55 protein-coding genes and 1 pseudogene (2 of these 56 cut by a window edge) are annotated in these 57,671 nt (G+C 56.4%); 28 read left to right on the plus strand and 28 right to left on the minus strand.

Annotated elements, in window-relative coordinates:
* The 12 genes from flgL to FIV08_RS10675 all read right to left on the minus strand — a co-directional run.
* Positions 1-1,064, minus strand: the 5' portion of a protein-coding gene (gene flgL / locus FIV08_RS10620) for a flagellar hook-associated protein FlgL (RefSeq protein WP_152438287.1). The gene continues 184 nt to the left of window position 1, outside the view; only the first 1,064 of its 1,248 coding nucleotides appear in the window; its start codon is at positions 1,062-1,064; the stop codon falls past the left edge of the window.
* Between the two features lie 16 nt (positions 1,065-1,080).
* Positions 1,081-3,111: a flagellar hook-associated protein FlgK gene (gene flgK, locus FIV08_RS10625; protein ID WP_152438288.1), complete on the minus strand. Its 2,031-nt coding sequence runs from the start codon at positions 3,109-3,111 to the stop codon at positions 1,081-1,083.
* A 6-nt stretch (positions 3,112-3,117) separates the two neighbouring features.
* Complete coding sequence (gene flgJ / locus FIV08_RS10630) at positions 3,118-4,113, minus strand: flagellar assembly peptidoglycan hydrolase FlgJ (RefSeq protein ID WP_061332139.1); 996 nt, start codon at positions 4,111-4,113, stop codon at positions 3,118-3,120.
* A gap of 8 nt (positions 4,114-4,121) precedes the next feature.
* Entirely contained in the window at positions 4,122-5,216 is a 1,095-nt protein-coding gene (locus FIV08_RS10635; RefSeq protein WP_061332137.1) for a flagellar basal body P-ring protein FlgI, read from the minus strand.
* On the minus strand, positions 5,213-5,914 hold the full coding sequence (flgH, locus tag FIV08_RS10640) for a flagellar basal body L-ring protein FlgH (protein ID WP_152438289.1): 702 nt from the start codon (positions 5,912-5,914) through the stop codon (positions 5,213-5,215). Before flgH ends, FIV08_RS10635 begins: the two co-directional genes overlap by 4 nt.
* 3 nt (positions 5,915-5,917) lie before the next feature.
* Entirely contained in the window at positions 5,918-6,706 is a 789-nt protein-coding gene (flgG, locus tag FIV08_RS10645) for a flagellar basal-body rod protein FlgG (RefSeq protein WP_058091106.1), read from the minus strand.
* 78 nt (positions 6,707-6,784) lie between these two features.
* Positions 6,785-7,537: a flagellar basal body rod protein FlgF gene (locus tag FIV08_RS10650; protein WP_152438290.1), complete on the minus strand. Its 753-nt coding sequence runs from the start codon at positions 7,535-7,537 to the stop codon at positions 6,785-6,787.
* A gap of 73 nt (positions 7,538-7,610) precedes the next feature.
* Positions 7,611-9,512, minus strand: a complete 1,902-nt coding sequence (locus tag FIV08_RS10655) for a flagellar hook protein FlgE (protein WP_152438291.1) — start codon at positions 9,510-9,512, stop codon at positions 7,611-7,613.
* A gap of 28 nt (positions 9,513-9,540) precedes the next feature.
* A complete protein-coding gene (locus FIV08_RS10660) occupies positions 9,541-10,218 on the minus strand; it encodes a flagellar hook assembly protein FlgD (protein WP_072677156.1) in 678 nt (225 codons plus the stop codon).
* A 17-nt stretch (positions 10,219-10,235) separates the two neighbouring features.
* Entirely contained in the window at positions 10,236-10,688 is a 453-nt protein-coding gene (gene flgC, locus FIV08_RS10665) for a flagellar basal body rod protein FlgC (RefSeq protein ID WP_072677155.1), read from the minus strand.
* Positions 10,689-10,720: 32 nt separating this feature from the next.
* Positions 10,721-11,119 (minus strand): flagellar basal body rod protein FlgB, encoded by a 399-nt coding sequence (gene flgB, locus FIV08_RS10670; protein ID WP_072677154.1) that lies wholly within the window; start codon positions 11,117-11,119, stop codon positions 10,721-10,723.
* A gap of 234 nt (positions 11,120-11,353) precedes the next feature.
* Positions 11,354-11,929: a nitroreductase gene (locus tag FIV08_RS10675; RefSeq protein WP_072677153.1), complete on the minus strand. Its 576-nt coding sequence runs from the start codon at positions 11,927-11,929 to the stop codon at positions 11,354-11,356.
* Positions 11,930-12,105: 176 nt separating this feature from the next.
* Between FIV08_RS10675 and FIV08_RS10680 the strand changes: the two genes are divergently transcribed.
* Positions 12,106-13,545 carry an adenylate/guanylate cyclase domain-containing protein gene (locus FIV08_RS10680; RefSeq protein ID WP_152438292.1) on the plus strand — a complete coding sequence of 480 codons (1,440 nt, stop codon included), beginning with the start codon at positions 12,106-12,108 and terminating at the stop codon, positions 13,543-13,545.
* Here FIV08_RS10680 and queF read toward each other — a convergent pair whose 3' ends face one another.
* Genes queF through FIV08_RS10695 form a run of 3 tightly spaced genes read right to left on the minus strand, consistent with a single transcriptional unit; the run spans position 13,546 to position 16,103 of the window.
* Positions 13,546-14,364: an NADPH-dependent 7-cyano-7-deazaguanine reductase QueF gene (queF, locus tag FIV08_RS10685; RefSeq protein ID WP_152438293.1), complete on the minus strand. Its 819-nt coding sequence runs from the start codon at positions 14,362-14,364 to the stop codon at positions 13,546-13,548.
* Positions 14,365-14,382: 18 nt separating this feature from the next.
* The gene (locus FIV08_RS10690; RefSeq protein ID WP_152438294.1) at positions 14,383-15,156 is read right to left on the minus strand and encodes an ABC transporter permease; all 774 of its coding nucleotides are present in this window, start codon (positions 15,154-15,156) and stop codon (positions 14,383-14,385) included.
* Entirely contained in the window at positions 15,153-16,103 is a 951-nt protein-coding gene (locus FIV08_RS10695) for an ABC transporter ATP-binding protein (protein WP_152438295.1), read from the minus strand. The genes FIV08_RS10690 and FIV08_RS10695 overlap by 4 nt, the downstream gene beginning before the upstream one ends.
* A gap of 253 nt (positions 16,104-16,356) precedes the next feature.
* On the opposite strand from FIV08_RS10695, the gene FIV08_RS10700 reads away from it, so the two are divergent.
* Positions 16,357-17,475 carry an organic solvent ABC transporter permease gene (locus FIV08_RS10700; RefSeq protein WP_152438296.1) on the plus strand — a complete coding sequence of 373 codons (1,119 nt, stop codon included), beginning with the start codon at positions 16,357-16,359 and terminating at the stop codon, positions 17,473-17,475.
* On the opposite strand, the gene FIV08_RS10705 is transcribed toward FIV08_RS10700, so the two are convergent.
* From FIV08_RS10705 to FIV08_RS10715, 3 genes are all read right to left on the minus strand, one after another.
* Positions 17,465-18,772, minus strand: a complete 1,308-nt coding sequence (locus FIV08_RS10705; protein WP_152438297.1) for an HD-GYP domain-containing protein — start codon at positions 18,770-18,772, stop codon at positions 17,465-17,467. The genes FIV08_RS10700 and FIV08_RS10705 overlap by 11 nt on opposite strands.
* Before the next feature lie 177 nt (positions 18,773-18,949).
* Entirely contained in the window at positions 18,950-19,546 is a 597-nt protein-coding gene (locus FIV08_RS10710; RefSeq protein WP_152438298.1) for a hypothetical protein, read from the minus strand.
* A gap of 73 nt (positions 19,547-19,619) precedes the next feature.
* On the minus strand, positions 19,620-19,898 hold the full coding sequence (locus FIV08_RS10715; protein ID WP_152438299.1) for a PilZ domain-containing protein: 279 nt from the start codon (positions 19,896-19,898) through the stop codon (positions 19,620-19,622).
* Between the two features lie 180 nt (positions 19,899-20,078).
* Between FIV08_RS10715 and FIV08_RS10720 the strand changes: the two genes are divergently transcribed.
* Together FIV08_RS10720 and FIV08_RS10725 are read left to right on the plus strand one after the other, a co-directional pair.
* Positions 20,079-21,092, plus strand: coding sequence for a Fe(3+) ABC transporter substrate-binding protein (locus FIV08_RS10720; RefSeq protein WP_152438300.1), 1,014 nt, complete (start codon positions 20,079-20,081; stop codon positions 21,090-21,092).
* A gap of 180 nt (positions 21,093-21,272) precedes the next feature.
* On the plus strand, positions 21,273-22,961 hold the full coding sequence (locus FIV08_RS10725; protein ID WP_152438301.1) for an ABC transporter permease: 1,689 nt from the start codon (positions 21,273-21,275) through the stop codon (positions 22,959-22,961).
* An 87-nt stretch (positions 22,962-23,048) separates the two neighbouring features.
* On the opposite strand, the gene FIV08_RS10730 is transcribed toward FIV08_RS10725, so the two are convergent.
* Positions 23,049-24,716 (minus strand): AMP-binding protein, encoded by a 1,668-nt coding sequence (locus tag FIV08_RS10730; protein ID WP_061332107.1) that lies wholly within the window; start codon positions 24,714-24,716, stop codon positions 23,049-23,051.
* A gap of 252 nt (positions 24,717-24,968) precedes the next feature.
* Here FIV08_RS10730 and FIV08_RS10735 point away from each other — a divergent pair, with 252 nt between their 5' ends.
* The 3 genes from FIV08_RS10735 to FIV08_RS10745 all read left to right on the plus strand — a co-directional run bounded on the left by FIV08_RS10735 (position 24,969) and on the right by FIV08_RS10745 (position 27,716).
* On the plus strand, positions 24,969-25,943 hold the full coding sequence (locus tag FIV08_RS10735; protein ID WP_152438302.1) for an ABC transporter substrate-binding protein: 975 nt from the start codon (positions 24,969-24,971) through the stop codon (positions 25,941-25,943).
* A 66-nt stretch (positions 25,944-26,009) separates the two neighbouring features.
* Positions 26,010-26,912 carry an ABC transporter permease gene (locus FIV08_RS10740; protein ID WP_106695907.1) on the plus strand — a complete coding sequence of 301 codons (903 nt, stop codon included), beginning with the start codon at positions 26,010-26,012 and terminating at the stop codon, positions 26,910-26,912.
* Positions 26,913-26,921: 9 nt separating this feature from the next.
* A complete protein-coding gene (locus tag FIV08_RS10745; protein ID WP_061332101.1) occupies positions 26,922-27,716 on the plus strand; it encodes an ABC transporter ATP-binding protein in 795 nt (264 codons plus the stop codon).
* A 63-nt stretch (positions 27,717-27,779) separates the two neighbouring features.
* Here the strand turns inward: FIV08_RS10745 and FIV08_RS10750 are convergent, their stop codons facing one another.
* Entirely contained in the window at positions 27,780-28,589 is an 810-nt protein-coding gene (locus FIV08_RS10750; protein ID WP_152438303.1) for a DUF6160 family protein, read from the minus strand.
* A 573-nt stretch (positions 28,590-29,162) separates the two neighbouring features.
* Here FIV08_RS10750 and FIV08_RS10755 point away from each other — a divergent pair.
* The 8 genes and pseudogenes from FIV08_RS10755 (at position 29,163) to FIV08_RS10790 (ending at position 36,028) form a co-directional block, all read left to right on the plus strand.
* Positions 29,163-31,301, plus strand: coding sequence for an adenosylcobalamin-dependent ribonucleoside-diphosphate reductase (locus tag FIV08_RS10755; RefSeq protein WP_058091127.1), 2,139 nt, complete (start codon positions 29,163-29,165; stop codon positions 31,299-31,301).
* 30 nt (positions 31,302-31,331) lie between these two features.
* The gene (locus FIV08_RS10760) at positions 31,332-32,030 is read left to right on the plus strand and encodes an NrdJb (RefSeq protein WP_072677139.1); all 699 of its coding nucleotides are present in this window, start codon (positions 31,332-31,334) and stop codon (positions 32,028-32,030) included.
* 296 nt (positions 32,031-32,326) lie between these two features.
* Positions 32,327-33,091 (plus strand): hypothetical protein, encoded by a 765-nt coding sequence (locus tag FIV08_RS10765; protein ID WP_152438304.1) that lies wholly within the window; start codon positions 32,327-32,329, stop codon positions 33,089-33,091.
* Between the two features lie 73 nt (positions 33,092-33,164).
* Positions 33,165-33,851, plus strand: a complete 687-nt coding sequence (locus tag FIV08_RS10770) for a hypothetical protein (RefSeq protein ID WP_072677137.1) — start codon at positions 33,165-33,167, stop codon at positions 33,849-33,851.
* 68 nt (positions 33,852-33,919) lie between these two features.
* Positions 33,920-34,366: pseudogene (locus FIV08_RS10775) on the plus strand (GNAT family N-acetyltransferase).
* 45 nt (positions 34,367-34,411) lie between these two features.
* Entirely contained in the window at positions 34,412-34,945 is a 534-nt protein-coding gene (locus FIV08_RS10780) for a GNAT family N-acetyltransferase (RefSeq protein ID WP_152438305.1), read from the plus strand.
* A 60-nt stretch (positions 34,946-35,005) separates the two neighbouring features.
* Entirely contained in the window at positions 35,006-35,392 is a 387-nt protein-coding gene (locus FIV08_RS10785) for a tautomerase family protein (protein ID WP_152438306.1), read from the plus strand.
* A 132-nt stretch (positions 35,393-35,524) separates the two neighbouring features.
* Entirely contained in the window at positions 35,525-36,028 is a 504-nt protein-coding gene (locus tag FIV08_RS10790; RefSeq protein ID WP_152438307.1) for a hypothetical protein, read from the plus strand.
* A 139-nt stretch (positions 36,029-36,167) separates the two neighbouring features.
* On the opposite strand, the gene FIV08_RS10795 is transcribed toward FIV08_RS10790, so the two are convergent.
* Positions 36,168-37,112 carry an IS5 family transposase gene (locus FIV08_RS10795; RefSeq protein ID WP_152438115.1) on the minus strand — a complete coding sequence of 315 codons (945 nt, stop codon included), beginning with the start codon at positions 37,110-37,112 and terminating at the stop codon, positions 36,168-36,170.
* Positions 37,113-37,460: 348 nt separating this feature from the next.
* On the opposite strand from FIV08_RS10795, the gene bla reads away from it, so the two are divergent.
* From bla to FIV08_RS10860, 12 genes are all read left to right on the plus strand, one after another.
* Entirely contained in the window at positions 37,461-38,333 is an 873-nt protein-coding gene (gene bla / locus FIV08_RS10800) for a class A beta-lactamase (protein WP_152439640.1), read from the plus strand.
* Between the two features lie 73 nt (positions 38,334-38,406).
* On the plus strand, positions 38,407-39,309 hold the full coding sequence (locus FIV08_RS10805) for a glycosyltransferase (protein WP_152438308.1): 903 nt from the start codon (positions 38,407-38,409) through the stop codon (positions 39,307-39,309).
* 139 nt (positions 39,310-39,448) lie between these two features.
* Positions 39,449-39,892, plus strand: coding sequence for a hypothetical protein (locus FIV08_RS10810; protein ID WP_152438309.1), 444 nt, complete (start codon positions 39,449-39,451; stop codon positions 39,890-39,892).
* Complete coding sequence (locus tag FIV08_RS10815) at positions 39,849-40,532, plus strand: DUF899 domain-containing protein (protein ID WP_152438310.1); 684 nt, start codon at positions 39,849-39,851, stop codon at positions 40,530-40,532. The genes FIV08_RS10810 and FIV08_RS10815 overlap by 44 nt, the downstream gene beginning before the upstream one ends.
* A 17-nt stretch (positions 40,533-40,549) precedes the next feature.
* Positions 40,550-41,161 (plus strand): hypothetical protein, encoded by a 612-nt coding sequence (locus FIV08_RS10820; RefSeq protein ID WP_228715406.1) that lies wholly within the window; start codon positions 40,550-40,552, stop codon positions 41,159-41,161.
* Between the two features lie 166 nt (positions 41,162-41,327).
* The gene (locus FIV08_RS10825) at positions 41,328-41,789 is read left to right on the plus strand and encodes a carboxymuconolactone decarboxylase family protein (protein ID WP_152438311.1); all 462 of its coding nucleotides are present in this window, start codon (positions 41,328-41,330) and stop codon (positions 41,787-41,789) included.
* Positions 41,790-41,901: 112 nt separating this feature from the next.
* The gene (locus tag FIV08_RS10830; RefSeq protein ID WP_228715408.1) at positions 41,902-42,249 is read left to right on the plus strand and encodes a helix-turn-helix domain-containing protein; all 348 of its coding nucleotides are present in this window, start codon (positions 41,902-41,904) and stop codon (positions 42,247-42,249) included.
* Between the two features lie 126 nt (positions 42,250-42,375).
* Positions 42,376-43,374 (plus strand): serine hydrolase domain-containing protein, encoded by a 999-nt coding sequence (locus FIV08_RS10835; protein WP_152438313.1) that lies wholly within the window; start codon positions 42,376-42,378, stop codon positions 43,372-43,374.
* 3 nt (positions 43,375-43,377) lie between these two features.
* Positions 43,378-44,289 (plus strand): histone deacetylase, encoded by a 912-nt coding sequence (locus tag FIV08_RS10840; RefSeq protein ID WP_172972269.1) that lies wholly within the window; start codon positions 43,378-43,380, stop codon positions 44,287-44,289.
* A gap of 142 nt (positions 44,290-44,431) precedes the next feature.
* Positions 44,432-45,769 (plus strand): NTP/NDP exchange transporter, encoded by a 1,338-nt coding sequence (locus FIV08_RS10845; protein ID WP_152438314.1) that lies wholly within the window; start codon positions 44,432-44,434, stop codon positions 45,767-45,769.
* The gene (locus tag FIV08_RS10850; protein ID WP_152438315.1) at positions 45,756-46,703 is read left to right on the plus strand and encodes an aldo/keto reductase; all 948 of its coding nucleotides are present in this window, start codon (positions 45,756-45,758) and stop codon (positions 46,701-46,703) included. Before FIV08_RS10845 ends, FIV08_RS10850 begins: the two co-directional genes overlap by 14 nt.
* A 122-nt stretch (positions 46,704-46,825) precedes the next feature.
* Positions 46,826-47,311, plus strand: a complete 486-nt coding sequence (locus FIV08_RS10860; protein ID WP_058090570.1) for a GNAT family N-acetyltransferase — start codon at positions 46,826-46,828, stop codon at positions 47,309-47,311.
* A gap of 52 nt (positions 47,312-47,363) precedes the next feature.
* Here FIV08_RS10860 and FIV08_RS10865 read toward each other — a convergent pair whose 3' ends face one another.
* Positions 47,364-48,242 carry a metal-dependent hydrolase gene (locus tag FIV08_RS10865; RefSeq protein ID WP_152438316.1) on the minus strand — a complete coding sequence of 293 codons (879 nt, stop codon included), beginning with the start codon at positions 48,240-48,242 and terminating at the stop codon, positions 47,364-47,366.
* Between the two features lie 126 nt (positions 48,243-48,368).
* Positions 48,369-50,423 (minus strand): dehydrogenase, encoded by a 2,055-nt coding sequence (locus tag FIV08_RS10870; RefSeq protein WP_152438317.1) that lies wholly within the window; start codon positions 50,421-50,423, stop codon positions 48,369-48,371.
* 147 nt (positions 50,424-50,570) lie between these two features.
* On the opposite strand from FIV08_RS10870, the gene FIV08_RS10875 reads away from it, so the two are divergent.
* Entirely contained in the window at positions 50,571-51,590 is a 1,020-nt protein-coding gene (locus FIV08_RS10875) for a class I fructose-bisphosphate aldolase (protein WP_058090567.1), read from the plus strand.
* Between the two features lie 6 nt (positions 51,591-51,596).
* On the opposite strand, the gene FIV08_RS10880 is transcribed toward FIV08_RS10875, so the two are convergent.
* The 5 genes from FIV08_RS10880 to htpG form a co-directional block, all read right to left on the minus strand.
* A complete protein-coding gene (locus FIV08_RS10880; RefSeq protein WP_152438318.1) occupies positions 51,597-52,580 on the minus strand; it encodes an MBL fold metallo-hydrolase in 984 nt (327 codons plus the stop codon).
* A gap of 97 nt (positions 52,581-52,677) precedes the next feature.
* Positions 52,678-53,655, minus strand: a complete 978-nt coding sequence (locus FIV08_RS10885) for a tRNA dihydrouridine synthase (RefSeq protein WP_152438319.1) — start codon at positions 53,653-53,655, stop codon at positions 52,678-52,680.
* Between the two features lie 132 nt (positions 53,656-53,787).
* Positions 53,788-55,959 (minus strand): catalase/peroxidase HPI, encoded by a 2,172-nt coding sequence (gene katG, locus FIV08_RS10890; RefSeq protein WP_152438320.1) that lies wholly within the window; start codon positions 55,957-55,959, stop codon positions 53,788-53,790.
* A 387-nt stretch (positions 55,960-56,346) separates the two neighbouring features.
* Positions 56,347-56,565, minus strand: a complete 219-nt coding sequence (locus FIV08_RS10895) for a DUF2835 domain-containing protein (RefSeq protein ID WP_061332772.1) — start codon at positions 56,563-56,565, stop codon at positions 56,347-56,349.
* Positions 56,566-56,578: 13 nt separating this feature from the next.
* Positions 56,579-57,671, minus strand: the 3' portion of a protein-coding gene (gene htpG, locus FIV08_RS10900) for a molecular chaperone HtpG (protein WP_152438321.1). Its footprint extends 800 nt past the window's final position; the window shows 1,093 of its 1,893 coding nt (coding positions 801-1,893); its start codon lies off the right edge, out of view; the stop codon is at positions 56,579-56,581.

A 57,671-nucleotide genomic window follows, 5' to 3' on the forward strand; every position in this document is an offset into this window, starting at 1 on the left:
GCATTCAACCGGCCACCCAGCTCAGTTTGCTTGAGAATGATGGACTCCTGGCCGTTGTCCAGGTTAGTCAACGATTCCGCAATGAGCGCATCGTATTCGGCGCTGGATTTCGGTGTCGCCTTGTCGATGCTGTCCAGACCAGCGATCAGCTTCTCAATGGTGCCAAAAATGGACTGCTTGTCGCTGATACCCAGTGTAAATTCGTCACCATCGGCGGCATCGTTAACGGTCATACGAAGACCAGCCACCACAAACTCCTCACCAGGCACCGCCGGCGAGGGTTGTGTCGTCAGCAACGTGCCTGTGCGTGGGTCTTCCACTTCAATATTCAGGGTACCGGTCCCGTCGTCAAACACCCTTACAGTCAGGTCATCGGGAACCGCCGGGCTGAACGCGTCTTTCAGATCTTTCGGTGCAATCAGCTCCAACCCGGACACATAACCCTGGGCAGCAACACCAGTGCCCGTGCCGTCATCCGAACCAGTAACCGAAACCGCCGCTGGCACGTTCACAAAAATGCCCTTGCCATGGTCGCTGATGGGCACTGTCACGCCGTCATCTATTTCAAGTACCCGCTGGCCCTCATCGCCCTGATATTTCCAGGCGCCAAAGTCGTCCTTGGCAAATGCCGGGGTACTGCCCTGAAAGCCGCTGAAAATGTATTCACCGGACGCATCCCGGGTGTTGGCAATGTTCGCCAGCTGGCCCAGCCGCTCTTTAAGCTCGGCGGAAATGGATTGGCGATCGTTGGCAGACAACGAGCCGCTACCCGCCTGAACCGTCAGTTCCCTCACCCGCTGGATGATATCCACCGCACTGGCCAGGGTGCTCTCTTCCTGTTTGATGCGGTTATCGGCAAGGTTGGCGTTGCGCTCATAAGTCTCTATGCGCTTGACCTCCTGATTGAGCTTCAGGATGCGTGCGGCAGCCACCGGGTCATCGGAGGGTCTGTTGACCTTTTTGCCGGTGGAAATCTGCTCCTGGGTTTTCACCAGGTTGCTGTTTACATCCTGCATCCGGCTGATGCCGCCAGAGAAAATCTGCTGAGATGAAATCCGGATCATTTTCGTTTACCTCGCCTTACCGGAAGCTCTGCAACAAGGTGTTGAACAGGTCCTGCGCTACAGACATAACCTGTGCCGACGCGTTATAGGCCGCCTGATACTGAATCAGCTTGCCGGCTTCCTCATCCAGGTTCACGCCGGAGATCGATTCACGCTGGTTATTGGATTGCTCCAGCAACGTTTTACCAGCCTCTTTATCAAGCTGGCTCTGGCGTGTTTTGACGCCAATATCCTCGACCAGGCCCGCATAGCCCTCGGTGAAGCTTTGCCGGCCACCGTTCAACGTATTGGCGGTACCCAAGGCGGCCAGCAGCTCAGCATTTCGGTTGTCGGATATGCCGTTGCTGTTATAACCAATGGTGAACACATCACCGTCGGCCGGCTCGCCGGTCATTTCGAACTGGTAGCCCTGGTAGAGGTCGCCAGCGGTCGGATCGTTACTGAAAATGGTGTTAATCCGCTGCGGATCATAGGCCAGGTTCGCAGGATTCAACGGGTCACCATTACCATCGAATATGGTGTAGGTAACGTCGGTGCCATCATTGCTGAATCGTATCTCCAAAGGCCCGTTCGCCAGCTCACCCCGGGTTTCAAACCCCGGCAACAGGGCATTGGTGTTCGGGTTGCGAACGTTCAGCATGTTGCCCTGATTGATCTTGGCGGTTCCCAGGTTGGCATCATCCGCGCTCGCCCGGATCGGGCTGGCGAATGCCAGATCTTCTTCCCTCAGAACGTTCAGCTTAATATTCTCAGCGGCATTTCGGCTCGGCTGGATCAGGTACTTGTCGCCCGCATTGAACTGCCCGCCTTCCACCCGAATATTAAAACCAGGCATGGAAATCTCGGACTGCACCGGGTCTGGCAATCGGCCCTGATTGACAGTTTTGCCGGTGGCGGAATCGATCAACTCAAAATTCCTGCCGTCGCCGCTGAACTGCAGCGTCCAGGTTCCCGCCGGTAGCAGGCTGCTATCGGTAATCTCAACCGCCAGCTGGCCATTTTTGGGATCTGCATTGTTAGCGTTGGGCACAACCCTACTGCGCTGGAGCCCGATGTCGTTAACGTCGGTAAAGAAGTTACCGCCCAGATCACCCTCAAGATCCATCCCGATTTCATGCTGATGGTTGATGGACGCAGAAATGGCTACGGCCAACCGCCCCAACTCATCAAACGCGGGTTTCAGGGCCTCCTGATCAAACCGGCGCAGGCCGCCGAGCTTGCCGCCATTGATCTGTTCATCCACCTGCAGGGTGCGGCCACTGGTGGTCAGGGTGAATTCCAGGCGGGTGGGGTCTTCTGCACTGGTGCGGGTAGAAAACTGGGAGGCATTGGCACCGGTCACCAGCGACAGGCCATTGGCGAGCGACACATTCACCTGGCTGCCTTCGGTCTGGGTAACCCGAATGCCCACCAGTTCCGACAACTCCTTGAGCTTCTGATCCCGCTTGTCCATCAGCTCCAGGGGCATCTTGCCCTGGGCCAGGCCCGGAGACTCAGAAATAGCCAGGTTCAGATCGGCGATGCTCTTGAGCAGAGAATTGGCGTCTTTCACGCCTTGCTGCATCTGGGTTTTGACCGATTCCCGTTGCTGGATGAATTCCTGGTTGAGCGCCTGGAAGCGATTCACCACCTGCTGAGCCTCACTCAACACCAGCTGGCGTTGAGGCAGTGAAGCCGGGTCTTCCGCCGCATTCTGCAGGGCCGCAAAGAAATTGTTCAGGGCGTTGTTCAACCCGGTGCTTTCGCCCCCCAGCAGGTTATCCAGCCGGGTAAGCTCAGCGTTCAGGGCATTCTGTTCTCCGAACAGCGTGCTGTCTTCCCGCAACTGCTGGGTCAGGTACTCATCCGCCAGCCGGCGAATGTTGGAAATGGACACCCCACTGCCAATGGTACCGGCACCAGTACGCCGCCCTTCCTGGGTATCGAATTGCACTTCCTGCCGGCTGTAACCGGGTGTGTTTGCATTGGTGATGTTATTGGCGGTGGTGTTCAGCGCTGTCTGATGACTGAGCACCCCGGTCAAACCGATTCCGATCAACCCTGCCATGATGCTTTACTCCCTCGGCACGTCGCTGTTCATGGACAGCGTCATCAGAGAATCCCTGTTCATAATCCGGCGTATCTTGGAACCATACTCCGGATCAGTTGCATAACCGGCTTCCTGAAGCTTGTCTGCAAAGACTTCAGGCTGGTCGGCTGACGACAGCACATCCCGGTACCGGGGGTTGCTGTGAAGGAAATCCACGTAATCCCTGAAGCTCGCCTCGTAATCCGGGTAAGCCCGGAAGTCAGCGCGCTCCTTCATGGGCACACCGCCACGGAATTCGGTGGTGGTGATGGTCACGGCGTCACCGCCCCAGCGGGTATCGGCCTTGATACCGAACAGATTGAAACTGGGCTGGTCGCCATCCCCTTTGATCATGTGGCGCCCCCAACCGGTTTCCAACGCCGCCTGGGCCACCATCAACCTGGGGTCAATGCCGCTTTCCTTACCGATGCGCTCGGCAAATGGCATCAACTCAGCGACAAAGTGCTCCGGTGATTCAAAGGTCAATGGTAACTCTGCCGCCGTCACGGTTTGCTCGGGCTGCTTCTGTTCGGCCGCCTGAGTCATTTCATCGATGGCCTTCAGCTGCTCTGGCAAGTTGCGGGATATCGCCGGCATACTGCGGTCATAGTCCGCCAGGGTGGCCTTGTGCCCCGCCAGCCGCTCGCCATTACTGGCCATGCCGGGCACATCGCGGCTCAGTTGCCGGACCAGCGCCTCAGCAAGACCTGTTCCACTGCCGCCAGACATGCTTAAACTCACCTGGCTGTCGAACATGTCCCGGTAGAACTCGGATTCGTTGCTGTTGAGGTAATTACCCTCGGCAAAGGCCTCGCCGGCCTTACGCATGGATTTCAGCATTTCCGCCAGAAACAGACTTTCAAACTGGCGCGCCACCTGCTCCAGGGCTGCCTGTTTATCCGATCTCGCCTGGGTCTTCAGGGCGTTCAGCCCACTGAAGTCGGTGTAGATCTCGGCCTGTTGTACGCGATAGTCCTGCATGGCTACACCTAGATCACGATCAGCTCGGCGCGCAGAGCGCCAGCCGTTTTCAGGGCTTCAAGCACCGCCATGACATCCCCGGGTGCTGCTCCCACCTGGTTAACGGCTTGAACGATCTCGTTAAGGGTGGTTGCAGGGCCAAACTGGAACATTCTGGCCGGGTCTTCCGTCACCGCTATCTGGGTGTTTTGCTGCAACGCAGTGTCACCCTGGGCAAACGGATTGGGCTGCACCACTTCCGGGTTTTCCTGAATGGTCACGGTCAGATTGCCGTGGGTGACCGCCGCCGGGCTGACCCGCACATTCTGGCCAACCACAATGGTGCCGGTGCGGCTGTTAATGACCACCCGCGCGGCCTCTTCAGCCGGCTCCACTTCAATGTTCTCGAGAATCGACAGGAAGCTGACCCGCTGCGACGGGTCCCGCGGTGCCCGTACGGAAATCGCGGTTGCATCGTGGGCGTAGGCCATATCCGGCCCAAGCGTATCGTTGATGGCTTCCACTACCCGGCGGGCGGTGGTGAAGTCGGCTCTCATCAGGTTGAAGGTTATGGTGTCGCCACGAGTAAACGGCGATTCCACTTCACGCTCGATGGTGGCACCGTTAGGAATCCGGCCAACACTGGGCACGTTCACCGTAATCCGGGAGCCGTCCTGCCCCTGGGCACCGAAGCCACCCACCACCAGGCTGCCCTGGGCCATGGCATACACCTGGCCATCAGCGCCTTTGAGCGGCGTCATCAGAAGCGTGCCACCCCGCAGGCTGTCTGCGTTACCGATGGAAGACACGGTGATGTCCAGCTCCTGACCAGATTTGGCAAAAGGCGGCAAAGTGGCACTCACGGTAACCGCCGCCACATTAGCCAGGTTCGGGTTAACGCCATCCGGCAGAGTGATGCCGAACTGATTCATCATGTTGCGGAAGGTCTGGTTGGTGAACGGCGCTTTATCGCCGGTACCGTCCAGGCCCACCACCAGGCCGTAACCGATCAACTGGTTGTTACGGACACCTTTTACCTTGGCCAGATCCTTCAGGCGGTCAGCCATCACCGGAGAGGCACACACTGCCAGCAACGCGAACACAGCAATCATTCGGCGCATCATAGCGGCCACCACTCACTGTTGAAGAACCGCGCCAGCCAGCCCATCTGGTTGGCCTGGTCGAAGTCACCGGTGCCGCCATAGGCAAAGCGGGCATCCGCTACGCGGTTGGAGGCCACGGTATTATCCGGCGCGATATCCTGCGGCCGAACCAGTCCTGTCAGGCGGATATATTCATCGCCATTGGTTAATGACAGCCATTTCTCACCCCGGATACGCAATACGCCATTGGGCAGCACTTCTGTTACGGTTACCGTAATGCTGCCAGCCAAACTGTTGCTCTGGTCCGCTTCGGCGGAGCCGCTGAAATCCCGTTCGAAATTGGCCCGGGCGTTCAGCCCGATATTGTTTTTACCGAAAATACTCGGTTCAGGGAGGCTCAGCTCCTGGTCTTTGGTAATGCTGGTTTCGGCGCTTTTACTGGCGCGGGTGGATTCGCGCAGATTAACGGTCAGCACGTCACCGATGTTCAGTGCCTTGGTGTCGCCATAAAGACTGTAGTTACGGGTCGGCTGGAAGATGGCGCCGGAGTCCGGGTCACGCTGCATCATGGCCTGGGCGCGCACCGGTGCGTATGCCGGGTCGTCTGGCAATGCCCGGGGGCGGCTCATGGCGGTACAGCCCTGAAGAACAATCAGCACACCCACCAGTGCCAGGGTGGCGAACCGTTCTTTCTTGAAGGTGTGATGAATGATGTTCATAACTTACCCGATGTTATTGGTAATGAACTGGAGCATCTGATCGGTGGTGGACACCACCTTGGAGTTCATCTCATAGGCCCGCTGGGTGGTGATCATATTGACCAGCTCTTCCACCACTTCGACGTTGGATGACTCAATGGTGCCCTGCTCGATATTTCCCAAACCAGCCAGCCCTGGCTCACCCTCTGCCGGGTCGCCACTGGCATTGGTTTCCTTGAACAGGTTGTTGCCGATGGCCTGCAAGCCCTGGGGGTTGATGAAGTCCACCAGGGTGATCTGGCCAAGGTTGATAGGCGCAGCCTGGTCATCGGTCACCACGGTTACGGTGCCATCCTTACCAATCGTTATGTTGGTCGCGTCTTCCGGCACGTTGATGTTGGGTTCCAGCGGGTAGCCATCGGGCGTTACCACATCGCCGTCGGCATTCAATTGGAACTGGCCATCGCGGGTATAGGCGATCTGGCCATCCGGTAGCTCAATCTGGAAGAAGCCACGGCCATTAACGGCCAAGTCCAGGGGCTGATCGGTAATCTGCAGGTTGCCCTGGCTGAACTGCTTGGCCGTGCCAACCACCCTCACCCCGGTACCCAGTTGCAGGCCAGACGGAAGCTCGGTGTTCTCGGTGCTCAGACCACCCGGCTGCCGGTTGATCTGGTAAAGGAGATCCTGAAATACCGCCCGGTCACGCTTGAAGCCGGTGGTGTTCACGTTGGCCAGGTTGTTTGAGATGGTGGACATGTTGGTGTCCTGTGCGCTCAACCCGGTTTTGCTGACCCAAAGTGCTGGATGCATTGCTCTACTCCTTACCCGCCGGCTGCAGCGGCGATTCTTTGCCGCTTGAGGCCAGTGGATGATCTGTTCTCAGTGTTATCAAAGGTTCTGCAACAGTCGTGCCGCAGCCTCGGAATTCTCGTTGGCAGTCGACATGACCTTCACCTGCATCTCGTACTGACGGGACAACTGCAGGTTGGCAATCATTTCTTCCACAGCATTCACGTTGGAACTTTCCAGAAAACCAGTGGCGACGCGCATAGCTGCATCCGGCGGCTCCGGGCCATCCAGGGCCTGGTCCTGCTTACGGCGGATGAATCCATCCAATCCCTTCTCGAGGGCATTGCCCGGCGGGTTCACCAGCTTCAGGCGGTCCACTTCAACCAGCTGATCCGGCGGACCACCCACGGGCACAATAGAGATGGTGCCGTCTGCCCCTACCTGCAGGTTGTCAAAGGGCGGCAGGGCCACAGGACCACCATTACCCAACACCAGCTCACCGCTGGCGAGGCGAACCAGTCCGTTCACATCCACCTGGAGGCTGCCGCTGCGGGTAAACACTTCTTCACCCAGATCGTTCTGCACTGCCAGCCAGCCATCGCCTTCCACCGCAACATCCAGTTTGCGACCGGTGTCCATCAGGGCGCCGGCGGACAAATCGGTACCGGGGCGCTCGGTCATGGCGTAGGCGCGGGTGGGATGGTGTTCACCAAACACAGGCATACTGCGGGCCTGGGCAAAATCCTTTTTGAAGCCGGTGGTGTTCACGTTTGCCAGGTTATTGGCATGGGCACGCTGGGCCAGCATGTTCTGCTTGGCGCCAGACATTCCAATATAAAGGGCTTTGTCCATGGGCAAACTCCTGCCGGAATTTTGACTGTTTCCAGTCATCCTGCAGGAGTCATGCCATGTTTATGGAAGGGCTTTACCGGAGGTTGATGATGGTCTGGGTGACCGCATCGGAGGTTTCAATGGTCTTGGCGTTAGCCTGGTAATTGCGCTGGGCAATGATCAGGTTAACCAGTTCTGCGGAGAGGTCCACGTTGGACTCTTCCACCGAGCTTGCCTTGATGGAACCAAGGGTGCCGGTGTCTGGCGCACCGATAATCGGCTGGCCAGACTCAAAGGTTTCTACCCAGGTGGTCTCACCCACCGGCGACAACCCATTGGTGTTGTTGAATGACGCCAACGCCACCTGGCCCAGGGACTTGGATTGCCCGTTGGTATACCGGGCAAAGATAACCCCCTGGTCAGACACATCCAGGCCAGAGAGGCGACCCGTGCTGTAGCCGTTCTGGCGCTGGTCGTTGACACCGAAGTTGGCGCCGTACTGGGTGGTATTCCCAAGGTCCACCACGAAGGCCGAGGTAGTCGGCGGCTCGGGAATCGGTGTCACCACCTCTTCACCCGGCAGTGGTGGGCCATCGGCACCATTCGGTTCGCCATTCGGGTCTTTCGGAATCCAGTCGGTAACCACAATCTCACCGTTCGGGTCACCGTTGATGGACTGCAAGGTGCCATCTTCGTTGAAGCGTGCTGTGTACGGAGAGGTGTCTGTACCGGCCACCAGCTCACCATCAATCTGCAAATAGACCGACCACTCACTAACACCCACGCCGTTACCAGGCGAAGGATTCTTGACGAAGAACTGGGTCAGCTCGTGAGAATTACCCAGGCTGTCAAAAATGGTGGTTGAGGTGGCGTGGTTGTAGGTTCTCTGGTCCAGGGGATTGAAGGAATTGGTAATCCTCAGGTCGCCGCCAGCAAAAGCATCGGCAATCTCGCTGCTCGCGCCAACCGGAAGAATATCCTGAACCGTGCGGTCAGACTGAATATTCACATCGCCCTGGAACACCTCAAGCGGCTGGTTTACCCCGGCATCGGTGCTGGCGAAACTGATACCCACATTTGAGCCACGGTTATCGATAATCCGGATATCGCTTCCGCCATCAACCAGGGAGGCAGACAGGCTTGTGGCGCTGGAGGCGTTGATGGCGTCTACAAGCCCCTGCAATGAACTGACCCCGCTGAGTGAGATAGGCACATTCTGGCCATCCAGCTCTATCCGGAATTCAGTATCGCCAGCCGCCAACGCATCTTCCAGATCGGTAATTGAGAATTCCTGACCTAGGGTGACCGCCGTGGTGGCAGACGCCGACAACCCGCGCTGCTGATTGATGATGCCCGCGGCGTCTCTCGCGGTGGAACCAGCAGGAATGGTGATGTCCGGCGAGTTGGTGCCATCCGAGTAGGCGACACGGAAGACATCGTCTACGGTCAGATCACCCATGGAAACCGTTTGGAAGTCCACTACCCGGCTTTCCAGCACAGATTGCCGGGAGTCCAGGTTCAGATCGGATCGCAGATTGGTGGTACGGCGTGGCGCCAGGTTGTCAGTCTCGATCTGCAGATCACCCCGAATACCAGACAGGTTGCCGTCGTCATCCGCGGTAAAACCCTGAACCCGCATGTTCTGGTTGTTGGTGACGAACCCGTCTTTATCGATACCGAACTGGCCGGCCCGGGAATAACGAATTTCACCGTTGTTGTTCAGGATAAAGAAGCCGTCACCGCTGATGGCCATGTCCAGGCCGTTATCAGTGAAGCTGATGTTACCCTGGCCGAAGGACTGCTTGACGTCCTGAACGCGCACGCCATCACCGATCGGATTAGTGCCGCCGCTCAGAAAGCCGCTGGCGTACAGATCGCCAAACTGCACCTTGCTGCCTTTAAAGCCCACCGTACTGGCGTTGGCAATGTTGTTGCCGGTGACATCCAGATCAACCGAGGCCGCCCGAAGGCCGCTCAAACCTGTATTAAATGCCATGACTTATACCTCCTGGTCTGACACCGGATCAGTTAATTTGTTTTACATCGGACAGGGCAATGGAACCCATACCGGCAAGATTGAGAGTAATGGAACCGCCCTTACCCAGGGACACACTGTCTACATTGGCGCTAACCATGGTACCGAGTTGTTCAGGGCCGGACGGATAAGATCCCTGCGCGACAATCTGGTACGGTCCAGGCGGCAAAGGATTGCCGTTGCCGTCCTCGCCATCCCAACGGAACGACACCACACCGGCCTGACTGCTGCCCATATCAATCTGGCGCACCAGCTCACCGCTCTGGTTCATCACCGACAACCGCAGCCCACCGGTAGATGCTGGCACTTCGATGGTTCCGGTAATCTCGCCATCATTACCCAAAATCCCCACACTGGAAGGCGCAAGAACGGTCTTGCCAACCATTGCAGAGGCCTGCAGCGCCTGACTGGAACGGAACTGTCCGGCCACATCCTCAACGGTGCCCGACAGGTTCTGCATTTCTTCCAGGGAGCTGAACTGCGCCAGCTGGGAGATAAAATCACCGTTGTCCTGGGGCTCTAACGGGTTCTGGTTTTTAAGCTGGGCGAGCATTAGTTCCATGAAAGCGTCTTTGCCAAGCTCGCTGCCGCCCCGGGCCTTGTCGTCCTGATTGATCCGATACTGGCTCAGTACGTCTGAGGCCGAAGCCGAATTCACTGCACTCATGACTCACTCCTCACTATTTACTGCTGACCCAGCGTCAGGATTCGTTGCATCATGGACTTGGCAGTGTTCATGACGTCCACGTTCATCTGGAAACTGCGGGAGGAAGACATCATGTCTGCCATTTCCTCAACCACATTCACGTTCGGGTAGAACACGTAACCGTCTTCATTGGCAGCAGGGTGGTTAGGCTCGTAGCGCATCTGCAACTCTGCATCGCTTTCGAGAATCCCCTCAACCCGCACACCGGCGCCGGGACCTTCATTCAGGCTGGTGCCGAAACTCTGCTGTTGGTCCGGATTCAGCATGGCCTGCTGAATGGCGGCGAAGACCGGTTTGCGTGCCCGGTAAGCATTCTCCGTGCTGGAACTGGCAGTCTCGGCGTTCGCAATGTTGGAAGCCGTAGTATTCAGCCGCAGGGATTGTGCGGTCATGCCGGAACCGGCGATGTCAAAAATGTTGCCCAGTGACATGGCAATCTCCTCAAATCGTAAATGACTGCGGCTTACTCACCCTTCAGGGCTTTGGTCAATCCGGAAAACTTGCTGCTCAAAAACTGGAAGCTGGCCTGGTAGTCCATGGCATTGCGCATGAAGCGGCTCTGCTCTTCCTGGGCATCCACGGTATTGCCGTCGACAGACGGCTGGTGCGGATTGCGGTACAGCAGTTCACCGTCACTGCCCGGGCTGGAAGTGTCCATGTGGCCATGGTGCGTGGTCGCCATCTGCAGACCACTGACAGATTCCTGCGCCTTCTGCATCATCGCGCGAAAATCGATATCCCTGGCCTTGTAGCCAGGGGTATCGGCATTGGCCAGGTTATTGGCGAGTACTTCCGCACGCTGCACCCGGGCCTGAAGTGCGTGCTCGTGTATACCCAGTGCCCTATCAAATGTAATTGCCATGACTGCCTCCGGAATTCTGCACCGGCACCGCTTGAACGGCGGCTTGCCGGATTTGCGTTCTGAGAGAGTTAAAGCAAAGGTGGTGCCAGTTTCATGGAGCGCTTGGGCGACAGGGCTTTCGGAGGAGCATGATCAGAAAGTGAGCGGCAACAGGGTGGAGTTTCGGGCAAAGGCGGCAAACCGTTTCCCTTGGCGGATAAACGGATTGCCGCTAACGGGATCACATCTGGACGGTTACCAGCCCTCCTGGCGACCGGGACCGCGCCATGCCTTTACAAAAGCCTTGGTCTCAGGGCGCGGCACAGACGGTTTTTCAACAGACACCGTTCCGGTATACAGGAAACCAACAACCGACTCCCCCGGCTCCAGGCCCAACCCTTCAAGAACCTCGGGATGATAAGCCACGCCCCCGGTACGCCACATCGCGCCATAACCGGCATCCCGCAGGGCAAGCCCCAGGAAGCTCATGCCCACTGCGGCAGACATCAACTGTTCAACCTCGGGCACTTTCGGGTGGGATTGTGGCGCTGCAATGCCCACAATGACCATTGGCGCTCGCAGAGGCGCGCGCCGGGCTTTCTCGATTTCCTGCTCACTGGCAGTTTCAGGGCACGCGCTGGCAAACAGTTCGCCCAGGGCGTGCCGGGCTTCTCCCTCCACCACAAGGTAGCGCCATGGCCTTAGCAGGGCATGGTCAGGCGCCCTGGCGGCGCACTGAAATGCCACATCCACTATGTGCCGGGGCGGTGCCGGCTCTTCTAAACGGGGTTCGGATGCTCTCTCAAGCAGGAAACGGGTTACGGACGTCATACTGGCTCACCGAATTGTGGGTTACACTTAATACTGTTAACCTTTAGTAGTAACTACACATAGAAAAATAACCACCAACAACGATAACGTGTTCGGCGGCATACAATGAGTGACCAACAAGCTTTTCGCAACCGCAGGGACCTGTATTCCTGCCACCGGGAAGACTCGGTTCTGACATGATGAGCGCACAGGCCGATTTGCGCAATGTCGCCAGCAGCGCGGGTAAACTCGCTTCCGCGGACATCCACGACCACACCGTGGCCATTCCGCCCATGCCGGATTATAACGGCCGAATCATCGCCTACACCGCAACGGCCGCGATTATTGTCGCCGGAATCCTCCAGGGCGTATTTCAGCAATGGCTACTGTGGTTTGTGGCCGGCGCACTTACCTGGCCGCACATCGCCCATTTGCTGACCCGGCGTACGTTTCTTCGCCGCTCACCACGAATCCGGCAGAAGATGCTGTTTCTGGACTGCGTTATTGGTGGCACCTTCATCGGACTTATCGGCCTGATTGCCATTCCCTCGGTGTCAATATTGTTAATGCTGATGTTCAGTTGTCTGATTGTTGGCGGTATCCGCCAGTGGCTGTTCGGCACTGTACTCATGCTCGCCTCACTTGCGGCGTCTGCAGCCACCTTCGGCGTTGCCGACAGCCTGCAGTCGCCGCTGCTGACCAGCATCCTGGCCCTGGCCTCTACCGGCGTCTATATCTGCGTAACCGCCTACTACTCCCACCAACAGGCCCGCACACTGTTGTTGGCAAAAACCCAGATCCAGAACCAGCGTGAACAGTCTATCGCGCTCTCCCACAAGCTATCCAAATACCTGTCGCCGCAGGTCTGGCAATCCATCTTTACCGGCGAGCGTGATGTTCGGCTGGAAACCCAGCGCAAAAAACTGGCCGTGTTCTTCTCCGACATCAAGGGCTTCACCGAACTGTCTGAGGAAATGGAACCCGAAGCCCTGACCGAACTGCTCAATCACTACTTCAATGAAATGTCGGAAGTCGCTCTCCGATACGGTGGCACCATCGACAAATTCGTCGGCGATTCCATCATGATCTTTTTTGGCGACCCTACCAGCCGTGGCCAACGGGAAGACGCCTTTGCTTGTGTGTCCATGGCCATCGACATGCGCAAGCATATGAAGATCATGCGCCAGAAATGGCGGAGCCAGGGCATCAAAACCCCGCTTGAGATCCGTATGGGTATCAGCACCGGATACACCACGGTGGGCAACTTCGGTGCCGAAAACCGGATGGACTACACCATCATCGGCAAGGAAGTGAACCTGGCCAGCCGGCTGGAAAGCCTCGCAGAACCTGGCGAGATTCTGGTGTCCTACGAGACCTTCTCTCTGATCAAAGACCGCATCATGTGCCGGGACAAAGGCGAGATCACCGTGAAGGGCTTCGGTAAGCCCGTACCCATTTACGAAGTGGTGGACTTCCGCCGGGATATGGGCCCGAACCGCAGCTTCCTGGAACATGAACACAGCGGCTTTGCCATGTACCTGGACTCCGACAAGATCACCGAAAGGGAACGCAGAGAGGTACTCGCTGCCCTTGAAGACGCAGCCGACAGGCTGCGTCAGGAAGACGACGCCGACTAACTACTGCCGGACCAACCTCGGTCCGGCATCACCCTCTGCACAGGTGCTGCGCCACGGGTTGATATCCAGCCCTCCACGCCGCGTGTAACGGGCACAAACCATCAATTCCGTTGGCTGACACCGGGCCATCAAATCCGTAAACACGGTTTCCACGCAATGCTCATGGAAATCCTGCTTCTGGCGAAAACTGACCACATAACGCAGCAAACCAGCACGATCTATCTTCGGGCCGGTATAACGAATGAACACGCTGGCCCAGTCAGGCTGGCCAGTGACCGGGCAATTGCTTTTCAGCAAGTGGGAACACAGCTGCTCGCTGACCACTTCCTCGCCTGCGCTGAGTGAATCCGCCGAGTATTCGTAAACCACATCGTCTACCGGCTCGTCATCAATCAGCTCATAGCCCTGCGGCCGACCTTCCGCAGGGGCGGATTCGTCGACACTGAACAGCCGCACAGCCACGGCGGCGCCACAGGCGCTGGACAGGTCGGCGGTAATGGTCTCGGCAACCTGATCCGCCGATGAGAACACCGCCTGGTTCAGGGAATTCAGATAGAGCTTCAGGGATTTACTTTCGATAATCGACGGCGACGCCGCCGGAAAGCGGATCTCCCCCCAGGCAACTGCTGGCACGCCGCCCGGGCGCAACCAGGAGATCTCCCACGCCTGCCAGAGGTCCTCACCAAACCACGGCCAGCGGCCATCCTCCAGCCCGATACGGCGGCGGTTTTCCTCACGGGCAACCGGGAACAACAGAGACGGATCGTACTGATCCGGATAGTCGCTGGCCTTTCCCAGCGGCGCATTGTGCAAAGCCATAGTTTTTCCTGAAACCTGTCAGTGGCGGATACCCTTGCCCCGGGCAAGCATACGCAATGCAATGGTCGCCAAAAGGACAATGAAAACCAGAATCATACCAAGGGAGACAAACGGATTAACGTCCGAAACACCCAGTATGCCGAAGCGGAAACCATTCACCATATACAGTATAGGGTTGGCCATCGACACGCCCTGCCAGAACCCCGGCAACATATCGATGCTGTAGAACACCCCACCAAGGTACGTCAGCGGTGTCAGCACAAACGTGGGCACAATGGAAATATCATCAAACTTGGTCGCCAGCATGGCATTGATGAAGCCACCCAGGGAAAACAACGCCGATGTCAGGAATACCGTCACTACCACGATGGGCAGGCTGTGAATCGATAACCGGGTAAAAGCAAGAGACAGCAAGGTAACCACCAGGCCAATACTCAGCCCCCGGGCCATACCGCCCGCCACGTAACCGGCCAGGATAGTCCAGTTGGGAACCGGCGACACCAGAAGCTCCTCAATGCTGCGCTGAAACTTCATGGAAAAAAACGACGACACCACGTTGGCGTAGGAGTTGGTGATCACCGCCATCATGATCAGCCCCGGCACAATGAACTGCATATAGTCGTACCCGCCCATTTCACCAATGCGCGAGCCGATCAGGTTGCCGAAGATAATAAAATACAGCGTCATGGTGACCGCAGGCGGCAACAGAGTCTGGGGCCATATCCGGGTAAACCGGCGAATCTCCCGGAGTACGATGGTGTAAAACGCGGTCCACAGTGCCTGTAACGTCACGCCTTCACCTCCGCCTGCCGGTTGGTCTCACGGGCGTTGTCTTCCACCATGCGCACAAACAACTCCTCCAGCCGGTTGGCTTTGGTACGCATACTGATCACTTTGATGCCCTTCTTTTCCAGTTCAACAAAGAGGGCGTTCAGGCCCTGCCCTTTGGCCACCTCGGCCTCCAGTGCTCCGTCGTCGTTGAGTTCGCAATGAAATCCTTCGAGCTCCGGGGCGGCATCAACCGGCTGCTCGAGATCCAGCACGAAGGTTTCCACACTCAGCTGTTTCAGCAGCTCACGCTTACTGGTGTGCCGGATAATCTCGCCATGATCAATGATCGCAATATTGCGGCAAAGCGCCTCGGCTTCTTCAAGATAATGGGTGGTCAGAATGATGGTAGTGCCCTGGCGGTTCATCTCTTCCAGGAACTGCCACATGGAGCGACGCAGCTCAATATCAACGCCGGCGGTGGGCTCATCGAGAATCAGCAGGCGTGGTTCATGGACCAGCGCACGGGCAATCATCAGCCGCCGCTTCATGCCGCCAGACAGCATCCGCGACGGGGTGTCGCGCTTGTCCCACAAGCCCAGTTTCCGGAGGTACTTCTCCGCCGAGATCCTGGCCTGCTTGAGTGGAATGCCGTAGTAACCGGCCTGGGTGGTGACTATGTCGAAGACCTTTTCAAACTGGTTGAAATTGAACTCCTGTGGCACCACGCCAAGGTTCAGCTTTGCGGCGGACAGATCGGTATCGATGTCATGGCCAAACACCCTCACCCGGCCACCGGATTTGTTCACCAACGAAGACACGATGCCCAGAGTGGTGGATTTTCCGGCGCCATTCGGGCCCAGAAGTGCGAAAAAATCGCCTTCCTGTACCTGCAGATCAATCCCCTTAAGCGCCTGAAAGCCACTGCTGTAGCTTTTGACCAGCCCTTCAATTTCCAATGCGTAGGTCATAACCAAACCGTTATCTGAGAGGAACGTGTGCCGAAACCGGCAAATAGGTAGAGAGCTATGTGATTGTGGCGATCTGACGAAAATCAAGGGGGTGAGCACAACCAGGCAGACCACTGGCAAACGCAGAAACTGCGACAGGTTTCCCGATATACCTCTGCCGCCCTCCCTATAATGCTGTTACAACAACTTACAAAAAGCCTGACACCCGGCACCGGATGCGCCAGGCCAACGCGAAGGGATTGTACGACACACTATGAGATTCGTTCACCTCACCCGCCTGCTCTTACCTTTTTCCGCTGCATTTGTTCTGGCAGGTTGCCTGGACAGCGGTGGCAGTTCCGGCTCAGACGACACCAGTACCGGGCGCGTGCACTTTCTGGGGGTTAGTGGTCTCGGTTACCAAACCGCCAGCCAGACCGGCACAACGGACGATCAGGGCCGGTTCCGCTACTATCCCGGCGAAACCCTGTCGTTCAACGTTGGCAATCTACCCATTGTCTCTGACGTTCCGGCACGGGAATACGTAACCTTTCTCGAATTTCTGCCAGAGACCCGGGACGCCCTCCACACCCCCGGCGTAAATGACGAGGAACTTCGGGACCACACCATCAGCGAACAACAGCAGCTCAACAACATCACCCTGCTGAATATGACGCGATTCCTGATGGCCCTGAACTGGACAGAGAATGTACCTGAAGGCTCAGGCATTGATATTCGCACCAGAGTGATTGACCAGCTCAACGCAGCGCTAAGCGACCCTGACCTGCCCAATGCCGTGGATTTTAACGTCAACCAGGGGGAGTTTACCGCCGAGGACTCACCCGCCAATCAACTGCTGGCGCAGATCTGCTTCTACCCGGAAGACGACGAGCTTTGCTCCGCCCCACCCACAGACGACGACATCAACAACGCACCGCCACGGCCGGAAAACGACGACGACATTGATCCGGACACCGACTACCGGGAAGACCTGGAGAACCTGCGTAACCGGATTCTCCAGGCCGTAAGGACCCTGGAAGATGCAGACAACGAACGGGCCAGAACCTATCTACGCCGGGAGCTGAATGCCATCACCCGGGAAATCGGGCGCCGCTATTACCTGGCAGACCATAAAGCCAACCATGGCGCCAGCGACACCGAAATCAAGACGGTTGCCATCCGCAAGATCGGCGGGGAGCCTGAATTAGCCCAGTTGGAGGCAATCAGCAAACGGGAGCAGGATGTCGTTGTCCATTCCTGGAGCTGGCAAGACGCAGACGTAGACTACTTTGTGGCCGGGCCCAGCGGCGGAGAATCGGAACTGCTGATCAACTTCAGACCAGGCAACACCTACCGCTGGGTGCGCAAGCAATTGCGGGTAGTTATCGATTGATCAGACTGTTCAGCGACCACCGGGATTCGCCACCGGTAACATCGTAAAGGGCTGGGTCCAGTCCCTCTGTTCCGTGGGGCAGGCAGTCCCGCACTGTCAGCGCTTCCGACGCAGGACGGGATTGGTTGAATTTCGCCAAATCAATAATCTTTGCTGACTTCAGAGGCTGGCAATCCGGGCCCTGCATCACCATCACCCGGGGCCACAAACGACGCTCCGGCGAGTGGGAAACCACCACACCCCGCTGCCCATCAGACAGCTCCACCAGTGAACCGGTCGGATAGATACCAATCGACTGGATAAAGGCCTCAACCAGGTCCTCCTGGAATTCGATATTGCGCATGTCGTACAGCAGGGAAACTGCTTTAGCCGGGGTCAACGGTTGTTGGTCATCGCGGGGTGCCGTCATCGATTCAAAAAACTCAGCGATGCCTGCCACCTTGGCCAGCAGCGGAATGCGGTCGCCACGGATCCCGTGCGGGAAACCGGAACCGTTGTGACGTTCCCGATGCCCCTGCACCACACTCATCACCGCACGTGACAAGCCGGCGTGTTCAAGCAGCTTCACGCCCCGGGTTACGTAGCTACGATACTCCGCGTATTCCTCCGGCCCGAGTTGATGCTCGCGCATCAGCAGGTCTTTCGGCAGCTCCGTCTTGCCCACCTGAGACAACAAACAACCGGTGCCAAGATGGTTCAGCAGGCCCTCATTCAGACCAAGCTGACGACCACAGACCAACGCCCAAACGGCGGTATTGATCGCATGGCGATAGATGTAATCGTCATACTGTCGGGTGCGGCTCAGCCACAACAACGCATCCGGCTGGCGGGCAACACTTGCCACCATTTTACGGGCCACCTCGGCAGCCGGCCTAAGATCCGGCATCTGGCCAGAATGGGCTGTCGCGAATGTCTCCTTGAGCGCTTTCTCGGCATCCGCCAGCAAACGGCGGGAAGCCTTTACTTCTCTTTTGAGCGTGGTAGCGGTCTGGTAGGTGACTGGCTCACGAATACTTAACGGAGCCAATTGCAGCTCCTCCCGGCCGTTAGTACGGCTGGTGGGCGCCTTACGGAAGGATTTGCCTGTCTCTTTGCTCAGGGCGACAGAATCCCGGCTCTCAGCCACATCGACCATTACCCACTTGCAGTGGGAAACCAGCGCCCGAATGTCGTTCTGGGAGCGGATATAGAAGCCCTGAATGGGGAATGGGGTCTGATGCCACGGCCGATCCAGGTCAGACACGAACATGCCGACCTCCAGATCATGAACCGCGATTTTCTTCTGCTGGACTCCCACCGCACACCTCAGAAAACTGGACTATTGGATACAAACCAGTTTGCCACTCTGGTTGAAAGACACCATTACAGTTTGGTATCCAAACACCACAGAAAGGAAACAAGGCGTAACGCAAGTTATCAAACCGCAACGGAATGTAGCATCGTGAACCGCATCACAGGGCGAATGCCACACTCGTCAGTCTTCTTTGCACTCATTTTCGTTGAACGATGGCAGGCGGGCGCTGAGCGTGCCCCTGGGAACTTTTCTGGCGTGAACGGTATAAGCAACCGGCGACGGACGCAGGTAATCCATGTTTACCTCGTCATCACCCCGCTTAACCACTACAGACTCCGGCCGGCAGCTCACCAGCAGGCCGAAACTCGACCCGATATCGGCGACACCCTGCAGGGGCGCTCCCTGCTCAACCGCCACACACACATCCTTGCCAGTAGCCGGCTGGCCAGTGGCTGCGATTCGGTCTTTCCCGGGCTCACCACAGGCTCTGATCCCCTCGGCACAGGCGCCGCTATCACTGTGGTTCTGGTCAGTGATACGCCACACCCTTTCGCTGCACTGGGTTTCCAGCCGGATAGGCGTCGCCTTGTTGTTGGCCAGCCACCAGCCGGGGTATTCGGCACTTTGCCAGGACACCCTCACCTGGCGGGTTTCGCCTGCGGAGGTCTCGGCCGGGAACATCGCATAGTGTGTGTAGTAACTGGCGCAGCCGTTCAACACAAGCAATGAACACAACACCGCCACTAGCCCGGAACGCCCTGAAAAAGCGAAAGTCATCAGTAAAGCCGTCCTTTCAAAACTCAGACTCGAAGACTTCCATTATCGGGATTGGGCGGGGACATTCCACGGACTATTCATCATTCTGGTCAAACTGCAGGCCAAAACCGTCGTTGGTCTGCCTTACCACCACCATATCCAGTATGGGTGCCGGCACCGGTAAACCCTGCACCTGCACGGTTACCTTGTCACCTAATTGCGGCGAAAAAGGCTCGTCGTTGAGCACGATGAATACGCCTCCGTCCGAGATATCGCGGGTTGAAAACACGAATTCACCAAACTGTTCGTGTACCACCTTAACTTTCGCACTCAAAGCGGTGCGGCTGTGCACTCTGCGATCGTTGTCTACCATACCCCGGGAACCCTGTTTTTGGCCTGTTTTTTATAGTGTTATCAAGCATAACACCATTTTTACACAAATATCCCTCCGGCGTTATTGACTCAAACCGTGATAGCAATGAGAATAGTTGTCGTTTTTAACTGCCTGTGAGTTTATCTATCAGGTGAGCCAAACAAAAGGAAGGAAAACACTATGCGAATGAAACTAGCAGCCGCTGTTGCCATCGCCCTGACCGCCACACCGATGGCTGCCACCGCCGATGGCGAAGTAAACATCTATTCCTACCGCCAGGCTTATCTGCTGGAGCCGCTGTTGGATGCCTTTACCGATGAAACCGGCATCAAGACCAACGTTGTCTTCGCCAAGCAGGGTCTGGCAGAACGTCTGGAACGTGAGGGCCGTAACAGCCCAGCCGACGTGGTGATGACGGTCGACATTTCCCGCATCAACGAGCTGGTTGAAAAAAACCTGGTCGCGGAAGTAGACAGCGACACCATTAATAAGAACATTCCGGAAAACCTGCGCCACCCGGACGGCAAGTGGTTTGCACTGACCACCCGTGGCCGCCTGATCTTCACCTCCAAAGATCGGGTTGAAGAAGGCGAAATCAGCACCTACGAAGACCTGACCGATGCAAAATGGAAAGGGCGCATCTGCACCCGTAGCGGCAAGCACCCGTACAACGTAGCGCTGGTGTCTTCCATGATCGCCCATCATGGCGAAGAAAAAGCTCAGGAGTGGCTCCAGGGCGTTAAAGACAACCTGGCACGCAAGCCCCAAGGCGGCGATCGTGACCAGATCAAAGCCATTGCCGAAGGCGTGTGCGACCTTGCCCTGGGTAACAGCTATTACTACGGCAACATGCTGATGGACGAAAACCAGCGCCCGACCGCCGAGCAGGTCAATCTGGTGTTCCCGAATGCTAACGATCGTGGCACCCACGTGAACATCAGTGGTATTTCCCTGACCCAGAGCGCGCCCAACAAGGCCAACGCCATCAAGCTGATCGAGTTCCTGTCCTCACCGAGCGCACAGCGTATCTACGCCGAGGCCAACTCTGAGTACCCGGCAAACCCGGAAGTCAAGCCAACCGGCATGGTTGCTGAGTGGGGCGAAATGAACCCGGACAACCTGTCGCTGCAGGAAATTGCCAACAACCGCAACGCAGCCGTTCGCCTGATTGATCGCGTCGACTACGACGGCTAACCGGAACGGCAGGCCAACTGGCGCCGACATCAGGCGCCTATCAGAAAGGGTACCAACAGTACGTTGGTACCCTTTTTAGTACCTATTTCAGAGACAGAAATGACCCCCGTCATTGCAGTGAGCCCCCTCAGTATCTAAAATCGCAATTCTTCTCATCACCACTTCCATAACGGGACAAGCATGACCGAGGTCGTTTCCAGTGCCAATCCGGGGCTTTCGCAACCACTTCTGGCCAAACGCACCTCAAAACGATGGATGATCAGTGCCCTGATCACCACGGCCATTGTCGCTTTACCCGTCTTCTCTGTGCTTTACCTGGCCTTGTTCCCTGATGAGAACATCTGGCCACACCTGATGGAAACCACCCTGCCCCGCTACCTCACAACCACCATCAAGCTGATGATTGGCGTGGGCATTCTCACATTGATCATCGGGCTTTCCACCGCCTGGGCGGTCACCGTGTGCGAGTTCCCGGGGCGAAAATTCTTCGAATGGGCCCTGCTGCTGCCCTTTGCGGTGCCGGCCTACGTGATTGCCTACGTTTATACCAGCCTGCTCGACTACGCCGGTCCGGTCCAGAAAGCCCTACGGGAATGGTTTGGCTGGCAAAGCGCCGCAGACTACTGGTTCCCGGAGATTCGCAGCCTGGAAGGGGCTGTCCTGATGATCGGCCTGGTGCTCTACCCTTACGTTTATCTCCTGGGCCGCGCGGCCTTCATGGAGCAATCGCCGTCACTGTTTGCGGTCAGCCGCAGTCTTGGCCATTCCGCGATCAGTACGTTTTTCCGGGTAGTGCTGCCCATTGCCCGCCCTGCTATCGCGGTAGGTTTGTCACTGGTGTTGATGGAAACCCTGAACGACTTCGGCACCGTCGACTTCTTCGCCGTACAAACCCTCACCCTGGGCCTGTTCGATACCTGGATGAACCTGGGCAACCTGGGCGGAGCGGCCCAGATCGCCACCACCATGCTTATGTTCGTGGTGATCCTGGTTACCCTGGAGCGTTACTCCCGCCGGCGCCAGCAACAGTTTGCCGCCCGGGATAACCGCGACCCCATCCACCGCTTTACCATGTCTTTTCCGCGCCAGATGATTTGCCTGGCCGTATGCGCCGTCCCTCTGATCTTCGGTTTCATTATTCCGGGCGCCACCCTTGGCTACTACGCCTGGGAATACTTTGATGAAAGCTGGAACCCGAACTTCATTCGCAACACCTTTAACAGCCTGTTCCTGTCTGGTACCGCAGCGCTGACCACCCTGCTGATTGGTGTTACCCTCGCCTACAGCCGCCGGCTGCACAATACCCGAGGCATGCAGGTGCTGATGCGCCTTTCCAGCCTGGGTTACGCCATGCCCGGCGCGGTGCTTGCGGTTGGTGTGATTATTCCCCTGGCCGGCTTCGACAACTGGTTCGATGGCCTGATGCGGGATTACTTTGGTTTCAGCACCGGCCTGCTGCTGAGCGGCACCGCCTTTGCCCTGGTGTTTGCCTACACGGTTCGCTTTTTGGCGGTTTCCGCCGGCAGTGTTGAAAGTGCCCTTCAGAAGGTCACACCGAGCATGGACATGGCCTCGCGCTCACTGGGTCACACACCCGGTAAAACCCTGGTGAAGGTGCACCTGCCCATGCTCAGGGGCACCCTGGTGACAGCGGCCCTGGTGGTGTTTGTAGACTGCATGAAAGAACTGCCCGCCACCCTGATACTGCGCCCATTCAACTACGAAACCCTGGCCACCTATGTGTACCAGTTTGCTTCGGATGAGCAGCTGTACCACAGCGCACTGCCCTCCCTGATCATCGTGCTGGCAGGCATCATTCCGATCATTCTGATGAGCCGGTCCATCTCCAATTCCAGAACCATGACCTGATTTCGGCGTGCTCCGTAGCGGATTCAGAAACAAGAAGGCCCGGCAATTTGCCGGGCCTTCTTGTTTACCGCGTGGAGCGTTCTGCGGTTACTGCCAGATAACCGGCTGCTTCTTCGCGTACCAGCTATCCACTTTCTCCTGGTAAGCGTCTTCAACTACGTTACGCTTGAGCTTCAGCGTCGGGGTCAGGAAGCTGTTCTCGATGGACCACTCATCGCTGACCACAGTAATGAACGCCAGTTGCTCGTGGGGATCAACGGTCTTGTTCACGTCTTTGATCAGCTGAGTGAAGCTCTCTTCAATTTCCTTGCGGAAGCTTTCATCGGCCATCTTCGGGCGAATCTCCTCACCCAGGAGCACCAGGGCATGGGGCTGGGTCTGGTTGGCACCAGACACACATACCATTTCGATGGCGTCGTGCGACATCAGGCGATTCTCAATCGGCGCAGGGGCAATGTACTTGCCCTTGCTGGTTTTGAAGATCTCCTTGATGCGGCCGGTCAGCTTCAGGCGGCCCATCTCGTCGATTTCGCCCTTGTCGCCAGTCTTCAGGAAGCCATCTTCGGTGAAGGTTTCCTTGGTTTTCTCTTCGTCCTTGTAGTAACCCATCATGGTGGCCGGGCTCTTCACCAACACTTCGCCCTGCTCGCTGATTTTCACCTCAACACCTGGCAGCGCCTCGCCCACGTAACCGGTACGGGTACGGCCCGGCTTGTTCATGTGCGAGTAGGCGAAGTTCTCAGACATGCCGTAGCCTTCCAGCAGCTCCAGGCCCAGGTTGCGGTACCAGTCCAGCACATCGTTGGACAGCGGCGCGGAGCCGGAGCCCGCCAGCTTGACCTTGTCCAGGCCCAGCCCTTTGAGGACTTTCTTCTTGATCAGTTTGTTGACCAACGGAATCTTCAGCAAGCGCTCCAGCTTCTGCTTGGGCACCTTCTGCAACACGCCGTGCTGGAACTTCACCCACAGGCGAGGCACAGACAGGAACAGCGTCGGCTGCGCCCGCTGCAGATCCTGAACAAATGTATCCAGGGACTCAGCAAAGTACAGATGGAAACCGGCATACAGAGAGCCCAACTCCACAAAGGTACGTTCGAACACGTGGGCCAGCGGCAGGTAAGACAACATGCGCTCCTCGGGGCCCACACCCAGAGTCTCAATGCCACCAGCAGCGGCAAACGCCATGTTTTCGAAGCTGAGCATTACACCCTTGGGCCGACCAGTGCTGCCAGAGGTGTACACAATGGTTGCCAGCTCTTCCGGCTCACGGTGTACCTGGCCTTCCAGCGGCGGGTATTTGGCCACGATGTCGTCCCAGGTCTCGAAATCGTTGGGCGGGCTCAGGGGGTAGGAAATGCAACGCACGGAATCCGGAACACCCGGCTTCATGCTGTCCCAGTCGTCCAGCTTGCCCACAAACAGAACCTCGCATTCGGCGTGGTTCAGGATGTAGTTGACGGTATCCGCATTCAGGGTTGGGTACAGGGGTACGGAAATATGGCCGGCCAACCAGATCGCCCAGTCGGTCATGATCCATTGCGCGCAGTTCTTCGAAATAAGACCAATACGGCTCTTTTCCGGCAGGTTAAGGGACTTCAGGTAGGATGCCATCCTGCGGGCTTCATCAATTGCCCGGCCCCAGGTGTATTCAACCACCTTGCCGTTGCCAATCGGCTGAGTCATGTAAGGGGAATCAGCTTTCGTGGCTTCCCAGTGGTAAAGCATATCGAGGGGAAGTTTGTTTGTTGTGTCCATGGACCTTCCTAGTTTGTCTTTATAGTTGGGGGGTATCGTATTATTAGACTTTCGTAGCCTATTTCAACACACCCCTGCACGTCAAAACGTGACAAAACCAAAATATCTGCATTTCAGACAAATGCGCAATAGCAACTGATAAAGTATCGCCCATCCCTACCCCGAAACCTATATCCCTGTGGTAAACTTGCGCACTTTCATTTTTCCGCCCCGGCAAACGGGGACATCAGTCACTGACTCGGAGATGGGCATATGGCCAAGAAGACCTTGCGCACCCTGATCGGCGCTTCGCTGCTGGCAGCAGCAAGCCTGGTTCAGGCTGAAGAAACCCGTGTAGTTGCCATCACGCAGATTGTTGAGCACCCGGCACTGGATGCCGCTCATGAAGGCATCAAAGATGAACTGGCCGAGCGCGGCTACCGCGTGGGTGAAAACCTTCGCCTGATGCACGAAAGCGCCCAGGGCAACTCAGCGATTGCCTCCCAGATTGCCCGCAAGTTTGTGGGTGAAAGCCCGGACGTGATTGTTGCCATCGCTACCCCGTCTGCCCAGACCGTAGCAGCCGCAGCCCGCAACATTCCGGTTGTCTTCTCAGCAGTGACAGACCCGGTGGCGGCCAAACTGGTCCAGAGCCTTGAGACACCGGGCGCCAATATCACAGGCGTAAGCGACATGCTGCCTATTGAGAAGCATTTGGACATGCTCCAGCGCATCATGCCGGATGCCAAGCGCATCGGCACCGTTTACAACCCCGGTGAAGCGAATGCCGCCGCCCTGATTGATCTGCTTGAAGAGCGCCTGGCGGCCCGCGACATGCAACTGGTTAAAGGTGCTGCCACCAAGACCTCTGAAGTGCTGGGTGCGGCCCGCTCGCTGGTCGGCAAGGTAGATGCCATCTACCTGACCACCGACAACACCGTGATCAGTGCTGCCGAAGCGGTGATTTCCGTTGGCGAGCGGTCCAAGATTCCGGTATTCGCGGCAGACACCGCCACTGTTGAGCGTGGCGCGGTTGCCGCTCTCGGTTTCAACTACTACAACCACGGCCGCCAGACCGGCGCCATGGTTGTGCGCATTCTGGAAGGTGCCGGCACCGCCGACATGCCCGTTGAAACCATGGAAGAGCTGGACCTTTACGTAAACCCGGCCGCCGGTGAGCGCATGGGTATTACCCTGTCCGAAGACCTCATCCAGGACGCAAAAGAAGTCGTCAAAAGCGACAAGTAACGCCTGACCAACACGGGCGGACCCCACAAGGGCCCGCCCGTTTTCTTTCACGGTGATTAACTACCCATGCTCAGTGAAATTGCATTCTACGGTGCTCTTGAAACCGGCCTGATCTACGGCCTGGTTGCCTTTGGTATTTACCTCTCTTTCCGTGTTCTCGACTTCCCCGACCTGACAGTGGACGGCAGCTTCCCCCTGGGTGCCGCCGTAGCCGCCGTTCTGATCCTGGAAGGCTGGAACCCGTGGGTTGCCACCGGCTTCGCCGCGCTGGCAGGCATGGCGGCAGGTGCTGTAACAGCCATCCTGAACGTCAAACTCAACATCCTGAACCTGCTGGCCTCCATCCTGACCATGATCGCGCTGTACTCGGTAAACCTGCGCATCATGGGCCGGCCGAATATCGCCTTATTATCAGAAGAAACGGTGCTGACGCCCTGGTATTCCCTGGGCCTGGAGTTCCATCAGGTACCGGTGATTCTGTTCCTGATCGTTGTGGCGGTATCCCTGGTGCTGCTGTGGCGCTTCATGAAATCGGAAACCGGCCTGGCGATGCGCGCTACCGGCTCCAACGCCCGCATGGCGCGGGCACAGGGCATTGCCACCGGCGGTATGATTATCCTCGGCGTAGCCCTGTCTAACGGCCTGGTTGGCCTGGCCGGCGCCCTGTTCGCCCAGAGCCAGGGCGCCGCCGATGTCACCATGGGTGTGGGCGTGATTGTTATTGGCCTGGCTTCCCTGATTGGCGGCGAGGCGGTACTCACCCCGTCTACCGTTATGCGTGCCCTGCTGGCCTGCGTGATCGGCGCCATCATCTACCGTTTGGCCATTGCCTTCGCACTGAATGCAGACGTACTTGGCCTACAGGCCCAGGATCTGAACCTGATTACTGCGGTACTGGTTACCCTGGCGATTGTTCTGCCCGGCGTTCGTACCAATCTCACTAACCGCTTCAGCCGCAAAAAAGCCTGAGGAGGCACTATGATCAGCGCAACCGATCTACGGCTTACCTTCGGCAAGGGTACGCCACTGGAAAACCCGGCACTGCGGGGTATGAGCCTGACCGTTAACCAGGGTGAGTTTGTGACCGTTATCGGCAGTAACGGGGCCGGCAAATCCACCTTCCTGAACGCCCTCTCGGGCGAGGTGATGGTGGACAGCGGCCAGATTATTGTCGACAACCAGGACGTTACCCGCCTGCCCACCCACAAAAGGGCTTCGCGAGTGGCGCGGGTGTTCCAGGACCCCCTGGCCGGCACCTGTGAGAACCTGTCCATCGAGGAAAACCTGGCACTGGCCATCAAGCGTGGCCAGCGCCGTGGCCTCACCACAGCGGTAAAAGGCAAGTACCTGCCGCAATTCCGGGACAGCCTGGCCACGTTGAAGCTGGGCCTGGAAAACCGCCTGGGCGACAAGATGGGCCTGCTCTCCGGTGGCCAGCGCCAGGCCGTTAGCCTGCTGATGGCCAGCCTGACACCGTCCAGCATCCTGCTGCTGGACGAGCACACCGCGGCTCTGGACCCGAAAACCGCCAACTTTGTTCTGGAACTCACGCAAAAGATCATTGAAGAACAGAAGCTGACCGCCCTGATGGTCACCCACAGCATGAAGCAAGCGCTGGAAGTGGGCAGCCGAACAGTCATGCTGCACCAGGGCCAGGTGGTGTTCGACATTGCCGGTAAAGACCGGGAAGGACTGGAAGTGAAAGACCTGCTCGGCCTGTTCGAGAAACAGCGCGGGCTGGAAGTGGACGACGACAGCCTGTTACTGGGCTAAGCCATTTCCGCAATAGAAAACGGGGCCACGAAGGCCCCGTTTTTTATTACACAGTTAAAGCCGTTAGTGGCCGTAAATGCGCATCGAGGTATTGGTAATTGCCAGGTCGTCCAGCATGACCGAACCAATCGACGTGCCACCAATCAACACGCCACCAATGCTCAGGTCAGCCCGGAAGCTGTCCATCTCGATGGCCAGAACCTCCGTACCGGCCGCATTGGCACCCTTGAAGATATCCAGATCCACATTGGCGAACAGCCGCAAAGGCTGGGGCGCCTGCAGATCATAATCGGCCCCGGTGAGGCGGAGATCCCGGATACCCATGGCCAGGAACGGAATGTCAAAGTCCAGGTCATCGATGGCGAAATCCGTTAACAGCCTCAGGGTATCCGTGGCGGTATCCACCCGGATGGTGCCAGAGCCAATCAGCATGTCCATCTGGAAGTTATCCATAATGGTGGTACTGCCATCGGTGCCGGTCAGGTCCCAGGCTCCGGTGGTGATGCGCATATCCACAGCCCCGAAGGTCATCGGGAGAATGTTGATGATGGCATCGCCGTCATTGGCAATGTCGATATTGATCCGAACGTTGTCCAGCTTGTCGCTGGGCCCGGCTCCCGTCAGGTTAAAGCCCAGTTCCGGAAACAGGTCGATACGGTTGGCACCACCCACAGAGATATCGTTAATCACCAACGATCCCTCATCCGTGTAGATAAACCGATCAATATTCAGCCGGGTTTCCAGCTCAATAGTGACACCCGCCTGACCGGTGATGTTACCCATCGAGATTTCATCCAACGGCTGGAACGCCATGGCGGCAGGGGCGGCCCCCGCAACACACAGCGCTAGCATGGTAGGTTTCAGGCCTTTCATTGTTCTTTTCCTTTTATAGTAGTTATCACTTCCTGCGGGCCACTGCGGTGTTACGACGCCACCCTCATACTCTACCGACACGTCGCATCTCGATACGTGCAGACATCACAAAAACTTGCACATCACAACAATTTTCACTGAACGCTTTTTAACCACAACATCTAGTGATTCCCCCGAAACCGCGCTGAACGCCCGCACAGCAGGGATTTTGCGCGTTGCAAGTATTCTTCCATTGATTTTCTTTGCACTCAAAGCTCATTCAATAGTTGCTCTCTTATTCACAGACCACTATATCCTGTTATACTTCACGAACAAGAAGCCCATATATAGGGCAAATAACAACCACACAGCCCGCCGCGCGGGCGCCGGGAAAGCCGGCAAAAGCAACTCCGACAGCAAGATAAAGGCAATCCACCGGCTCTGAACAGGCGGCACCTTCCGCCAGGCAAATACCACATCTAGTGTTTTTGACCAAAAACAGGCCGGCAGTAAGAACGCAACACCATTAAAAAAGGGGCATGGCGCCGGGGACGGCACCATCAAAACGAGACATACTGGAAACCGAGGGTGGCAATGAACGCTAAGGCACAGGCAGTGATCACAACGATTCCCATGCAGGAAGCGTCGCTTGATATCTGGCACAGCAAATACCAGCTGAAGACCAAAACAGGCGAAGCGGTCGACAAAGACATCAACGCGACTTACGAGCGCGTTGCCAAGGCCTTGTCGGAAGTGGAGAACAAGAATGTACGCAACAAGTACATGAAGGAGTTTCTCTGGGCCCTGCAAAACGGTGCCATTCCGGCTGGCCGGATCACCTCCAACGCCGGTGCGGAAGCCCACAAGCCTGCCACCTCCACCATCAACTGCACGGTATCCGGCAGTATCCAGGATTCCATGAATGACATCCTGGAAAAAAACCACGAAGCAGGCCTTACCCTCAAGGCCGGTTGTGGTATTGGTTATGAGTTCTCTACCCTGCGCCCCCGCGGTGCCTACGTCGCCGGTGCCGGCGCTACCACCTCTGGCCCGCTGTCGTTCATGGATATCTTCGACCGCATGTGCTTCACCGTGTCTTCTGCCGGTGGCCGCCGCGGTGCCCAGATGGCCACCTTCGATGTACACCACCCCGACGTCATCGAGTTTATCCAGGCCAAGCGTGAAGACGGCCGCCTGCGCCAGTTCAACCTGTCTCTGCTGATCACCGAAGACTTCATCGAAGCCGTACGCAACGGCGACGACTGGCACCTCTCCTTCCCTGTCACCAAGAAGGAAGTGGAAGACGAAGGCCTGGACCTGAACAACGCCGAGCAGTTCCTGTACCGCGATTTCCCGGTTCAGGACGGCTACGTGGTAAACGAAGAAGGCAAGGTGGCCTGCCGCATCTACAAGACGGTGAAAGCCCAGTTCATCTGGGACACCATCATGACCAGCACCTACGACTACGCTGAGCCAGGCTTCATCCTGATCGACAAAGTCAACCAGATGAACAACAACTGGTTCTGCGAAGACATCCGCGCCACCAACCCCTGTGGCGAGCAGCCCCTGCCCCCTTACGGCAGCTGCCTGCTTGGCTCCGTGAACCTGACCAAGTTCGTGGACTACCCGTTCACCGACAAAGCCAGCTTCAACTACGAGAAGTACCGCAAGGTTGTCGGCATCTTCACCCGCATGCTGGACAACGTGGTAGAAATCAACGGCCTGCCGCTGGCCGAGCAGCGCCACGAAATCACCTACAAGCGCCGCCACGGCATGGGCATCCTGGGCCTGGGTTCCACCCTAGCCATGCTGCGCATGCCCTACGGCTCTGACGATTCCGTGCAGTTCACCGAAGACGTGGTTCGGGAAATGGCCGTGGAAGGCTGGCGCCAGTCCCTGGCCCTGGCTGAAGAAAAAGGCCCGGCCCCGATCATGGAAGATGAGTTTGAAATCACCCCCAAGATGATGAACAAGTGCCCGGACCTGGCCAAAGACGGCTACAAAGTGGGCGACATCCTCAAGGGCAAATTGCTGCACGCCAAGTACAGCCGCTACATGCAGCAGATTGGCCACGTAGAGCCGGAACTGGTGAAAAAGCTGGCCGAGAAAGGTGGCCGTTTTACCCACCACACGTCCATCGCGCCCACTGGCACCATCAGCCTGTCGCTGGCCAACAACGCCAGTAACGGCATCGAGCCAAGCTTCTCGCACCATTACGCCCGGAACATCATCCGTGAAGGCCGGAAAACCAAAGAGAAAGTGGACGTGTTCAGCTTCGAGCTGCTGGCCTACCGCCACCTGGTTAACCCTGGCGCCATGCCCTTCTCCGAAGACGAAGACAAAAAGCTGCCCAGTTATTTCACCACCTCTGATGACGTAACCCCCACGCAGCACGTAGACATTCAGGCAGCGGCACAGAAATGGGTAGATTCCTCCATTTCCAAAACCGCCAATGTTCCTACAGACTTCGCTTACCAGGACTTCAAAGGCATCTACCTGTACGCCTACGACAAGGGCCTGAAAGGCTGCACCACCTTCCGCTTCAACCCGGAAGCCTTCCAGGGCGTACTGGTTAAAGAGAAAGACCTTGAAAACACCCTGTACGAATTCACCCTGGACGATGGCAGCAAAGTGACCCTCAAGGGCAACGAACAGGTAGAGTACGACGGCGAAACCCACACCGCCGCCAACCTGTTTGATGCGCTTAAAGAAGGCACTTACGGTAAATATTGATCCCGGGAACCGACAGACAGGACAACGAACATGACAGTGAAAATCAGCAACAAGATTGTCGGCTACCGAGTCAAGAAAGCCGACACGGAAACCCCTAACGAGCACCAGGCACCGGTGATGGCTGAAACCAAGCCGGTGGAGATGAACGAAAACATCGAACGGCCGGATTTCTTGCTGGGCACCACCTACAAGATCAAACCGCCGGTGGCCGAGCACGCGATGTACATTACCATCAATGACATCCTGCTGAACGAAGACACCGACCACGAAAGCCGGCAGCCGTATGAAGTGTTCATCAACTCCAAATCCATGGAACACTTCCAGTGGGTTATCGCCCTCACCCGCGTAATCTCTGCGGTATTCCGCAAAGGCGGCGACGTAACCTTCCTGGTGGAAGAGCTGCGCAGCGTGTACGACCCCAACGGCGGCTACTTCAAGAAAGGCGGCGTGTTCATGCCATCACTGGTTGCCGAAATTGGCGCCGTGATCGAAAAGCACCTGAAGGCCATCGGCCTGCTGGAAAGTGACGAGCTGAGCGAAACCACCAAGCGCATTCTCGCCGAGAAACGCGCCGAGTTCGAAGCCAGCCAGAACAAAGCCACCAACGACGACAGCGGCAGCGACTACCCCGCCAACGCCACCATGTGCGGCAAGTGCAGCACCAAAGCGGTGATTGTGATGGACGGCTGCGCCACCTGCCTGTCTTGCGGCGACAGCAAATGCGGTTGAGGTGATTGACCGCTGAGTGATGAAGAGGCCTGGTTGCGGAAGCTGCCGGGCCTTTTTGTTGGGGGCAGTGTTTGTGGCGCGTCGTTATTGGTGAAAACGCCACTGCACTGATATTGCTATGCGGGATCTGGCTTTCTTCTTTTTGGGGCTTGTAGTTACATGTTTTTTGAGATTTTCAGGGTATCGGTGGTCAGTGGACTTGCATTATTGATACGTGATGACGACGCAGTCACAAAAGACCATTTATGAAGACTGCTACCCAATACGCTGTTAGTTGCCAGACAAGGTTCTGAGTAGTGGAAGAAAAGATATACTTCGATCACATCACCGAAAAAACTGAATGCTACTTTCTTGAGTATTCGCCGCCTGTTAGTTCAATTCCCTTTGCCTCCCTCACCGTTACGTATGTTTCCGAAGTTGCAGCTGAGGAGGTGGCCACAGACTTGGAAAAGCTAGCCGGGAAATGGATCACTCGGTATCCGGTGCCTGTTATGGCCAGTGCATTTGATAGGCATGGCGACCTTATTAATCTTGAAAATGTACGTCCTATTAGTCACATCACCGCTACCTTGGATGAAGGAGAGCCACGTTATCGGTGGGAACTTCTTGAAGATGAAGAATTTCCAGAGGAACTGAAGTCCCAAGGGTATTTGCTAGAAATATACTCCGATCTGAACTTCAGAACCCAGAGCGAAGTCAGTGCCAAAGCACGAGAAAACCTGAAGCCAATACGGACAGCGAAAAGATTACTTATTGTCTGGTCTGTCGTCGTACCTATTGCTATAGCATTAATTGAGTTTTTTAGCCCTCTGTGGCTGTCGGTAATTGCTCTGGTTTATAGCTTCTGGAAAGCCTACCAGCAGTGGTTAAAAATGACGGGGCGAAAGGAAAAGTCAGATAGAGAGCTCGAAAGGGAAAAGGACGCTAGTTTGAAAGAGCATCACCACTATCACTGTAAGTTGAATCCAGACGGTTTTCTGAGGCTAAAAGTCGAGAATTTCCAAAAAATGGAAGAAGATCAAATACAGAAAAAATATGACTCAATTTCGACCAGCAACTAACCAGTGCAGGTTGTCGAACAGGTACTCCGTTGCACTCCGCAACTGCAGGCGTTAGTCAGGGAGTAGTTTAAGAATGTTTTGGAAAACAATTCCAAGAGCAGTCAATTTAGCAGCACTCATCTCGACGATCCTGCTGCTAGTGAAGTTGTTCATATTCAATAAAATTCCTGAGCCAGTCGGTGGCCTTCATGAACTCGGACTGGTTTTTGAAGCGGTGCTTGCCTCCGTGTTGGCGAGTTATGTTTTCTATCTGATAGTGGTGCACTTCAAAGAGGTGCGAGAAAAGAAAACGATATATCCCTTTGTGACACGCTGGGCAAATCTTGTAGTCAAAGATTGCAAGACGCAGATCGCCGGATTTACTGGGGGTGATCCCACCAAGCTCGATTTTCAAACTTTGGAGAAGCACGACATCGAGGCCGTTTTTTCTAAATTGGCGCCTAATGGGGAAGCACCTATGGTTTTCTGGCAAGGAGGCCAGGCGAACTGGCTTCAATACTTTGAAAACTACAGGGTCAGATCATTGCGCCACATTGATAAGATAATGACTCAGCTTCTCTTTCTTGAAGCCCCGCTGGTAGCGCTGTTGATGAAAGTCCAAGACTCAAAGCATTTTAACTTAATCGAGACCTTGTCGAGGGTCAGGTTGAATAGCGACAATCTCATGACGTTTGCAGGCGATTTTTTTGATTATGTCCAAGCATGCCGCGATTTGGATGAGTATCTGAAAGCCCATGCTATTCATTCGACCAGTGACTAACAATTGCGGTCAAGGGACGCTCCTGACGTCGCACCCCTGCCGCAGGCGCCACATTGCAAGCCATCTCTATGATTAGAGTCAGACTGAGGGATCTACCTCAGAAAGATAAGATGGCTGTCATTTCGATGCTTCAAGATCCTGAGGTCATGCGATTTCTCGGGCCGCGTAGCGCCCTGACTGAGGATGAAGCAAATTCGTGGTTCGAGAACACACTAGCTAATCCGGCTCGCTTTGCTGTTGCAGAGTCTGAGACTGAAGAGTTCATCGGGTTCTGCGGTATCAAATAGACAGATGGTATTTAAGATTTTGGTTATTTCTTCAGGTCCGAGTTTTGGGGGATTGGCATAGCTTCCAAGGCGTGCAGGCTGACGATCACAAGGTTATCTACGGAGATCAATCTAGAGGCCGTCCAGGTTTTCATCGCAGACAATAATTTAGCCAGTAAGAAAGTGGCCGGAAAATTGGGTTGGCAGGGCTTGTATAGTGGTTCTAGGGACGGAGAGCCTGGTCGATAGTATCGGATAGTCATGTAATTCGCTGTTATGCACAGGGAGAGATCAGTGCCATTGTTTGAAACAGAGAGGTTGGTTGTAAGGAAGCTATCCCATCAAGACATTCCGGTGCTCACCACAATGCTCAGTGATCCCGACGTCATGAAGTTTTCCGTTCGTGGAGTTTGCGACGAAGAAGCTACCCGAAAGTTCGTTGATTGGTGCCTTGAGTGTTACGCCTCTCATGGAATCGGGCCATGGGCTCTGTATGAGAAAGAATCAGGCGAATTTATCGGCTTCTGTGGCGTTGGGCCGGAGTTGGTTGGCGAAGTTGAAGAAATCAATCTGGGTTATCGCCTGGCGCGCAGGTTCTGGCATCATGGGTATGCGACAGAGGCTGTCAAAGGTGTTCTCCGGTATGCTTTCCGGAAAAAACACTGTGAGTCGGTCATTGTTATTATCGAGCCGGAGCATACAGCCTCAGTTAGGGTAACGGAGAGGGTCGGGTTCGGAGACTACGCGCTTCAAGAGTTTCATAACCGACTGGTGCGGGTGTATCGAATGACATGCGAAGATTGGGCATTGCACAACAAATTGTTGTAGTGCGCCCATTACCACTGGTTTTGGGAGATAAGGACATCCGTAAACATTGCAGGAGGCATCGTGATAGTCATCTATGGAATCAAAGAACATCTTAATCCGATCAAGGATCAGCTCTCCGAGGTTATTCACGGATGTATGCAGTCCGTACTCGGTATGCCGGAAGACAAGCGGGCTCATCGTTTTATCCCCATGGAACCCGAGGACTTTTATTACCCCGGGGGCCGGACGCCCGCCTACACGGCCATCGAGATTAATATGATGCAGGGCCGAACGCCCGAGACCCAGAAAGCTCTGATCAAGGAGCTCTTCAGCAAGATTGAGTCCGTGATTGGCATCTCACCCGTGGATGTTGAGATCACGATCAAGGAACAACCGCCCCACTGTTGGGGCTTTCGGGGCATGACTGGAGACGAGGTGCGTGACCTTAAGTACTCGGTCAATGTGTAACAATGTTGTCAACGTGAAGTCATTGCTAGTAAGGCTTCACCGCCAGTAGTGGCGCGTATTGACAGGCGAAAATGGGACTGCGTTGATTTTACTTATCGGAGTTTCGTCAGCCAATTTAACGGAGAGGACTGCATGACAAGGATCAGTTTAATAATCGGTATGACCTTTACCTTCCTGCAAGGTTTTGGTTTAGCTGTATCAGCTGAAGAAAACATCAAAGCTATGCCAATAATTATGGCTATAAAAGAAACCGAGTCCACAGAGAATAGGATGGCTCGGCTAGGAAGAATTGATAATCTAGTGGAGAAATACAAATTAAACCTAAATGAAAAGTACATTTATACTGGTGAAGGCTTAGCTGGCAGTCTTCATAATCTTGGAGTGGTATATAAAATATCGGACAACGGATCTTCGAGTAATGTCATACAACTAAATTTTCGAAACGGCTTCGGCAGAAAAAAAGTCGTCGCCAATTCTAAGTTGATACCCGAGGCCAGCTTATCCAGAAATGATTACAATCAAAGAATTGCATCTCGTGTAATACTGAAAGACGAGCCAGGATCTAAGGCCAGGAAATACTATAAAGATTGGTATGATGAATATTTTTCCTTGAGAGCTACTCTAGGGAGGGTCTGATTAATGCCTGATTTCTTGCCGAATAACTTTATTAGCTCAAAAAAAGCTATTCAAAGGCAATTTAGGCACGATCAGCCCCTCTATTTGTTCATTTTTTGCCCGTTTCCCGCCATTTCGGCGGAAAACAGGCGCACTGGCACTACGCCAGCAGGTATTTTTCACCCATCAGCAGGTTGCTGAACGCGGCCAGCAAGTGTAATCGGTTACTGTTTTTAGCCAGGCCGCGATAGCGAACCTTGCTGTAGCCAAAGACCTGTTTGATGTACCGGAACGGATGTTCCACTTTGGCACGGGCGCTGGCTTTGAGCTTTTCAGCCTTCAACTTTCGGTCGTCCAGTTTTTTACGAGAACCGGGGCGTTTGGCAATGAACCAAGAGACGTTTTTGCGATCCTTATGCTCATCCCGCTTTTGAATGCCAAGATAACCGGCATCACCGAACACGCGCTGCTCGTCACCGTGAAGAAGGTTGCCGGCCGGCACAATGTCGTGGACGTTGGCGGCCGTCGTGTCGATGCTGTGGATCAGTCCGAGCGTGTCATCAACGCCGATGTGCATCTTCATGCCGAAATACCATTGATTGCCCTTCCTGGTTTGGTGCATCTCTGGATCCCGCTGACCACTTTTGTTCTTGGTGGAACTCGGTGCCGAAATAATGCTGGCATCCACAATGCTGCCTTCGCGCAGCATCAGGCCGTTCTTTTCCAAGTGCTTGTTAACTTCTTTGAACAGCACCTTGCCGAGTCCGTGGCGTTCAAGGAAATGGCGGAACTTGAGAATGGTGGTTTCGTCCGGCAGGCGGTCCAGCTTCAGACCAGCGAAGTGCCGCATGGATTCGATCTCGTACAGAGCGTCTTCCATGGCCGGATCGCTCAGGTTATAGAACAGCTGCATGCAGTGAACTCGAAGCATGGCCGGCAGCGGATAGGGAGGCCGGCCATTCTGGCCCTTCGGGTAATAACGGGCTACCTTCTTCTCCAATTGCTTCCAGGGAATCAGCTTGTCCATCCGCTCCAGAAAGATCTCACGACGCGTTTTGCGCTTCTTGGTCTGGTACTCAGCTTCGGAGAAGGTGATCTGATCCATGGTGGCAACGAATCCTATGCGGTTGATGATGGCCGTATTATCGCTGATTTTGGGGACTTATTCAGAGTCTCCCTAGCTAAAAAGGTCTTGGATACGGGCAGGTGTGATACGGTTGTCAGCGCAGATATGTACCTAGTCAATGGAAATTCCTTCACAGCGTTTTGCGGTAATGGTTTTCATTATACCCAGAACGAAAACCAAATAAGGAATGATAAACCGTTAGATAGCGAGGTAGTATATTGGACGGCAACAGGGATCACTGTGCCTGATCAAGAACCCCATCCAAATCCAGACTTATACACCCAATAAACTGGGCGCGCATAGCCTATGATGAAGGTTGAACCGTTGATGAAATTTCATACGCTTATCGCGGCTACTTTACTTACCTTGTTCACCTCAGTTGCCGCTGCTGACCAACATAACGCCCTGATTAAAACTGTCGAGAAAGTCGCTGACGACCTGGAGGCCCGTGTTGGCTTTGCTGCTTATGACCTGGAGTCCGGCCAGAGGTGGGAATATCGCGCTGATCAGCGGTTTGCGATGTCCAGCACGTTTAAAACACTGGCTTGTGCCGCCCTGCTCCATCGGGTCGATACGGGACAGGCGAACCTCGCGAGAAAAGTGAATGTCTCCGAATCCGAACTCGTGACCTACTCCCCCATCACAGAGAAGCACGCAGATGGTGAGGCGATGACCCTGTCAGATCTGTGCGAGGCCACACTGACAACGAGCGACAATACGGCCGCAAACCTGGTTTTACGAGAATTGGGAGGGCCAGAAGCAGTAACCTCGTTTGCGAGGCATTTGGGAGACGACGTAACGCGTCTCGACCGGTGGGAAACGGAACTGAATGAAGCGTTACCAGGCGATAACCGGGACACTACAACGCCAAATGCAATGGTCAGGAATCTTCAAACCTTGCTGTTGGATGATGCCTTATCCGAACCGTCCAGAGAGCAACTACGTGATTGGCTCGAGGGCAACCAGGTTGCGGACGGGCTTTTTCGGGCTGCTGTACCAGAGGGCTGGACTGTCGCAGATCGAACCGGGGCGGGAGGTTTCGGGTCGAGGTCTATTACGGCCGTCATCTGGCCACCTGAGTGCCAACCTATCATTGTGGCGCTGTATCTGACTCAGACGGAGGCTTCCTTCGAAGAGCGGAATGCGGCAATTGCTGAGATAGGTGAAGCAATCGTGTTGACGGTCAACGCACGCCAGTAGAGTATCGAGTAACGTCCGTTATACCTCGTTTTTACGCGGCACCGACGTTTATTGGCACAAGAAAGGACCCATTGTGGCTACTCAGGAACCCCTTGTCAGCATCATCACCCCCACCTTCAACCGTGAGCGCACCATCACGCAAGCGGTCGAGTCTGTGTTGGCCCAGTCATATCCCCACTGGGAGCTGATCATCGTTGATGATGGCTCCCAGGATGGCACCAGCGAGAGTCTGGCCAGTTACCTGGATGATGACCGCATCCACTACCACTTTCAGGAGAATCAGGGCCAGAGCCTTGCCCGGAATCTGGCGCTTCAGTACGCCCAGGGAGAGCTAATATGTTTTCTCGATTCTGATGACCTGTGGGTGCCCGATAAGCTGGAACGGCAAGTGGCGCTGATGGAGGCTCACCCGGAGGTGGACGTGCTTCACAGTGATGAAATCATGATCGATGAACAGGGCCGCGAGTTGTCCCGCAAGAATATGCGCCGGCACTCCGGGCGGATTGCCCGGCAGATGCTGGTGGACAACAGCGTGAGCATCAACACGGTCATGGCGCGGCGGGAATGTTTCGATACCATGGGCGGGTTTTCCGGCCGTTACGGCGTTGCCGACGATTACGACATCTGGCTGCGTTTTTCGGCCCGGTTTACGTTCCTCTATGTGCCCGAGTATTGGGGCTATTACCGGGTGATGGCAGATCAGATTTCCAGCGACAAAAAACGCCGATTTGCTGCCAACGAAGCGATCATTCGTGATTTTATCGAGGAGTACGGAAGCACGCTCGAACCCGGTGACATCCGCTGGGGTCTGGCACGCTTCTACTGCCGGAAAGCCCGCCATTTTGCATCAGTAGGAGACTCTGCGACGGCCTGGGGCGCGGTTGCTCAGGCGTTGCGGTATGCTCCCCTGGATTCGGTGGTATGGCGCGCGGTTTATCGGGTGATCTTTCCCCGCTGTGGGGCGAGACACGATTAACATTGGCAGCCTCTTAGACTGGCTTTCATCAAAAAAGGAATGATCATGAAATGCCCACGAACCGCAATCACCTTCTATAGTTAAGTTTGCCACTAGCCCGGAGAATGACCACCACAGAATATCTGATCAAGGATTGATAATGGACAGCGTTATTGACCTTCTCAACGAACGAGCAACAGAACTTCTAGAAGGTGCGCGCGCATTAGGCACTGAACTTAGCGACAGTGACAGCGAACCAAGCATTGAAGTCGCGGCCGAACAGTTCCGACACCTCTGTGAAACTCTGACTTTCATCGTATCCCAACTTGAACAAAGGGATTCACCGCTCCGTCAGTTGGTTCGCACGCTCGACGGTGTGAAACTGAGTCATTCAGTCGAGAAGCTATCAAAATATCTCGCGGACCATCGCGCGACACTCATTCGCCTTCAAGTTCCGGAACATCTCGTTTCAGGAACTATTGATGTGCTCTCATTCGAAGCATCCAGCGGGCAACCGCCAGACTGTGGGGAAGGCTCATCCAGCAAGAGGTACCTTACATATGCAAGACACCAAACCAGCATTGCCACCAATTGTCTCGAATGAGGAATGGGAAGCCGCCCTCAGCCAGTTACTGGTTAAAGAAAAAGAGGCCACCAGAGCGCGGGATGCCTTGAGCGCTGAACGCCGAAGGCTGCCGATGGTAAAGGTAAAGAATGATTACCTGTTCCACGGTGAAGAAGGCAGTGTGTCTTTTCTCGACCTGTTCGGCGGGCGCCGCCAGCTCATTGTTTATCATTTTATGTTCGCACCCGACTGGAAGGCCGGTTGCGACGGATGCTCCTGGCTCGCCGACGCCATGACCCACCCTGCCCACCTGCATGCCCGCGATACGTCGCTTGTGATGGTGTCACGCGCACCTTACCAGAAGCTTGCGCAGTACAAAAAGCGTATGGGCTGGGCGATGCCCTGGTACTCGTCTTTCGAAAGTGACTTTAATTATGATTTTGGCGTAACGACAGCTGAGGGAGAAAGGCACGGCGCAAGCGTATTCCTTCGTGACGGGAATGATGTATACCGCACTTACTTTACGGGTGCCCGTGGCGTTGAGTACCTGGGTAGCCTCTGGACGTATCTGGATTTGACGCCGTATGGTCGCCAGGAAACCTGGGAGGATTCGCCGGAAGGTTGGCCACAGACAAAGCCGTATGTGTGGAATCGCCGACACGACGAGTATGAAGTCTAACGATGCGTGGGCTGAACATGATGAACCAAAGCAGATGGCAAACCCTGATGAACGCTATGGGGCTTCCGCAGTCACCAGAGGTTTATGACGCACTCCACGCCGCCTACTCAGAGAAGCGCCGGTTCTACCATACGGTCGACCACATTGATGCCATGCTCACCCACTTTGACGGCGTAAAGGACATCGCTGAAAGACCGGAAGAGCTTGAGTTGGCGATTTGGTTCCACGATGCCATATACAAGCCCCTGTCAAAGACCAACGAGCTGGACAGCGCGAACTGGGCACAGGCGTTTCTTGGCTCCCACGGTTACGATCAGGCGGGTATAGCGCGCGTGCACAACCTGATCATGGCCACGCTGCACAATGGCAGTGTAAAGAGCCACGATGCGCAGCTCATCGTCGATATAGATCTCGCCATTCTGGGTGCCCTGCCCGCGGTGTACGACCAGTTTGAACGGAACGTGCGCAAGGAATACAGGCTGGTGCCGTGGTTTATCTACCGCAAGAAGCGGAAGGAACTGCTTCAGTCGTTTCTCAGTAGTGCCAGTATTTACAACCTTGATCCGTTCAAGGAAAAATACGAGAGCACCGCGAGATATAACATCGGCAGAGCCATCGATATGCTCTAGGGTGAATGGCGGCCTGCTCGCCGGTTCCGCTGCAAGCCCTGGCGCGTCCTCGTAGATTTCGATTGGAAGCCATCACGGTAACGCCGTATCGATGTCGAAAATCTTCAATACCGATCCCGGGCCATTTATTACCGTGTAACTCCACAACAATTGGAGGACATGGATCATGACCGCACGCGCGAACTACATCGGCCTGGCGCCGAAAGCGATGCAGATTCTGATGGATCAGGAAGCGTATTTGAGGGAGCAGTTTCGAGCGTCAGACACCCTCAGCACGGCTGTTTGGGAGCTGGTAAAGCTAAGGGTGTCGGAAATCAATCAGTGCGCCTTCTGCATCGACATGCACAGCAAAGATGCCAAGGCGCAGGGTGAAACCCCGGAGCGAATGTTGGGCTTGAGCGCCTGGCACGACATGCCTTTCTATTCTCCCACAGAACGAGCTGCGCTTGATTGGGCGGAGCATCTTACCTATGGCGGGCCGGTAGACGACCAGAAATATCAGGATGTAGTGAAAGCTTTGAGTGAGCAGGCTCTGGTGGATTTAACCATCGCGGTTAACGCCATCAACAGTTGGAACCGGATTGCCAAAACGTTCAAGCCAGAGGTAGGCAGCTATAAACCACAATAGCCTTTCCAGACCAGCGTTCGATTTTCAGCTTTCCTGCCCGTCAGGGCCGTTGTCGGCGTTTGTGCAAGGGATTTGGTCCGCGTCAGTATCCGAACAGGAAAACGAGCCGGTCGTGAAGTTGCTGCAACGATGGCTGAGAAAGCATTTCCGCCTCACAAAGAGCATCCCCGGGCCGCTGAAGCAGGCCCTGGAAAGCTTCAACGAAAACGCAGCACCGGGGGTGCTTAACGAACAGATCAGCGTCAGCCAGCGGCATGTGGAGCGGCTTTTCAAACACTGGATGGAAATGACACCCAAGCAGTACCAGCGCATCCTGCGGGTGAAACGAGCCATCGACTACATCCGCGAGCACAGCCGGGCAAACCTGGCAGAGGTTGCCCATCAGTTTGGCTTTAGTGATCAAGCTCACATGACGAGGGAGTTCCGTGCCATTGCGCGCATTACGCCCGGGAAGGTGTGAGTATTAGACTGACGATTCTTTGAGCAAAATCGTATAACCAAGGTGAGCCCCTTCTAATCTTGTAGCGTACAGTCGTTATCCAGCTATGATTTTCATGTTTACATCAACGAAGGGTATCCCAACGCTATGCAGAGGTTATCCAGGTGGGCTCGAACGTTTCTGATCCTCGTTATCCCCTCGCTTTCCCACGCACAGCCCTCGAATTGGCAAGCCCAGGTCGAGCAAGAAGCCGCACAACTTGACCGCCTGCACACCCTGATTGTTGCCCACAAGGGTGAAGAAATTCTGGCACTGGATTTACGGGGCCAGGGCCTGGATGCGCCCGTCAACATCAAGTCTTTGTCTAAAACGGTGTTGGCTGCACTGGTGGGTATGGGTATCAAAAACGATGTACTCGAGGGAACCAATCAGCCTGTGGTAGAAACTCTGGGCAACCGGGTGCCAGCATCGGCCACCGAGGGTGTTGAGCGCATTACGCTCGGGCATCTGTTGTCCTTGCAAGCGGGGTTACAGCGTACCTCTGGTGGCAACTATGGGCCCTGGGTGGCCAGTAACAACTGGGTCAGCCACGTGCTTACCCAGCCCTTTGTGGATGAACCGGGCGGGCGCATGCTGTATTCCTCTGGCAGCAGCCACCTGCTCTCGGCCGCACTCACCGAAAGCTCTGGTCGCAGCACCCTATCCCTGGCGCGGGAGTGGCTGGGGGAACCTCTGGACATAGATATCCCGCCCTGGGACCAAGACCCGCAAGGGGTTTATTTCGGCGGTAACAATATGCTGCTCTCACCCCGTGATCTGGTAAAAGTCGGCGAGCTGTATCGCAATAACGGCCGTGTGGGAGACCAACAATTGCTCCCGGAAGACTGGGTAACTGAATCCTGGAACGGTCGCGGCGAATCCGCTTACACTGATGATCCCTATGGCTATGGCTGGTTCCTGCGGCCCATGGCGGGCGAGATGGGGTACTACGGGCGCGGTTTTGGCGGCCAGGTGCTCTATGTAGTGCCATCCCTGGAACTGACCGTGGTGATGACCTCAGACCCTACCCCACCCTCGCCTGGGTCCCGTTACCTGCGGCGCCAGTTCCAGTTAATTGAAGACCACATTATTCCGGCACTGCCCTAGCGAATGACCATACCCATTGTCCATCACCCGGATTACAGCTTTCCTTTCCCGCAGAAGCACCGCTTCCCCATGGAGAAGTTCGGTCTTCTGGCGGAATACATGCGTTCCACGGGGCTGCTCACCCGCCGCAACAGCTTTCGCCCAGCCCCTTGCCGCCAGGGCTGGCTCACACAAACCCATTGCCCGGACTACCTGTCCCGTTTCGCCCAGGGCCGGTTGACCCCGCAGGAGCAGAAGCAAGTGAACCTGCCCTGGAGCCCGGGCCTGGTGCGACGTACGTTTCTGGCGCCCTCCGGCACCGTGCTTGCCGCGCAACTGGCCCTGCACCACGGCATTGCCTGCCATCTTGCCGGCGGCACCCATCACGCCCATTTCGATTACGCCTCCGGGTTCTGCATCCTCAATGACCTGGCGATTGCTGCCAACGTGCTGCTTGGGCAAGAAGGCATCAACAGGGTGCTGGTCTTCGATTTGGATGTGCACCAGGGGGATGGCACCGCAGCCCTGCTCGCCAACACACCAGGGGCATTCACCTGTTCCATCCACTGCGAACGTAATTTCCCCTTTGAAAAACAAATGAGTGATCTGGACGTGGCGCTGCCCGATGGCATGGGTGATGAAGACTATCTGACGGTTGTTCACGAAACCCTAAAACAGGCGTTGGCGCTGTCCAAGCCAGACATCGTGCTCTACGACGCCGGTGTGGATGTGTACGAGGGCGATCCCCTTGGCAAGCTCAACATATCGGAGCAAGGTATTCGTCAGCGGGACCGGCTTGTGCTGGGGGAACTCAAGCGCCGGGGTATTCCCGTGGCTACGGTGATTGGTGGTGGCTATGATGACAACCGGGCCAACCTCGCAAGACGGCACGGGATTGTGGTGGAAGAGGCCTGTCGGGTATTTACGGGCAGCTGATGAGGAAGCGATGCTGTCTCCACCCCATCCAGCGGAACTTTGGCCTATGATTAACATCAAAGTTCGTTTAACACGATAACAAGAATTCATAGCCGCAGGGAGCACCGCGTCGCATTTCCCCGGCCCCATCGGGAGCCATCACGTGCGCCACCCGTTTCAGAAAGCGTTCAACATTCGCCGCCACGAAATCGTTCCGGTGTTCCTGGCTGTGTTCTATTTTTTCTGTGTGCTGACGGCGCTGATGGTATTGCGCCCTGCCCGCGAAGCGTTGGGGATGCAGGGCGGCATTGATGCAGTGCGCTGGCTGTTTGTTGGCACCGCAGTGATAACGCTGGCCGTTAACCCGGTCTTTGGCTGGCTGGTCAGCCACCTGCCTCGCCGCTTGTTTATAACCGCTACCTACCTGTTTTTCAGTTTCACCCTGCTGGTGTTCTACAGCCTGATGACGCTAACCCCGGAAGTGATCGGGGTGACCACCGGGCAGGTGTTCTATGTGTGGTTTAGCGTGTTCAACCTGTTTGTCACCATGGTGTTCTGGGCGTTGATGGCCGACCGCTTCTCGTTTGACCAGGGTAAGCGCTTCTTTGGTTTGATTGCAGTGGGGGGAACGCTGGGTGCCATATTTGGGCCGTGGTTGGCGGGGCGACTGGCAGAGCCTCTGGGCACTCCGGCTCTGCTGCTGGTCTCGGCCGGGTTTCTGGTGCTGGCGCTGATTGCGGCCTGGGTGCTCACCGGCCTGCAACCCCATAACCCGGCAGAACGCAAAGACCCGGAAGATCCGCCCGCCGTTGATGAACATGAACGCATTGGTGGCAGTGCCTGGGAGGGCTTCCGGGCAGTGTTCAAGTCCCGGTATTTGATGGGGATTGCCGCCTATGTGGTGATTCTGGCCATCATGGCGACGTTTATCTATTTCACCCGCCTGCATATGGTGGCAGCCATGGAAGGCAGTACAGACCTGCGCACCACCCTTTTTGCCCGCATCGACCTGATTACCCAGGTGGCGACCCTGGTGATGCAGGCGCTGGTGGCCGGGCACCTGATGAAGCGTTTGGGGGTTTCCCTGACGCTGGCCTTGCTGCCGCTGACCGCTGCCCTGGGCTTTATCGGGCTGGCCATTGTTGGCTCCTTTGCGGCGCTGGTGGTGCTCGAAGCCTCGTTCCGGGCTGTTCAGAGAGCCTTGATGCGGCCCGCCCGGGAAACCCTGTTTACCGTGACCACACGGGAAGAAAAGTACAAGGCAAAGGCGTTTATCGACACCTTTGTTTACCGGGCCGGTGATGTGGTCGGCGCCCAGACCGAAGGCCTGCTGGCCCGGCTGGGCATGGGCCTTGCGGCCATTGCCACCGTGGCTGTGCCACTGGCCCTGGTTTGGGCCGGCCTGGCGCTCTGGCTGGGTAAGAGCCAGCGGCAGAAAGCCATTGCGGCTTCACCAATGATCCAAGGAACACGAGGAGAACCACGCCATGATATCCCGTAGAGCTTATCTGAAACTGGCCATGGCCGCCGGCGTTACACTGGCAGCCAGGCCCAGCCTGCTGTGGGCTGAGGCAGACCGCAAACTGGAGCTGATTACCCGCCCCATTCCCTCATCCGGCGAGCGTTTGCCGGGGATTGGCCTTGGCAGTTCCGCAACTTTTTCCAGCACTGCCCGTAGTGAAGACCTGGATGCACTTCGGGAAGTGCTGGGAGCCCTGGTGAAGGAAGGCGGTACCGTATTTGATACCGCCCCCAGTTATGGTGCTTCCGAAGCAGTCGCTGCGCGTATCGCCAATGAGCAGGGCATCGCCAACAAGCTGTTCTGGGCCACGAAACTGAATGTGGCGGGGCGCGGTGGTGGCAAGGCAGACCCGGATCAGGCACGGGCGCAACTGGAAACGTCATTCGAGCGGATCGGAAAAGACCCTATTGATCTTATCCAGGTGCACAACATGGCGGACATTCCCACGCAGTTGGGCATGCTTAAGGAATACCGGGCTGAAGGCCGGGTGCGTTATATCGGCGTGACCACCACCTTCCCCCAGCAGTACCAAGGCCTGGAACGGGTAATAGAGCAAGAGCCCATCGATTTTATCGGTGTCGACTACGCGATTGATAACCGCACCATGGAGGAGCGCATCCTGCCTCTGGCGCGGGACAAGGGTATTGCTGTACTGATCTACGCGCCCTTTGGTCGCACTCGCCTGTGGGACAAGGTGCGGGGCAAAGAGGTGCCGCGTTGGGCGGCAGAGTTCGATGCCCATACCTGGGGCCAGTTCTTCCTCAAGTTTGTACTGGCACACCCGGTGGTGACCGCTGCCACACCCGCCACCAGCAGGGCCCGCCACATGATCGACAACATGGGCGCAGCAATGGGCCGGCTGCCGGATGATGAGATGCGACAACGGATGATTGCGCACATTGAAAGCCTGTAACAAGGCGCTTGACTCAGGTAATTCAAAGGCTGGATTTTCCTGCGGTTGTCGGTATGCTGACTGGAGTAGCGGGTTTATGGGTTATTAACCCGCGCTCCAACACAGGTACACACTGAGTCATCATGAGCACAATCACGTCGATCACTATTCGCAAGTACCGTATTCAGGATTTGAGCCCGGTGGTTCGCCTGTTTACCGATTCCGTGCATGAACTCACGGCCGGCGCCTATGACGAAACCCAGCGGTTTGCCTGGGCCTCCCGTACGCCGCACCTGGATACCTGGCGGCAAAGGCTGGAGTCACTGGAAACCCTGGTGGCGGAAGAAGGCCAGGACCTGGCCGGGTTTATCTCCTACGATGACGACGGCACCATTGATCTGGTGTTTACTGCCCCTAACTATGCCCGTCGTGGCATTGCCTCCACGCTGTATCATGAAGCGGAACAGCAACTGATTGCCAAAGGCGCAAAAGAGTTGAAAACCGAAGCCAGCGTAGTGGCCAAGCCCTTCTTTGAACGCCACGGTTTTGAGGTGGTGGATGAACAGCGGGTGACGGTTCGCGGGGCTCAGTTCCTGCGCTACAACATGCGCAAGGACCTAACGGCGTAATCCGGCGGGCAGCCATTGCGGCTGCCCCCTCAACGAATGCAAATGGTGCAATTCAGCCTTGAAGTGAGGCCGGCAACCAACGCTTCTTGGCCTTCTCCACCAGATCCCGGGCATCGTTGTCCCAGGGGTGGAAGTTCGGGCTGTAATACTTCAGGTAGGACGGAATCAGTTTGCGGAAGACCCCCGGTCTGCCCCACATGTAGTTCAGGCCCTTGGCCCAGGATTTCAGGTTGCCCAGCTGGCCATCGGCTTTCATCAGTTGTACCAGGTGAACGGTGCTGAACAGCGGGAACATCACGCTGACAAACATCATTTCGGTTACCCGAATGAACTCGCTGCCGCCCACGCTCTTGTACACATCAAATGCGACGGCCTTGTGCTCGGACTCCTCAATGGCGTGCCAGGCCCAGACCGGCGCAATGCGCGGGTCCATTTCTTCCAAGGCATCATATTTAAGCAGGAACTCCTCCGCCATCAGAGCAGTAAAGTGTTCCACCGCAACGGTGTGCGCCAGCTGGCGCTCCGGGGTGAAGCGTTTGCGCATCCAGTTCATGAACCACTGGACTTCCCGCTCAAGCCGGCTGAGGTTAACCCCCCGCTCTTCAAGGAAGCCGTTCATCATTTTATGCTCTTTCGAGTGGTGAGCTTCCTGGCCGATGAACGCGCGAATCGCTTTTTTCAGTTCGGGATCGGTAATCTGGTTCTGGTAGTGGCGAACGGTATCAATGAAGAATCTCTCTCCCGGCGGGAAGCTGGCAGACAACGCCGCCAGCAAAAGGGTTTTCGCCGGGTCGTTGTCCCACCAGTACCTTGGCAGGTCCTCCGGAAACTCGAAATCCGGGCTGCGTACTTCCGGTAGAAATCCAGGGGGCGTTGCGGTCCGGTAGGCTGCATTGCTGGTTTTCTTGATCTGTGACACTGGCGCGTTCATGGCAGAACTCTCCCGAAGCCATTCGTTTATTGCGTAGTCAACAGGCTACGCTGCTCCGAGAGTGGGCGGCAGGTGTTTGTGGGCCAAAATCCACCGTTACCCACACTCTTCAGGCCTTTGCCTGGTTCAGGCCGGTTCCGTGACATGGGCGGCCAAGGTGCGCACTCTCTCGAAATCTTCCTCGGTAAACACCCCGTTAACGCCGGATACAGCCGCCAGCTCCATGCCGTGTTTCAGGCCCAGTTTGTATATTTCCCGCACCTTTTCCCATTCAATGTTCCGGCCCAGGGTGAAATTCTCGAACCTTGCCTCGAGCGCCAACACGATGGTTTCTGCCAGGCAGGCATAGGCAATGCCCTTGGGCAGGCCGATGTCTTTCATTTTCACGATGCCAGGCAGTTTGATCTCTCCAGATTCAATCACCAGCACATCGGGCCGCTTGGCCACGTCTTCCGCCGGTATATCCAGGGGCCTGGCCACGTCTGTGATCACGCAGCCGGGTTTCACCTGCATGATGTCCAGAATACGTTTACCGGCGCCGGAGGTGGCAGTGACCACCATGTCCATATCACCCAGGTCACGGTTGGTGGTGGCGGCCACATGTACGATGGCGCCGGGGGTTTCCTGTTCAATGCTTTCTTTAAGGGATAACAACTTGGCCGCTTCCGGTGCCACCAGGTAGATTTCATCCACGGCCTTGGCCAACAACCGGGCGCAGACAGAGCCGATAGCGCCGGTGGCGCCGACAACCATGGCTTTGCCGGCCATCTTACCGCTCTTGCCAATGCTGACACGGCCAATCCTCTTCGCCGCATCGTGGGCCGCCCAAAGAGCGCCCGAGGCGCTGTAGCTGTTACCGGTGGTGATGGGCAGCGGTGCCCGCTTGGCCACGGTGATCCCCGCATCGCCCACTACCTTGGTGAACGCCCCCAGCCCCATGATCTGGGCGCCCAGTTTCTTCGCCAGATTCGCCGCCGCCAGCAATCGGCTGTAGGTGAATTCCGGGTCGTGGTCCATGATTTCCCTGGGTGTGCCGCCTACGGTGATCAGCCAGCCTTCCACCTCATCGCCGGTGGGCGACTGGATGCCCGAAACCTTGGAGTAAACAAACGGAGGCGTGTAGGCAATGGCCTTTTCCACAAGGTTCATCACCGCCGGTGGCGACACGCTCGCTACCCAATCCAGGGGCGGGGTTTTGGTCAGGTATTGCTGAGACAACGGGTGAATCACAAAGGCAAAGCGGTTGATCCGACGGTAGCCGTTCGGGTACAGGATGCGGGGCTCTACGCCCAACTGTTCAATCACGTCCAGGAAATCGTCCGCACCCAGTTGCTCCGGTGTGCGGGACAGAGCCGCACTGATCATCGCCTCCATCACGTTGACCCCCACCGGGCGGCCTGCCAGCCAGGGGCTGTAATCCACCACCATGGCAACGCGCCGGGAGCGGAACCAGTCCAGGGCGGATGTGGTGACTCTGGAGGTAATCACAGTTTTGCCATCCAGTTCCTTCTCGGAAAACACTTCAAGATCTCCCATAGCACCAACGATCACATGGCAGTCTTTTACCGCCTTATGCAACGAGCCGCTGATCAGCTTCTCCCCCATGCGGTACAGGGGGCTTCGGTGCAATCGTTCTATAACCCTGACGGCGTTGGGGCTGAACATCACCGGGGCCGTGAGCTTGGTATAGGCTTCGAGCTGGTTAAGCGAATTGAGTAGCCGGGGCACGCCAAAGTCCAGGTATGGATCGGCGAAGAACAGGTTGTCGGTATGCTCAGACAAGGCCCTGGCAATGCGGAATCCGGCCTGGCCATTGAGGAACAACACCCGGGCGTTATCGAAAAAGTGGCCCAGCTCTGTCTGGGTATGGCGAACCGCCCACTCCTGGAGGATGCCCCGCAATCCCGCCCCGGTGGTGATCGGTTTGTCTGGCACGCAGGCTTCCAGCCTGGCGGTATCCGGGTGTTCAAGCTGCTCACGGCCCACCTGGTAGTGGTCGTGAATCATGCTCAGGCCAATGGCATCAGCCTGTGCGCGAATCGAATCGAGAACAGCCTCGGCCCGATCAAGATTGCCATCGGTACCCACTCGCACCACGCGAAACGTATGACCCAGAAATTCGGTTTCCAGCTCATAGTCGTACTCAGACGATCCCTGGCTGACGCTGACGACGGTTTTCATGGCGGGCTCCAGTATGATCTTGTTATGCCTTAAGTCTAGAAGCTGCGATGCTTTCCCGCCTTAGCCCAGATCAAATAACAGCCGGGCTTTTTGAGACTACACTGAATACATCTCGACCACTGCAGAATCAGCAACCAAGGAGGAGCCATGAGCGTTAAACAGGAGCTGTTAGCCACCATTGCCGACCTGGTCCAGCCGGGCAAAGGTATTCTCGCGGCAGATGAGAGCGCCCCAACCATTGCCAAACGGTTCAAGGCGGTGGGCGTTGAATCCACGGAAGCCACCCGGCGCGAATACCGCAGCATCATCTTTTCCACACCAAGGCTTGGAGCGCACGTAAGCGGCGTTATTCTGTACGAGGAAACGCTGGAGCAACTGAGCCTGGACGATGTGGCCATCCCCAAGCTGCTGGCCAGCCAGGGCATTGTTCCTGGCATCAAGGTGGACCAGGGCAAAGGCCCGCTGGTAAACGCCCCGGGCGATGAAATCACCTACGGGCTGGATGGCCTTGGCACGCGCCTGGAGCACTACAAATCCATGGGCGCGCGCTTTGCCAAGTGGCGGGATGTGTTCCATATCTCCGACACCCTGCCCTCGTTCCAGGCGATCAAATCCAATGCCGAGGTGCTGGCCCGCTACGCCGCCGTATGCCAGTCCATGGGCATAGTGCCCATTGTGGAACCGGAGGTTCTGATCGATGGCAACCACAGCATCGAACGCGCGGCGGAAGTCAGTGAAGATGTGTTGCTGGAAGTGTTCAAGGCACTGCACCGCCACCGGGTGGACCTGGAAACCATGGTGCTGAAACCCAGTATGGTGACACCGGGCAAAGAAACGGGCAAAGCCAGCCCGGAACAGGTTGCCGAGGCGACTCTGAGCGTGTTCCGGCGGGTGGTGCCGGCGGCTGTACCGGGCATATTCTTCCTGTCCGGTGGCCAAACCCCGGAGGAATCCACCGAAAACCTGAACGCCCTGAACAGCATGGGTTATCACCCCTGGGAGCTTAGCTTTTCCTACGGCCGGGCCCTGCAGGAGCCAGCGCAGAAAGCCTGGGCCGGTAAGCTGGACAACGCAGACAAAGCCCAGGCGGCCATGAAAAAACGGGCCAGGCTTAATGGCCTGGCCCGTTCCGGCAGTTACTCTCCAGAGCTGGAGAGCTCTGACTAAAGCGCTTCAGTTACAGCCGCTGATGCAACCGGCCGCACCATTGAATGCCATGGTGCGGCCACTGAGGGGCACGTGTACGGCCGCAGACACCAGTTCGGTGAACCGGGCCGTGCGCGTGCCGGCTACCACCTTGCCGTTCTCGGTAGCGGCTTCATTGGCGTGCGAGGCGATCACCGCCGCCGGGCTGATCAGGTCGTTGATCACATAGGCCGCTTCCGTGGGCCCGGTGGTAAAGGTATCACCAATGTTTATAACCACCAACTGCGCGCCGTAGTGCTCCTTCACTACCAGCTTCTGCTCTGCCGTAATGCCCGTGTCGCCAGACAAATATACAACGAGCCCGTTAGAGAATGTCAGCACATAGCCAGTTGGTGGCCCAACACTGGCACTGACACCGGCAGCGGCCAGGTAATCCGCCAGCGGGCCGGTCAGAAACGACGGCAAAACACCGTTGCTGTGTACGGCCGGAACAGTGGTAATAGAGACGCCACCAACGTCCCGACTCCCGCCAAAACGAACCAGAAGTGACTTACCGGGATCACCGCCGCCCTCTTTCAGCTTGGCGGCGAAGAACGCGGGCATCTCGCTGCCAGTGACGATGGTTGAATTCTTTTTCAAGGCGATATCAACGGTATTGGACTGGGGCAAGCTGGAAACCGAGGTCTCCGGATTGCCACAGCTCCCCTGATTGGTTTTGTCGATTCGCTGGTCGCCCACGTGGTCCCCATGCATGTGGGACACCAGGATAACGTCGATATTACCCAGGCGTGGGTCGTCCGGGCCGGCCACCGTGCGGCCGGCATCGTACAGAATGCGGGTGCCGTTCGGGTCTTCAAAGATCAGTGCGCGATCGCGGCTACAGAATTCACCGTCGTGGCTGCCCAATGGGGTAACTTTGACCACAGCGTCGTCGGCCTGGGCTGACGTTGCCACAGCAAGCCCTGCCGCCAAGGCCAGGCCAAGGGCCATCTGGCGTTTCTTTGTTTTCATCGTGCCATCCCTCTCGTTTTTCAAAACCGAAAAGATTTACGACAACTACACCGATTCGTACCAGTGTAGTCGAGGGGAAAGCATAGGGGGTGGGACGTCAGGCAGCGTTGGAGCGCTTGGCGGGTAAGTCAACTGGCTGGCCCAGGCAAGCCAGCATGGGCGCCACGTCCCGGAGCTTCCGAGCCTGGGGCCAAAGCGCCTCGGCTTCGGCAAAGCCCTGGCGCAGGTAATTGAGCCATTGCTTGATGCGACCGGTCACGTATTTGTCTTCCAGGCGGGTTTGCAGGGCTGCCGCATATTCACGCACCAGGGCAACCGCTTCCGGCCAGGCCATGGGTTCGATAGAGTCACCCTGCTGTGAGGCTTTAATCTGTGCCGCCAGGTCTGGCCGGGCAATCAGGCCACGGCCAATCATCACGTCGTCACAGCCAGAGACTTTGCGGCAGCGCCAGTAGTCTTCCACTGTCCAGATTTCGCCGTTGGCGATGACGTGGCTTTGGACCGCTTCGCGCACTTTGGCAATCTCTTCCCAGTAGGCGGGCGGTTTGTAGCCATCCACTTTACTGCGGGCGTGGATCACGATCTCCGATGCCCCGGCGGCTTCCAGTGCCTGGCCACAGGCCACACCCATGGAGCGGTCGTCGTAGCCCAGGCGCATCTTGGCGGTTACCGGGATATTGGCAGGTACTGCTTTGCGCACAGCCGCTGTGATGTCGTACATCAATTCCGGCTCCCGCATCAGCACGCAACCACCTTTATGCTTGTTGACGGTTTTGGCGGGGCAGCCAAAATTGATATCCACCTGCCCTGCTCCCAGTTCAGCGGCCTTGGCACCATGGCGGCCCATCATTTCGGCGTTTGAACCCAGTAACTGCACGGCCACGGGTGTGCCCACTTCGGTCAGCGCGTTGTTGTGAAGTTCCGGGGCGTACTTGTAGAAAATCCGGGGCGGCAACATGCCGTGGGTCACGCGAATAAATTCCGTCACGCACCGGTCAATCCCGCCGACCTTGGTCAGGGTTTCACGGATGGGTGCGTCGACCAGCCCTTCCATCGGGGCAAGGATGATTCGCATGAAGGCTCCAGATACTGAGAAAAAAGATCAATGACGGCTGATCAAAAATCAGGCGGAGCGGATTGTAAGGAATTCGGGGGCAAATAGGTAGCCGGGCATCCCGAAACAGGATGCCCGGCTGGTTACTGCGGCTTACTTCTTAACGTCGAAGCGGTCTGCGTTCATTACCTTGGTCCAGGCGGCTACGAAGTCTTTCACGAACTTGGCTTCGTTGTCGTCCTGGGCGTACAGCTCTGCGTAGGCACGCAGGATGGAGTTGGAACCGAACACCAGGTCAACACGGGTCGCGGTAAACTTGGTGTTGCCGCTCTTGCGATCCACGATGTTGTAGGAGTTCTTGCCAGTGGGCTCCCAACGGTTGGCCATGTCGGTCAGGTTCACGAAGAAGTCGTTGGTCAGTTGGCCAACGCGATCTGTGAACACGCCGTGCTTGGTGCCACCGTAGTTGGTGCCCAGCACCCGCATACCGCCCAGCAGAACCGTCATCTCCGGCGCAGTCAGGCCCATCAGCTGGGCACGGTCCAGAAGCATCTCTTCCGGTTTGACCACGTAGTCTTTCTTCTGCCAGTTACGGAAGCCATCAGACAGCGGTTCCAGCGGCTCGAACGATGCCGCATCGGTCATCGCGTCGGTGGCATCGCCACGGCCTTTCAGGAACGGCACGTGCACGTCGTGGCCTGCGGCCTTGGCGGCCATCTCGATGCCCAGGTTACCGCCCAGCACGATGACATCCGCGATGCTCGCGCCGGTGTCGGCTGAGATTTTCTCATAAACCTTCAACACCTTGGCCAGGCGCTGCGGCTCATTGCCTTCCCAGTCTTTCTGAGGGGCCAGGCGGATGCGGGCACCATTGGCGCCGCCGCGCATGTCTGAGCCACGGAAGGTGCGTGCGCTGTCCCAGGCCGTGGTGATCAGCTCGTTCAGGCTCAGGCCAGCGTCAGCGATTTTCTCTTTGACCACTTCCTCAATGTAGTTGGTCTCGCCCTGGGGAACCGGGTCCTGCCAGATCAGGTCTTCAGCGGGAACGTCCGGACCGATGTAACGGGACTTCGGCCCCATATCCCGGTGTGTCAGCTTGAACCAGGCACGGGCGAAGCAGTCTTTGAAGTACTCCGGATCTGCCATGAACTTCTCACAGATGGCGCGGTACTTCGGGTCCATTTTCATGGCCATGTCGGCGTCGGTCATCATCGGCTTGACGCGGGTCTTCATGTCCGTCGGGTCAACCGGCATATGCTCTTCTTTGATGTCGACCGGCTCCCACTGGTTTGCGCCAGCCGGGCTCTTGGTCAACTGCCAGTCGTAACCGAACAGCAGGTCGAAATAACCCATGTCGAATTTGGTCGGGTTGGTGGTCCAGGCGCCCTCGATGCCGGAAGTAATGGCATTGGTGGCCTTGCCCTGCATGTTGGGGTTGATCCAGCCGAAGCCCTGATTCTCTACGTCTGCTGCTTCCGGCTCTGGCCCAAGCGCATCCGCATCGCCGTTACCGTGCGCTTTACCCACGGTGTGGCCGCCGGCGGTCAGTGCAGCGGTTTCTTCGTCGTTCATGGCCATACGGGCGAAGGTTTCGCGAACCTGCTCGCCGGTCTTGAGAGGATCGGGATTACCGTTTACCCCCTCCGGGTTCACGTAAATCAAGCCCATTTGAACCGCGGCCAGCGGGTTTTCCATGGTGTTTGGCTTGTCTACGTTCTCGTAGCGGCTGTCAGAAGGCGCCAGCCACTCTTTCTCTGCACCCCAGTAGATGTCTTTTTCGGGGTGCCAAATGTCCTGACGGCCGTAGGAGAAGCCAAAGGTTTTGAAGCCCATGGACTCATAGGCAATGTTACCGGCAAGGATAAACAGGTCGGCCCAGCTTACCTTGTTGCCATACTTCTTCTTGATCGGCCACAGCAGGCGGCGAGCCTTATCAAGGTTGCCGTTATCGGGCCAGGAATTCAGAGGAGCAAAACGCTGGTTGCCGGTGCCACCGCCACCACGGCCGTCGGCCAGCCGGTAGGTGCCTGCCGCGTGCCACGCCATACGAATCATCAGACCGCCATAGTGACCCCAATCTGCCGGCCACCAATCCTGGCTGTTGGTCATCAGCTCGTGCATGTCCTTTTCGAGCGCTTCGTAATCGAGTTTTTTGACTTCTTCGCGGTAGTCGAAGTCTTCGCCCATCGGGTTAGTCTTGCTGTCGTGCTGGTGCAGGATATCCAGATTCAGGTTCTCCGGCCACCAGGCCGCCACATTGCCCTGCTCCTGCGTATTTGACCCGTGCATGACCGGGCACTTACCACCACTATTATTCTCAGACATCGTATTCTCCTGTTTCTGCGTCATTGGCAAAAAAACATTTCACGATCAAGGGCATCACTAAATATAGATCATTCACAGGCCGCTGCTTGAATGTTTACTACCGCCTGTATAGTGAATCCCTATGGACTTCCCGCAGCCCGGGCAAAGCGACAGAACGATCACTGGGCGATTGCGTAATCCTGATAGTAGTCCACCAGAATCCCGAGCAAGTCCTTCCATGCTACCGGTGCAAATTCGTTTGACACTGACATGGCGCAACTCCTTGATTGCGAGAACACCTTCACCTTATCGCGGGGGAGCGATCAACGGACAATTAATTAAAAATAAGCTTTTGAAAGTTTTTCTTTATCGTTAAAGGCGCAGAAATCTCAATCTTGAAGGCGGGCGTTACAAACGCTCGATAGAGGCAAACTTGCCCTGATCGTCAAACAGAATGCGGAAACTGCCCTGAATGCCGTCTTTGAGGAAGAAACGGGAAAGGATACGGGCCGGGAAACGGACAGAGCGTCCGTCCCGGGCCGTGGTGCGAACATCGGTGGCAACGCCCTGATAGAGCTTGATCCACTCATCAGGGCTGATGCTGATGTCCACAATAATCTGCTGCATGGTCAGTGCTGGCTCAGTTAGCCAGCTCCAGCAGCAGACGGTTCAGGCGGCTGACATAGGCGCCGGGGTCTTTCAGTTGCTCACCACTGGCCAGCGTGGCCTGGTCGAACAACACCGCAGACAACTCGCCGAAGCGCTCATCTTTGGATTCCTGCTCCAGGCGCTGCACCAGAGGATGGTCCACATTGATTTCAAAGATCGGCTTGCTGTCTGGCACCTTCTGGCCGGCGGCTTCCATGATCTTCTTCATCTGCGCGCCCATATCGAACTGACCGGTCACCAGGCAGGCAGGTGAATCGGTCAGGCGGTTGGTGACCCGCACTTCCTGCACACGGTCTTCCAGCGCTTTCTGGATGCGCTCGATCAGGTCCTTGTGCTCCTTGGCGGCCTCTTCCTGGTGCTTCTTGTCTTCCTCGGTTTCCACTTCACCGAGATCAAGGTCACCTCGGGCGACGTCCTGGAACTGCTTGCTGTCGTACTCGTTGAGGTAGCCCATCATCCACTCGTCGATGCGGTCAGACAGGATCAGAACCTCAATACCCTTCTTGCGGAACACTTCCAGGTGCGGGCTGCTCTTGGCGGCCATGAAGTTGTCAGCGGTGATGTAATAGATCTTGCTCTGGCCTTCTTTCATCCGGGCGATGTAGTCATCCAGGGAAACGTTCTGGGTTGACTCACCGGTATGAGTGGAAGCAAAGCGCAACAGGCCCGCGATTTTCTCGCGATTGCTGAAGTCTTCTGCCGGACCCTCTTTCAGAACAGTGCCAAACTCGTTCCAGAAGCCCTGGTATTCGTCGCCGTCTTTCTTGGCCAGCTTGGACAGCATATCCAGTACCCGCTTGGTCAAAGCCGTGCGGATGCTTTCTACCGTGCTGTCGTTTTGCAGAATCTCCCGGGACACGTTCAGAGACAGATCGTTGGAATCGATCACGCCCTTGGTGAAACGCAGGTACAGCGGCAGGAACTGCTCGGCGTCGTCCATGATGAACACGCGCTGTACGTACAGTTTCAAGCCACGGGGCGCTTCCCGGTTATACAAGTCGAACGGGGCACGCTTGGGGATGTACAGCAGGCTGGTGTAGTCCAGCTTGCCTTCCACCTTGTTG

The organism is Marinobacter sp. THAF197a, from assembly GCF_009363275.1.
Taxonomy (GTDB): Bacteria; Pseudomonadota; Gammaproteobacteria; order Pseudomonadales; family Oleiphilaceae; genus Marinobacter.

Coding starts and splice junctions, on each gene's coding strand:
- FIV08_RS10650 (WP_152438290.1), bottom strand. CDS start 7,537: ATGGACAAAGCCCTTTATATTGGAATGTCTGGCGCCAAGCAGAACATG.
- katG (WP_152438320.1), bottom strand. CDS start 55,959: ATGTCTGAGAATAATAGTGGTGGTAAGTGCCCGGTCATGCACGGGTCA.
- flgJ (WP_061332139.1), bottom strand. CDS start 4,113: ATGCAGGACTATCGCGTACAACAGGCCGAGATCTACACCGACTTCAGT.
- FIV08_RS10865 (WP_152438316.1), bottom strand. CDS start 48,242: ATGAACGCGCCAGTGTCACAGATCAAGAAAACCAGCAATGCAGCCTAC.
- FIV08_RS10825 (WP_152438311.1), top strand. CDS start 41,328: ATGACCGCACGCGCGAACTACATCGGCCTGGCGCCGAAAGCGATGCAG.
- queF (WP_152438293.1), bottom strand. CDS start 14,364: ATGGCTTTGCACAATGCGCCGCTGGGAAAGGCCAGCGACTATCCGGAT.
- FIV08_RS10885 (WP_152438319.1), bottom strand. CDS start 53,655: ATGCGAATCATCCTTGCCCCGATGGAAGGGCTGGTCGACGCACCCATC.
- flgB (WP_072677154.1), bottom strand. CDS start 11,119: ATGGCAATTACATTTGATAGGGCACTGGGTATACACGAGCACGCACTT.
- FIV08_RS10655 (WP_152438291.1), bottom strand. CDS start 9,512: ATGGCATTTAATACAGGTTTGAGCGGCCTTCGGGCGGCCTCGGTTGAT.
- FIV08_RS10840 (WP_172972269.1), top strand. CDS start 43,378: ATGACCATACCCATTGTCCATCACCCGGATTACAGCTTTCCTTTCCCG.
- FIV08_RS10635 (WP_061332137.1), bottom strand. CDS start 5,216: ATGATGCGCCGAATGATTGCTGTGTTCGCGTTGCTGGCAGTGTGTGCC.
- FIV08_RS10695 (WP_152438295.1), bottom strand. CDS start 16,103: ATGACCTACGCATTGGAAATTGAAGGGCTGGTCAAAAGCTACAGCAGT.
- FIV08_RS10850 (WP_152438315.1), top strand. CDS start 45,756: ATGATATCCCGTAGAGCTTATCTGAAACTGGCCATGGCCGCCGGCGTT.
- flgG (WP_058091106.1), bottom strand. CDS start 6,706: ATGCATCCAGCACTTTGGGTCAGCAAAACCGGGTTGAGCGCACAGGAC.
- FIV08_RS10860 (WP_058090570.1), top strand. CDS start 46,826: ATGAGCACAATCACGTCGATCACTATTCGCAAGTACCGTATTCAGGAT.
- FIV08_RS10715 (WP_152438299.1), bottom strand. CDS start 19,898: ATGGTAGACAACGATCGCAGAGTGCACAGCCGCACCGCTTTGAGTGCG.
- FIV08_RS10810 (WP_152438309.1), top strand. CDS start 39,449: ATGGACAGCGTTATTGACCTTCTCAACGAACGAGCAACAGAACTTCTA.
- FIV08_RS10760 (WP_072677139.1), top strand. CDS start 31,332: ATGACAGTGAAAATCAGCAACAAGATTGTCGGCTACCGAGTCAAGAAA.
- FIV08_RS10660 (WP_072677156.1), bottom strand. CDS start 10,218: ATGAGTGCAGTGAATTCGGCTTCGGCCTCAGACGTACTGAGCCAGTAT.
- FIV08_RS10870 (WP_152438317.1), bottom strand. CDS start 50,423: ATGAAAACCGTCGTCAGCGTCAGCCAGGGATCGTCTGAGTACGACTAT.
- FIV08_RS10820 (WP_228715406.1), top strand. CDS start 40,550: ATGATGAACCAAAGCAGATGGCAAACCCTGATGAACGCTATGGGGCTT.
- flgH (WP_152438289.1), bottom strand. CDS start 5,914: ATGAACATCATTCATCACACCTTCAAGAAAGAACGGTTCGCCACCCTG.
- FIV08_RS10680 (WP_152438292.1), top strand. CDS start 12,106: ATGATGAGCGCACAGGCCGATTTGCGCAATGTCGCCAGCAGCGCGGGT.
- FIV08_RS10675 (WP_072677153.1), bottom strand. CDS start 11,929: ATGACGTCCGTAACCCGTTTCCTGCTTGAGAGAGCATCCGAACCCCGT.
- FIV08_RS10770 (WP_072677137.1), top strand. CDS start 33,165: ATGTTTTGGAAAACAATTCCAAGAGCAGTCAATTTAGCAGCACTCATC.
- FIV08_RS10835 (WP_152438313.1), top strand. CDS start 42,376: ATGCAGAGGTTATCCAGGTGGGCTCGAACGTTTCTGATCCTCGTTATC.
- FIV08_RS10725 (WP_152438301.1), top strand. CDS start 21,273: ATGACCGAGGTCGTTTCCAGTGCCAATCCGGGGCTTTCGCAACCACTT.
- FIV08_RS10755 (WP_058091127.1), top strand. CDS start 29,163: ATGAACGCTAAGGCACAGGCAGTGATCACAACGATTCCCATGCAGGAA.
- flgC (WP_072677155.1), bottom strand. CDS start 10,688: ATGTCACTGGGCAACATTTTTGACATCGCCGGTTCCGGCATGACCGCA.
- FIV08_RS10815 (WP_152438310.1), top strand. CDS start 39,849: ATGCAAGACACCAAACCAGCATTGCCACCAATTGTCTCGAATGAGGAA.
- FIV08_RS10895 (WP_061332772.1), bottom strand. CDS start 56,565: ATGCAGCAGATTATTGTGGACATCAGCATCAGCCCTGATGAGTGGATC.
- FIV08_RS10735 (WP_152438302.1), top strand. CDS start 24,969: ATGGCCAAGAAGACCTTGCGCACCCTGATCGGCGCTTCGCTGCTGGCA.
- FIV08_RS10720 (WP_152438300.1), top strand. CDS start 20,079: ATGCGAATGAAACTAGCAGCCGCTGTTGCCATCGCCCTGACCGCCACA.
- FIV08_RS10795 (WP_152438115.1), bottom strand. CDS start 37,112: ATGGATCAGATCACCTTCTCCGAAGCTGAGTACCAGACCAAGAAGCGC.
- FIV08_RS10740 (WP_106695907.1), top strand. CDS start 26,010: ATGCTCAGTGAAATTGCATTCTACGGTGCTCTTGAAACCGGCCTGATC.
- FIV08_RS10700 (WP_152438296.1), top strand. CDS start 16,357: ATGAGATTCGTTCACCTCACCCGCCTGCTCTTACCTTTTTCCGCTGCA.
- FIV08_RS10880 (WP_152438318.1), bottom strand. CDS start 52,580: ATGAAAACAAAGAAACGCCAGATGGCCCTTGGCCTGGCCTTGGCGGCA.
- FIV08_RS10750 (WP_152438303.1), bottom strand. CDS start 28,589: ATGAAAGGCCTGAAACCTACCATGCTAGCGCTGTGTGTTGCGGGGGCC.
- flgK (WP_152438288.1), bottom strand. CDS start 3,111: ATGGCAGGGTTGATCGGAATCGGTTTGACCGGGGTGCTCAGTCATCAG.
- FIV08_RS10745 (WP_061332101.1), top strand. CDS start 26,922: ATGATCAGCGCAACCGATCTACGGCTTACCTTCGGCAAGGGTACGCCA.
- FIV08_RS10875 (WP_058090567.1), top strand. CDS start 50,571: ATGAGCGTTAAACAGGAGCTGTTAGCCACCATTGCCGACCTGGTCCAG.
- bla (WP_152439640.1), top strand. CDS start 37,461: ATGAAATTTCATACGCTTATCGCGGCTACTTTACTTACCTTGTTCACC.
- FIV08_RS10790 (WP_152438307.1), top strand. CDS start 35,525: ATGACAAGGATCAGTTTAATAATCGGTATGACCTTTACCTTCCTGCAA.
- FIV08_RS10730 (WP_061332107.1), bottom strand. CDS start 24,716: ATGGACACAACAAACAAACTTCCCCTCGATATGCTTTACCACTGGGAA.
- FIV08_RS10710 (WP_152438298.1), bottom strand. CDS start 19,546: ATGACTTTCGCTTTTTCAGGGCGTTCCGGGCTAGTGGCGGTGTTGTGT.